This window comes from Streptomyces sp. NPDC059003 (assembly GCF_042740445.1).
GTDB lineage: Bacteria > Actinomycetota > Actinomycetes > Streptomycetales > Streptomycetaceae > Streptomyces.
Genome location: NZ_JBHYJH010000057.1, coordinates 1 through 52,193 on the forward strand (window position 1 = coordinate 1; position 52,193 = coordinate 52,193).

Consider the following 52,193-nt stretch of genomic DNA (forward strand, 5'->3'; position numbering starts at 1 on the left):
CGTTTGAGGACGAGCGCGAAGCGCGGAAAGAAGGGGTCCTAGGGGCGGAGCCCCTGGTTTCGGGAAGGGGCGGGACTGGGGCGCCCCCGCGAGGCCTCCCGCTCCCGCACCCGCACCGGAACCGAACACACCCCCACCGCGTGTTCAAAAGTGCCCGGCCCGTCCGCGATCCGCGCAAGATCGGTCCAAGCCCTGTGCGTACCCGAGCCCCGGCGGCGATACTTGCGGCCGAGCACCACGTCCACGCCAGACCGAGGGGGAGGTCGAGGCCAAGGTGACCACAACGGCACCGCCCAAGGCGCCCACGCCAGAGAAACGTCGCACCGCCTGGTCCGAGGGCGTGGACCGCCTCCGCGCCGCCGCGACGACGGAGCCGGGCAGGCTCCGCGTCATCGGCGCGACCCTCGCCGCCCTGGTCCTGGCCTTCGGCGCGGTCACCGCATGGCAGACGACGTCCCGCGCGGACGCCGCGGACCGGGTCCTGAACCGCAGTCAGCCCCTGAGCACGGACGCCGCGGCGATCTACCGCTCCCTGGCGGACGCCAACACCGCCGCGTCGAGCGGCTTCCTGGCGGGCGGCCAGGAGCCGGCGAAGGTCCGCGAGCGCTACCGGAGCGACATCGACCGGGCCAGCGAGAAGCTGGCGACCGCCGCGTCGAACGCGGGCTCCGACACGGCGTCCGCGACCTCCGTCGCCGAACTGAACAAGCTGCTCCCCCAGTACACGGCCCTGATCGAGCGCGCCCGCGCCAACAACCGCCAGGGCCTGCCGCTCGGCGGCGCCTATCTGCGGTACGCCAACGACACCATGCAGACGCGGATGCTCCCGGCCGCGGAGAAGCTGTACAAGGCGGAGAACAAGCGCCTGACCGCGGACTACGGCGACGCGAAGCCGTACGCGTGGCCCGCGATCGCCCTCGGCGTGATCGCGCTCGCCGCGCTCGCGTGGGCCCAGCGCCGCAACTACCTGCGGACGAACCGGGTGTTCAACGCGGGCCTGCTCGCGGCGACGTCGGCCGCCACCGTCGCCCTCCTGTGGCTGGTCGTCGGCCACAGCGTCGCCCGCTCCGGCCTCGACGCGTCGTACGACGACGGCGTGCGGTCCCTGAACGTCCTGAACGACGCCCGCATCAGCTCCCTGAAGGCCCGGGGCAACGAGAACCTGACCCTGGTCAGCCGCGGCGCGGAGACCGTCAAGGTCGGCGACGCGACGAAGGACAAGTTCGACGTCGACTACCAGAAGCAGATGCGGCGCCTCGACGGCGACGCCGGGCTGCTCTCGCGGGCCGCGCGCCTCGCGGACGACGAGGCGGGCGAGCGGCCCGTGAAGGACGCCGCGGACAGCGTGACGCAGTGGAAGGACCGCCACAAGTCGGCCCGCGCCAGCGACGACTCGGGCGACTACGAGGGCGCGCTCGACAAGGTCATCGGCGCGAAGGACGACGAGCCGACGGGCGAGTCCTTCGACAACGTGGACGCGGCGCTCGACCGGGCGCTCACGCACGAACAGCGGGAGTTCCAGCGCGCCGCCGAGGACGGCAAGGGCGCGCTGACGGGACTGCCCGTGGGCGCGGCCGTGCTCGGGGTGCTCGGCGCGGCGGGCGCGGTCCTCGGCATCGGCCGCAGGCTTTCGGAGTACCGGTGAAGGGGGGCACGAGGACGATGCGTGCGCGACGGGTCGAGGCGCGCGGGGAACGGGTGCCGGGCGGCGCGGGGACGCGGCGGGGCATGGCGGCGCTGCGCGGCTGGGGCGGCGTCGCCACGATGGCGCTCGCCTGCCTCCTCGCGACCGCCCTCGTCCTGGTCCTGCCCCGCCTGACGGGCGGCAACGACCGTACGCGGCAGGAGAGTTCGGCGGCCGACAGGGTCGCGCAGGCCGCGCCCGCACGCGCCGACGAGGACTGCAAGGAGCCCGAGCGCAGCCTGCGGCCCGACGACAAGGACGGCCCGACGCTCAAGGCCATCAAGCAGCGCAAGGTCAAGCGGCTCGTCGTCGGCGTCGACCAGAACAGCTACCGCTGGGGCTACCGCGACCCGAACAAGGCGGCGGGCCGGCTCGAAGGCTTCGACATCGACCTGGCGCACGAGATCGCCGAAAAGCTGCTCGGCGACCGGAACGCGGTGCAGTTCCGCGCGATCCCGACGAACCAGCGCATCCCCGCCCTCCAGGCCGGCGACGTCGACATGGTCGTCCGCACGATGACGGTCAACTGCGAGCGGATCAAGGAGGTCGACTTCTCCACGGCGTACTTCGAGACCGGCCAGCAGGTCCTCGCGCCGAAGACGTCCGACATCAAGGGCTTCGACGACTCCCTGAAGGGCAAGAAGGTCTGCTCGGCCGCGGGTTCGACGGCGGAGGCGGCGCTCAAGGAGAACAGCTTCGGTGCCGACATCAGCACCACGGTGCCGAACCAGCTCGACTGCCTGGTGCGGCTCCAGCTCGGCGAGGTGGACGCGGTCGTCACCGACGGCGCGCTCGCCGCGAGCCAGGCGGCCCAGGACCCGACGGTCGAGCTGAAGGGCAAGCCGCTGGAACCGGAGTACTACGCCGTGGCGATGAAGAAGGGCTCCACCGACCTGGTGCGGCGCGTGAACGACGTCCTTGACGACTACCGGACCCGGAAGGACGGCTGGCGGAAGTCGTACGACACGTGGCTGTCCGCCACGCTCGGCGACAAGTCGGCCCGCCCGCCGTCCCCGAAGTACCGCGACTGACCACCCCTTCCCGGCGGCGGCCGACAGCGGTCGGCACCGGAAGCGGAGAACGGGAGCGGAAAAGCGGCTGACAACCGACCTGGTACCACTGAACAGTTGAAGCGTTACGGCACAGCAGAGCGGAGAGGTGATCGATGAGCGTCGCGGGACCCCCCGGCTCTGTGATGGACCGGGACGAGGTGGACCGTGCGCTGGTGCGGCTCGACGCCGAGCACGAGGCGATCGAGACCTCGCTCCTCGCCCTCCAGGACCACGCGGGCCGCCGCCTCCTGGAGGGCGCCCTGCTCACCGGCGTCACCCAGGAGCGCTGGCAGTCGACGGAGCGTCAGATCACGCTGCTCTGGACGTACTTCGACGCGTACGCGGGGACGCTGCGCACGGCGCGGGAGGTGCGCGAGCGCAGGCGCTGGCCGAACCGCGACGACCTGATGGAGCTGACCCTGCTCCTGCGCGGCGAGAGCGTCACGGTCGCGGGCGGCCCCGCGTCCGGCGCCGCCCCGTCGATCACGGGACCGGCGAAGCTCACCGAGCGCTTCACGCTGGAGAAGCTGGTCACGCGCATGAACGACCTGTACGCGCACTCCCTGGACACGGTCGTCGCCGCCGACGCCGTGTGGTCCGCGCTGCCCGCCCGCATCGACCTGCTCGCCGCCGAACTCCAGCGCACCCGCCAGCTCGCGCACTCCGTGGGCGTGCGCCCCGGCGAGCATCCTTCGGGCGACGACCTGGAGAGCATCACGCAGGAGCTCACCCTGCTGCGCGAGCAGGTGGTGTCCGACCCGCTGGCCTTCTGGCAGCCGTCGCCCGGCAGTTCGGCCCCGGGCGGCGGCCGCCCGGGCACCGAGCGGTACGACCTCGCGGCCCGCGCCCTGGAGGACGTACGCCGCGAGATCGACGCCGTCCTCACCGTCCGCCAGGACGCCGAGGCCCGGCTCGGCAAGCTCCGCGACCTGCTCTCGCGCGCGGACCGCACGCTCGCCGAGGCCCGCTCCGCGCGCGGCGAGGTGCTCGCGAAGATCGCCGCGTCCGAGGTGCCCGCCGTCTCCGGGCCGCCGTCGGCACTCCAGGAGCAGCTGGCGATGGCGGCGGACTACCGCAGGAACGCGCAGTGGCACCGCCTCTCCCCGCTCCTGGAGTCCCTGGAGCGGAAGGCCGAGGACGAACTCCTGCGCGCCCGCGAGTCGCTGACCGCGGTCACCGCGCCGCTCGCGGTCCGCGCGGAGCTGCGCGGCCGCCTCGACGCGTACAAGGCGAAGGTCGCCCGGCACGGCCTCGCGGAGGACCCGCTCCTCGTCGAGCGGTACGACAGCGCGCGCCGCATGCTGTGGAGCGCCCCCTGCGATCTGCGCGTCGCCGAACAGGCGGTCCTGCGCTACCAGCAGGCGGCCGCCGAGGCGCTGGCGCCCAGGGTCCCGCAGCAGGGCGGGCCCACCGACCGGAGGGGGGATGCGCGCCCATGAGTGAACAGAGTGGACAGCGACCGTGCCAGCGCCCCGGCTGCACCGGCTCCTACGAGGACGTCGGCGGCGGCGAGCTGTACTGCGACACCTGCGGACTCGCCCCGGTCGTCTCGCCGCAGGGGATGGTGGGCTCGGCGCCGACCGGCATCACCGGCGGCGCGCGCGGCTCACGGGGCTCTGCGGATTCGGCGGCCGGCTCACGGTCGTCGCGCGCCAGTTCCCGCTCCTCGCGCTCGCAGTCCTCGCGCCGCTCGGTGTCGGGGCGGCTCTCGCGGTCCCTGTCGGGGCGTACGTCGTCGCGGTCGGTGTCGGTGCGCAGCTCGGGCACCTCGACCGGCGCGTCGGCGCGCGGCCGCCTGGGCGTCGGCCTGGTGTCCGTGCCGGGCATCCCGCGGCCCGACCCGCACGCCGCGGTGCAGGAGAGCCCGGAGGTGCCCGAGCGCAAGCGGTTCTGCTCCCGCTCCGACTGCGGCGCGCCGGTCGGCCGCGCGCGCGGCGAGCGGCCCGGGCGCACGGAGGGGTTCTGCACCAAGTGCGGCCACCCCTATTCGTTCGTGCCGAAGCTGCGCAAGGGCGACATCGTGCACGGCCAGTACGAGGTCATGGGCTGCCTCGCGCACGGCGGCCTCGGCTGGGTGTACCTCGCCGTGGACCGCGCGGTGTCCGACCGCTGGGTGGTGCTCAAGGGCCTGCTCGACACGGGCGACCAGGACGCGATGGCCGCCGCGATCTCCGAGCGCCGCTTCCTCGCCGAGATCGAGCACGCCAACATCGTCCGCATCTACAACTTCGTCGAGCACCTCGACCAGCGCACGGGCTCCATGGACGGCTACATCGTCATGGAGTACGTCGGCGGCAAGTCCCTCAAGGAGATCGCCAACGGCCGCCGCACCACGACCGGCAAGCGCGACCCGCTGCCCGTCGAGCAGGCCTGCGCGTACGGCATCGAGGCCCTGGAGGCGCTCGGCCATCTGCACAGCCGGAACCTGCTGTACTGCGACTTCAAGGTCGACAACGCCATCCAGACCGAGGACCAGCTCAAGCTCATCGACATGGGCGCCGTCCGCCGCATGGACGACGACGAGTCGGCGATCTACGGCACGGTCGGCTACCAGGCGCCGGAGGTCGCCGAGGCGGGCCCGTCGGTCGCGTCCGACCTGTACACGGTGGCCCGTACCCTCGCCGTCCTCACCTTCGACTTCCAGGGCTACACGAACGTCTTCGTGGACTCCCTGCCCGACCCCGACCACATCGAGGTCTTCCAGCGGTACGAGTCGTTCTACCGCCTGCTCGTCCGCGCCACCGACCCCGACCCCGCACGCCGCTTCTCCTCGGCCCAGGAGATGTCCGAACAGCTCACGGGCGTACTGCGCGAGGTCGTCGCCCTGCAGAGCGGCCGCCCACGACCGGCGCTGTCGACGCTGTTCGCCCCTGAGGTGAAGGTGACGGACACCGAACTCTTCGAGGAACTGGAGGGCGAGGTCTCGGTCCTGGGAGCCAGAGCTTCCGCCCCCGCTGCCGCCGCGGCTGCGGGCGGCGGAGCACCCCCAGCCGCTCCCGCTGTGAGCGGCGGGGCCGCCGCTGCCGCACCGGCTGTGGGCAATCGTCCCGCAGGGCGGGTCCCCCCCTCAGTGCAGCCCCACGCGCCGGGCGCCCCAACTCCCGACGGCGCCCCCGTCCCCGTACGCCCCCTGAACGCCCCCGGCGCGGCCCTCGCCCTGCCGGTGCCCCGCGTCGACCCGACCGACCCGAACGCGGGCTTCCTCGCCGGACTCGTCGACTCCGCGGGCACCGAACTGATCGCCGCGCTGCAAGCGGCCCCCGCCCCGTCCCCCGAACTGCGCCTGCGCGAACTCCGCGCCCGCCTCACCCTGGGCGAGCACACCTCCGCGACGCGGGCCCTTCAGTCCCTGGAGAAGGACCATCCGGACGACTGGCGGGTCGTCTGGTACCGGGGCGTCGCCGCCCTCGCCACCGGCGACCACGAGAACGCGGCGCTGTCCTTCGACGCGATCTACGACGCGTTCCCCGGGGAGCCCGCGCCCAAGCTGGCCCTCGGCATCTGCGCGGAGGTCCTCGGCCAGCTGGACAACGCCGCCGAGTACTACCGCCTCGTCTGGGCCACCGACCCGAGCTACGTCAGCGCCGCCTTCGGGCTCGCCCGGGTGCAGCTCGCGTCGGGCGACCGCACGGCCGCGGTGCGCACCCTGGAGTCCGTGCCGGAGTCGTCGATCCACTACACGGCGGCCCGCGTCGCCGCGGTGCGGGCGCGGCTGCGGCGGCGTATGACGTTCGACACGACGACGCGCCCGGGCCCGCTGTTCCTGGAGGACCTGACGGCCGCCGCCGGGCAGGTCGAGGCGCTCGCGGACGTCGGGCTCGACGCCGTCCGCCGCGAGCTCCTGTCGACGGAGGTCCTCGGCACGGCGCTCGACTGGGTACTCTCCGGTAGGCACTCTGGTCAGGCCTCGGCGCCGGTGGCGGCCTCGGGCACGGCCCCGACGCGGACCGTACTGCTCGGCAGCGATCTGGACGAGCGCGGCCTCCGGTTCGGTCTGGAGCGTTCGTACCGGCAGCTTGCCCGGCTCGCCCAGGGTGGCGAGGAAAGGATCGAACTGGTGGAGCGGGCAAACCGTTTCCGCCCCCGGACGTGGGTGTGAAGATGTCGCAGATGCACCAACTCTCCGCGTGCCCCAGCTGCGAGTGGCCCGTGGAGTCGGGCGACTTGTACTGCGGGGCGTGCGGCTACGACCTCTCGGCGGCCCCGGCGCCCCTTCAGGACGGCCCCGACCGCCCCACGCTCGCGATCAACGGCCTGCCCCGCACCGCCGAGCCCGCCCCCGCCGAGCACTCCGCCGTCGAGCCCCCCGCCGCCGGGCCCGCCACGGCCGGGCCCGCCACGGCCTCGGCGCACTGGCCGATCGCCCCCGACGTCGACAGCTCCGACACCCCGGCCCCCACCCACCACTCGGCGGACCTGCCCGGCACGGACTCCTCGGGCACCGAGCTCCCGGCCCCGGGCCACCCGGCCACCGGCACCCCCCTCGGCGCACCGGACGACTCCCCCGAGCCCGACGGCGTACGCGAAGACGTCCCCGCGCCCGACGACTACCCGCTCCCCGCCCCCGACCCCCGCAACGCCACTCCCGACGCCTCCCCTTCTCCCTCTTCTCCCCCTTCTCCTTCTTCTCCCCCTTCTCCCGCGCCCTCCCCCTCGCCGTCCCCGGACGCCAAGGTCTGCGTCGCCTGCCGCGCGGGCGCCGTCGCGCCGGACGGGTACTGCGAGAACTGCGGGCACGCCCAGCCGCGCGAGCGCGACCACATGGAGCAGGAGCTGGCCGCCGTCGCCGCCGTCAGCGACCGCGGCCTGCGCCACCACCGCAACGAGGACGCGTTCGCGATCTCCGCGCCCGCGCTGCCCGACGGCTCGCCCGCCGTCGTCGCGATCGTCTGCGACGGCGTCTCGTCCGCGACCCGGCCCGACGAGGCCTCGATGGCCGCGTCCCGCGCCGCCGACGCGTCGCTCCAGGAGTCCCTGCCCCGCGGCACGCACCCGCAGCAGGCCATGCACGACGCGATCATCGCCGCCGCCGAGGCCGTCAACGCCCTCGCCGACGAGCCCACCGCGGCCCGCGAGCACCACCCGCACCAGAACGCGCCCGCCTGCACCCTGGTCGGTGCCGTCGTCGCGGGCGGCCTCCTCGTCATCGGCTGGGTCGGCGACAGCCGCGTCTACTGGGTCCCCGTCGACCGCACGGGCCCCGCCGTCCGCCTCACCGAGGACGACTCCTGGGCCGCCCAGATGGTCGCCGCGGGCCTGATGAACGAGGCGGAGGCCTACGCCGACGAGCGGGCGCACGCCATCACCGGCTGGCTGGGCGCGGACGCGTACGAACTGGAGCCGCACACCGCTTCCTTCAAGCCCGACCGTGCGGGTGTAGTGGTGGTGTGCACGGACGGTCTGTGGAACTACGCGGAAGCGGCCGAGGAGATGGCCGCCGTCGTGCCCGCCGACGCCGCCGAGCGCCCGCTGCACAGCGCCCAGGTCCTCGTCGGCCACGCCATCGACGGCGGGGGCCACGACAACGTAACAGTGGCGGTCGTGCCGTTCCCCATGGCGCCGCGAGGGGCAGGATCGGCCTAGCGGGCGGCCGCGGCGAGCGGTGCGCGGGACGGGGCGCGGCGGCCCTCAACCGGCCACGGCGCCCCCGCAGTTGTGCGCCCGCGTACGGCGTACGGGAACCGGACACACCTGGGGAACGGTCCACGCGTACGGAACGGTCCACGCCGTGGACGACGCCACGCCATAGGGAACGTCTGAGGGGGAGCAGCAACCATGGCCAACTTCTCGAAGTCGAATGTGCCGCAGTTCACGGTCGACGTGTACCAGAACGAATATCTGCCGGAGGGCGGCCGTGAGGTCAACGCGATCGCCACGGTGACCTCGACCGGCGGCGGAACGATCGGCTCCGCCGTCGGCGCGCCGCATCTGTACGCGGCGGGCCAGGGACCCGACGCCGCCGTCGCCATCATGGTCGACTGCTCGGGCTCCATGGACTACCCGCCGACGAAGATGCGCGGCGCCCGCGACGCCACCGCCGCCGCGGTCGACGCCGTGCGCGACGGCGTGCGCTTCGCCGTCATCGGCGGCACCCACGTCGCCAAGGAGATCTACCCCGGCGGCGGCCGCCTCGCCGTCGCGAACCCGCAGACCCGCGCCCAGGCCAAGGAGGCGCTGCGCCGGCTCAGCGCGGGCGGCGGCACCGCCATCGGCACCTGGCTGCGCCTCGCCGACCGGCTGCTCGCCTCCGCCGAGGTGTCGATACGGCACGGCATCCTCCTCACCGACGGCCGCAACGAGCACGAGTCGCCCGACGACCTGCGCGCCTCGCTCGACGCCTGCGCGGGCCGCTTCACCTGTGACGCCCGCGGCGTCGGCACCGACTGGGAAGTGAAAGAGGTCACAGGCATCGCCACGGCGCTGCTCGGCACCGCCGACATCGTCGCCGACCCGGCCGGGCTCTCCGCCGACTTCACGCAGATGATGGAGTCGGCGATGGGCAAGGAGGTCGCCGACGTCGGCCTGCGCCTGTGGACCCCCATGGGCGTCGAGATCGTCTTCGTCAAGCAAGTCGCCCCCACGGTCGTGGAGTTGACCGACCGCCGCACCGAGGCCGGGCCGCGCGCGGGCGACTACCCCACCGGATCCTGGGGCGACGAGTCCCGCGACTACCACATCTGCGTCCGCGTACCCGGCGCCGAGCTCGGCCAGGAGATGCTCGCCGCCCGGGTCTCCCTGGTGGTGCCGCAGGAGGACGGCACCGTACAGACCCTGTCCCAGGGTCTGGTACGGGCCGTGTGGACGGACGACATGGCCGCGTCCACCAGCATCAACCCCCAGGTCGCGCACTACACGGGCCAGGCCGAGCTGGCCCAGGTGATCCAGCAGGGCCTCGACGCCCGCAAGCTGGGCGACTTCGACGGCGCAACGGCCAAGCTCGGCCGGGCCGTTCAGCTCGCCAGCGCGTCCGGCAACGAGGACACCGCCAAGCTGCTTTCGAAGGTGGTGGACGTCGTCGACGCCGCGACAGGTACTGTTCGATTGAAGGCGCGTGTCGCCGAGGCCGACGAGATGACGCTGGAGACGCGCTCGACGAAAACGGTGCGCGTGAAGAAGTAGCGCGAGTGGCCGTCGTCATACGCCGACGGTGAGCGTCGTGATACGACGGCTCAGTACGGCCCAGTACGTCCGCACGTACGCGGGTTCGCACGTACCGCACAACCGGAAAATCAGAGCACGTGGCCCTCGGGCCGACGCGACGGCCTCCGGGCCGAAGAAGGAGAGGGGGAAGCGCCGACATGCCGACCTGCCCGAACGGACACCAGTCGGGTTCCGACGACTGGTGCGAGGTCTGCGGTCACCGCATGGCCGGTGCCGTACCGCCGCCGCCTCCCCCGCCGCCCCCGGCCGCCGGGTACGGCTATCCGCCGCCCGCGCCGGGCGGCCCGGGTCCCGGCCCAGGTCCCGGCCCCGGCCCCGGCCCCGGGCAGGCGCCCCCGCGTCCGCACCTCTCCGCGGTCCCCGATCTGGCGCCCGAACCCGAGCTCTGCCCCCAGTGCCGCACCCCTCGCGAGGCCAACGCGCCGTTCTGCGAGGAGTGCCGGTGGAACTTCCTGACGAACACGGCGACGTCGTACACGCCTGCGGCGCCCAATCCTCCGCTGCCGACGTCGCCGGGCATGCCCGGCGGGCCCGGTGGCCCTGGTCGGCCCGGTCCTGGCGGCGCGCCTGGCGGACCCGGTGGACCCGGTGGACCCGGTGGTTTTGGCGGCGGTCCTGGTGGGCCGGGCGCTGGGCCTGGCGGGCCTGGTGGGCCTGACGGTTTCGGTGGTGGGCCGGGTGGGCCCGGTGGACCTGGCGCTGGGCCCGGTGGACCTGGTGGGCCTGGTGGTCCGGGCATGCCCGGTGGGCCCGGTGCGGGTCCGGGTGGGCCTGGCAGGCCTGGGCCCGGCGGTCCTGGCGGGCCGGGTGGACCCGGTGCGCCCGGGGGCCCTGGTGGTCACGGTGGGCCTGACGCGCCCGGCCCGTTCGGTGGGCCTGGTGGTCCGGGTGGTCCCGGTCCGCATGGTGGGCCCGGTGGTCCCGGTGGGGCTGGTCCGTTCGGTGGTCCGGGTGGGCCCGGGGGTCCCGGCGGCCCGGGTGGCCCGGGTGGTCCCGGTGCGCACGGTGGTCCGCGTGACCTGAACGCCCCGGGTGGTCCTGGTGGTCCGGGTGGCCCGGGTGGTCCCGGTTCCTACGGTGGTCCCGGTGGCCCCGGCCCCGCTGGCGGTCCCGGTGGCCCTGGTGGCCCGGGCATGCACGGCGGTCCGGGCGGCCCCGGTGCGCCCGGCGGTCCGGGTGATCCCGGCGCCGGCCCTGGCGGTCCCGGCGGCCCTGGCGCGCCCAACCCCGCCCAGCAGTTCCAGCAGCCCCCGCCCACCGGACCCGGTGGTCCCGGTGGCCCTGGCGGCCCGCCCTCCGCCCCCGGACAGGACCCGTTCGACTACCAGGGCTCCCGGCCCTCGCAGGTGAACCGTCCGGCCGAGCCGATCCCGCCGTTCGGTGGCGGCTCGTCCACGACGCCGCCTCCCGGCGGTCCGGCAGGTCCGGGCGGTTCCGGCGGCCCGGGTGCCCCGCAGGCGTTCCAGCAGGGCCCGCCCGCACCCCCCGCGTTCCCGCGCGAGACCGGCGCCCCGCAGGGCCCGCCCCCCGGCCCCGGCCCGGCGGCGCCGCCCACCGGCGGCGGTGACGACTGGGTGCTCTCGCCGCCCTCGTCCGAGGCCCCCGGTCAGCCGCAGGGCTTCCCCGGCGCGGGCGCACCGCAGGCACCGGCGACCTGGACGGCCACGGTCGGCCCCGACCGTGACTACTTCATGGCGATGATGCAGCGCAGCGGCCCCGAGGCGGCGGGCCTGAACCTGCCCGCGTACTCCCCGGAGCAGCAGTACCCGCTGATCGGCAACCAGGTCACGATCGGCCGCCGCCGCCACTCCACCGGCGACACCCCGAACATCGACCTGTCGGTGCCGCCGGAGGACCCGGGCGTCTCGCACCAGCACGCGGTGCTCGTCCAGCAGCCCGACGGCGGCTGGGCGGTCGTCGACCAGAACTCCACCAACGGCACCACGGTCAACGGCGGCGAGGAGCCCATCCAGCCGTTCGTCCCCGTACCGCTCCAGGACGGCGACCAGGTGCACGTCGGCGCGTGGACGACGATCACGGTCAGGCGCGACTGAGCCCGGCGCACCGCGCGGCGCACCACCGACAGTCCCCGAAGGGCCGTACGCCCGCCGTCACAGCGGCCAGGCGTACGGCCCTTCGGGGTCGTCCAGCCACGCCCACGCGTACTGCCCACTGACCGTGACCCCGAACCGCTCGCGCACCGGCCGCCGCTCCCGCTGCCACAGCGCGAGCGCCTCGTACGGATCCAGGCTCCCCGCGGTCAGTTCGAGCAGGAACCGGAACAGCTCGCTCTGCAGCGCGCGGCGCGGCAGACCGCCGATGTGCCGCTCGCGCGGCGCCCTGCCGCTGCCGCCCCGCAGCGGCACGAAGTACGCGGGCGTGTGCAGGAAGCGCCCCTCCGCGTGCTCCGCGTCCGTCACCGTCAGCGCGATGAGGCCGGTCGCCAGCGGCGCGAGGACACGGGCGCCGGGGCGGCACTGCGCCAGCCACGGCCGCGGCATCGAACTGAGCGTGCAGGTCGCGATGATCCGGTCGTACGGCGCCCGCAGCGCGCACCCCGCGGCGCCGTCGCCGGTGACGACGGCGGGCCGGTACCCGGCGGTCGCGAGATGGCGCCGCGCGGACTCGGTGATCTCGGGGTCCAGGTCGACGCTCGTGACGTGCTCGTCGCCGAGCCGGTGCGCGAGCAGACCCGCGTTGTAGCCGGTGCCCGCCCCGATCTCGAGCACGTCGTACGCGGCGCCGTCCCCGACGTCCAGCTCCACCAGCATCTTGGCCATGAGCGACGGCTGGCTGCTGGACGACACCAGCTCCCCGTCGCGTACGCGCGTAGCGAGCGGCGCGTCCGCGTACGCCCCGCGCAGCCACCGCGCCCGCCGGACGGGATCCGGGTCCTCGCCCCACAGCCGCTCGTACCCGCCGCCCACGCTCACGTAGTAGTAGGGCACGAAGAGGTGCCGCGGCACCTCCGCGAACGCCTCCCGCCAGCCGGTGTCGCCCGTGAAGGCCCCGCCGGCCTCGATCTCCCGCACCAGACCGGCCCGCGCCTCGGCGGCGAGGGCGGGGTCGGGTTCGTCCCTGAGCGGAGCCTGCGCACCCATACCCCCACTGTGCTGCCCCCGGCCGCCCGATGCGAGCGGTCCCGCCGGATGCGAGCACTCCCGCCGGATGCGAGCGGTCCCACCGGATGCGGACGGTCCTAAGCCTCGGGTCCTCGGCCGCCCGGTCTGAGACCATGGAACGGTGAATGAGATCCGGCGGGGCACGCTTCAGGAGCAGACCTTCTACGAACAGGTCGGCGGCGAGGAGACCTTCAGGCGCCTCGTGCACGTCTTCTACCAGGGCGTCGCGGAGGACCCGCTGCTCCGCCCGATGTACCCGGAGGAGGACCTGGGCCCGGCCGAGGAGCGCCTCGCCCTGTTCCTGATGCAGTACTGGGGCGGCCCCCGCACCTACAGCGACAACCGCGGCCACCCCCGCCTGCGCATGCGCCACGCGCCCTTCACGGTCGACCGGGCCGCCCACGACGCCTGGCTGAAGCACATGCGCACGGCCGTCGACTCGCTCGGCCTCTCCGAGGAGCACGAGCACATCCTGTGGAACTACCTGACGTACGCGGCGGCGTCGATGGTGAACACGGCGGGCTGACCGCGCCTGCCCGGTGGGCCTCAGGTGGGGGTGACGGAGAGCGCCCCCACGCCCGCCCGCCGCACCGCAACCGAGCCGTACGGGGTGCGAAGCCGCAGCCACGCCCCGGACGCCAGCAGGTCGAGCGCGTCCCCGCGCAGGAACCCCAGCGAGTGCGCCGCGTGGGCCGCGCGCACGGGCAGCTCCGTCCCCGGCACCGTCCGGGACCAGATCTCGCGCCCCACCCGGTCGAGCTCCGCCCGGACCCGGCGCTCGGGCGGCAACTCCTCCACCCGGGACCGGAATTCGGCGACGGCACCCTGCACGAGGGAGCGCACGTCGGCCACGGCCGGAAGCCCGGCGACCGGTCGCCAGCCGCCCCGCGGCGGCAGCACCCCGGCCCACGGCGGACCGGTGACGGCGCCCGGCACGACGGCCGTGCCCGCCGTCTCCACGGCGTCCGCCGCGTCCCCCACGGACTCGAGGAGTTCACCGGCGGACACCGTCACGTCGAGCGACGTGTCGAGCCCGTGCTCGTACGGCTTCGCCAGGCGTGCCGTACGGATCGCGAGGACCTCGAACGACGGCGGCCGCCCGAACACGGCGAGCGTCTCCCCGGCCGCCTGCAGCCGGACCGCGGCCGCCTTGTCGTAGTGGACCAGGCGCGCCAGGAAGGCGGCGACGTCCGCCGCCTCCCCCGGGTCCGCGAAGTGCAGCCGCACGGTCATGCGACCAGCGCCTCCGCATCACCGGCACCGCCGACACCGTCGGCACCGTCGTCCTGGTACTGCTCCAGGACGGCCCGCTCCTCCGCGGTGATCCGCCGCGGCCGCTGCGCCTTCAGGTCGAACGGCACGACGATCGTCGTGGCCCGCACGTACACCTGCTCCGGGTCCTTGATCTCGTACGAGATCGTCAGCGACGCGGCACCTATCTTCGTCACCCACGACTCGATGGTGACCGGCTCGTGCCGGTGCACCAACGGCCGCAGGTAGTCGATCTCGTGCCGCGCCACCACGGACCCGCCCCGGAACGACGGCCCGTCGCCCTCGGGGTCCGCGCCCGAGAGCCGGAACATGAAGTCGATCCGCGCCTCTTCCAAGTACCGCAGGAAGACGGCGTTGTTGACGTGCCCGAAGGCGTCCATGTCCGACCACCGCAGTGGGCAGCTGTACAGATGGCGGGCCATGTCAGCCCCGGGTGAGCTTCTTGTACGTGGCGCGGTGCGGACGGGCCGCGTCCGGGCCGAGGCGCTCGATCTTGTTCTTCTCGTACGCCTCGAAGTTGCCCTCGAACCAGAACCACTTGGACTCGCCCTCGTAGGCGAGGATGTGCGTGGCGACCCGGTCCAGGAACCACCGGTCGTGGGAGACGACGACCGCGCAGCCCGGGAACTCCAGGAGCGCGTTCTCCAGCGACGACAGGGTCTCGACGTCGAGGTCGTTGGTCGGCTCGTCGAGGAGCAGCAGGTTGCCGCCCTGCTTGAGGGTCAGCGCCAGGTTGAGCCGGTTGCGCTCACCGCCGGAGAGCACGCCCGCGGGCTTCTGCTGGTCCGGGCCCTTGAAGCCGAACGCCGACACGTACGCGCGCGAGGGCATCTCGACCTGGCCGACGTTGATGTAGTCCAGCTCGTCCGAGACGACCGCCCACAGCGTCTTCTTCGGGTCGATGTTGGCGCGGCCCTGGTCGACGTAGGAGATCTTGACCGTGTCGCCGACCTTGATGCTGCCGGAGTCCGGGGTCTCCAGGCCCTGGATCATCTTGAACAGCGTGGTCTTGCCGGCGCCGTTCGGGCCGATGATGCCCACGATGCCGTTGCGCGGCAGCGTGAAGCTCAGGTCGTCGACGAGCACCTTCTCGCCGAAGGCCTTCGACAGGTTCTCGACCTCGACGACGATGTTGCCGAGCCGCGGCCCCGGCGGGATCTGGATCTCCTCGAAGTCCAGCTTCCGCATCTTGTCGGCCTCGGCCGCCATCTCCTCGTAACGGGCCAGACGCGCCTTGGACTTGGCCTGCCGCCCCTTGGCGTTGGACCGCACCCACTCCAGCTCGTCCTTCAGGCGCTTGGCACGCTTGGCGTCCTTCTGGCCCTCGACCTTGAGGCGCGAGGCCTTCTTGTCGAGGTACGTCGAGTAGTTGCCCTCGTAGGGGTGCGCGCGGCCGCGGTCCAGCTCGAGGATCCACTCGGCGACGTTGTCCAGGAAGTACCGGTCGTGGGTGACGGCGACGACGGTGCCCGGGTACTTGGCGAGGTGCTGCTCCAGCCACTGCACGGACTCGGCGTCCAGGTGGTTGGTGGGCTCGTCGAGCAGCAGCAGGTCGGGCGCTTCGAGCAGCAGCTTGCACAGCGCGACACGGCGGCGCTCACCACCGGAGAGGTTGGTGACCGGCCAGTCGCCGGGCGGGCAGCCGAGGGCGTCCATGGCCTGCTCGAGCTGGGTGTCCAGGTCCCACGCGTTGGCGTGGTCGAGGTCCTCCTGGAGCTTGCCCATCTCCTCCATGAGCGCGTCCGAGTAGTCGGTCGCCATCAGCTCCGCGACCTCGTTGAACCGCTGGAGCTTGTCCATGACCTCGCGGGCCCCGTCCTGCACGTTCTCCAGGACGGTCTTGGACTCGTCGAGCGGCGGCTCCTGCAGGAGCATGCCGACCGTGAAGCCGGGCGACAGGAACGCGTCACCGTTGGACGGCTGCTCCAGACCCGCCATGATCTTCAGCACCGTGGACTTACCGGCGCCGTTCGGACCCACGACACCGATCTTCGCGCCAGGCAGGAAGCTCAAGGTGACGTCGTCGAGGATCACCTTGTCGCCGTGCGCCTTGCGCGCCTTGCGCATGGTGTAGATGTACTCAGCCAAGAGAAACCGTCCGGCAATCAGTGTGTGGGCAGATACACCCCATCTTGCCGTACGGCCACCCCCCGGAGAAAACCGGATAGCCGTGCGGCACTCCCCGCCACCGCGGTGTCCCCCGGGCCACCACCGCGGCGCCGCACCGCGCGCCACCCGTGTCCCGCCAGCCACCACCGCCGCGCCCTGCAGACCACCACCCTCGCGTCCTGCCGACCACCACCCCCATGTCCCGTCGGCCACCGCCCGGCCTCGTGGCGGCCCCGTGGCGGTCCCGGTGCCGTGGGGCGCCGGGACCGTGGAGCTCGCTCCGTGACCGTGCGGCTACCGTCCGCTCACTCCTCGGGCGAGGAAGCCGTGGCCCCCGAGGCCGACTCCGCGGGCCCGGCCGGGTCCTTCTTCTTGCGCAGGAGGAACACCGCGCCGCCGCCGACCACGACGAGGGCGATCGCGAGCCCCGCTATCAGCGGCGTCGCGTTCGACCCGCCGGTCTCCGCGAGGTCACCGCCCCCGGATGTGCCGCCCGCCGACGCGGGGCTCGGCTGCGGTGCGGGCTCCGCCTTGCTGCCGACGTCGACCGCGCTGCCCTGGGTCCTGCAGTCCAGGACACCCTTGAAGCGCTTCTCGAAGCCGCCGGGCCCCGTGATCGTGAAGTCGTAGGGCTGGTCCTCCTGCAGCGGTATCGTCACCGTCCGCTTCTGGCCCGCCTTGATGGTGTGCTTGAAGCCCATCAGGCTGAAGGTGAACGGCGCGTCCCCCTTGTTGCTCGCCGTGATGTCCACGCCGCCCTTGGCGCAGTTCTTCTCCGCGGACAGCGCCGGTATCGCGCCCTTCACCGCCCAGTGGGCCGTCGCCGTCGCCGACACCGTCGACTCGCTGGAGCCCGCGAGGATCTGCGTCTGGCTCCTGGTCTCGGAGGTGAAGGCCCGCCCGACGGGCACGGTCGTCGAGGCCTGCACCTGAAGCGAGGCCGTGCTGTCCGGGGTGTTCTTCGGGACGTCGAAGTAGAGCCTGCTGCCGTCGGCCGCGGACTTGACCGGCTTGCCGTTCTTTCCGACGACCTTCACTCCGCTCGCCGAGTCCGCGGGCGGTATGACGGTGACGCTGTCCGCGTCGGTCCGCACGGTGACCGGGCCGAGCCGCTCCCCGGCGCGCCCGGAGACCGCGGGCGGCTCCAGCGTGAGGGACGCCTTCGGCTCAGGGCTGTTGCGCGCGCTGCGCTGGAGGTAGTCCGCGAGCTTCTCGGCCCGCGGGTCGAGCGCCTCCACCTTGGCCTTGTCCGAGTAGCGCCAGATCGCCACCTGCGTGCCGGCCGCGGCCGCCTCCTCGGTCAGCGACCGCGCGCCCGCCTTCCGCGCCAGCTCGGCGAGGTTGTTCACCTGCGGGTAGGAGTGCTGCAGGATCCAGCGGATCCTGCCCGCGTTGGCGTTGCGCTGCAGGGACGTGCCGCTCCACGGAGTCTCGTGGTACGTCGCGTCCTTCTGCGTGGGGTTGTGGATGTCGACGCAGTACGTCTGCAGCGTGCCGCCGTTGTCCACGGACATCTGGAAGAGGCCCGCGGGGATCTTCTGGCTGCCGCCGTTCTCGTGGACGACTGCCTGGCCGTACGTCTCCAGGCCGTCCAGGGTCGCGCTCGCTCCGCCCCGGTACTGCGGGGTGTCCACCGCCTGGGCGGTGGCCGTCGCACCCGTCGCGACTAGCCCGGCCGTGGCCAGCACGGCGGCAATGCGGGCCGCGCCCCGGCTCCGTATGGACAACGCAGAAAACACAGAATTCCCCTCCGGGCGGGACCCATTCGCATGGGGGGACTGGTCCCGCCAGCAGATTCGACCGAGCTTCAACCGGGCAGCCACCTGCCGACCGCCCCACCAGGGCATCAGCCGCCCAAGGAGCCACGCCCGGCATCCTAGGGACGCGGCGCATCACAGCTCCCGGTACTGCCATCCGATAACCGATCCGAATCGGAATCGTTATCGCCAACGCCCCTTCTGAGCTGGGCTTATCGACAAATCAATGGTTCCGCTTCGCCTTTTGGCGACGCATCACGCACCGCCCGACCGGCGGGCCCTCACCCCACCGGGGCCGGCTCCGGACGCGCCACGGACCCGAAGTCGGGCTCGCTCTCCGTCTCCTGCACGGACGCCTCCCGCACACCCGCCCCTGCCTCCGCTCCGTCCTTCGGCGCCGTCTCCTCCAGGTCCCTGCCCGGGCGCCGGAACGCCGACGTACCGCGTGCCAGGTCGTGGCCGATCGCGTAGGCGTCGATGTCCGCCGACGTCCACTGCTGTCCGCCGCGCTCCTCCTGACGCACCTTCAACCGGCCCTGGACGATGACCGGTTCGCCCACCGACAGTGAGCTCTGCGTATTGACCGCGAGGCTCCGCCAGGCCCACACGGTGAAGAAATTGGTGTGCCCGTCCGTCCACGCGTTGCGCGAGCGGTCGAAGTGCCGTGCCGTCACCGCGATCCGAAAGCGCGTCACCGGTCCTGACGGCAGCTCGCGGAACACCGGCGTCGTCGCCACGTTCCCCACCACCGTCACCATCGTGTCGTTCATCGTCGAACCCCTCCCTCGTCCACCTGCGCGCGGGTCCGTCCCGCACGGTGCGCAGCCGCACGCCCGCCCCCGCTTCCGATTCCTGCGGCGGTCACCGCGGCGGCTGCGATCTCAGATTGCAGCCGCACGGGCCGGGCCCGCTGAGCGCTGTGCCCTACCGGCCGGTTGTGGATAACTCCGTCCCCCGAAGGAGTGCCTCCGCTTCCCCAGGCTCCGCTCGCGACTCCCCCGGCCCTCACCCCCGCCGAGCCACCCGCACGTACTGCTCCCGCACCTCCCGATACCGCAGCAGCTCCGCCGCCACCGGATCGAGCACCCGGGCCCGCCCGCACCCCGCCGCCGCCTCCCGCAGCCTCCGCTCGGCCTCGCAGCCGTACCGTCGCGCCGGGCCGCGCGCCGCCATCCGGCTCAGCCACTCCACACACGGGCCCCCGACGATGCCCGCGAGCATCAGCAGGACGGGCACGCCCAGGTTCGGCGACGCGACCCCCACGATCTGCGCCACCAGCCAGAGCCCGCCGACGACTTGGAGCAGCGTCATCGCCGCCTGCGCGAGGACCGCGACCGGCCACCACCCGGGCCGCGGCGGCCGCCCCTCCGGCAGCCCCGCCCGCAGGGCCAGCTCGTCCAGCGCCTCCGGCAGCCCCTCGGCGCCCCGCACGGCCGCCTCCCGCACGGCCTGACCCCACGCGGCCGGCAGCCCCGACGCCGCCTCGTCGGCCACCGTGCGGACGGCGTGCTCGACACGCGCGCGTGCCGTCGCCTCCTCGTCCGCGTGGCCGCGCGCGACGAACCCGACCGGGCCGTGCGACGCGCGCTGCGCCTCGTACCAGCGCCACAGCCGCAGCCAGGGGGTGCCGCACGCCTTGCCCGCGTGGCGGCGCCAGGCGCGCTCGGCCGCCTGTCCTGCGGCGGCCGCGCCCACCGCTTCCGCGAGGCGGTCGGAGAAGTCCTCGCGCGCCTCCTCGCTGAGCCCCACCCCACCGCGCCCCGGCGTCGTCGCCGCGTCGGCCGCGTACACCGGCCGCAGGCGCGCGGCCGCCGCGTCCAGGTCGGCCTCGACGCGGCGCGCGGCGGCGACCCGGGCACGCGTGAGCTGACCCAGTGCCTCGCGGAGCTCACCGACCCCGTCACCGGTGAGCGCGGACAACGCGAGCACCGTGGCGCCCGGTTCGCCGTGCTCGCCGAGGGCGATGCCGTCCTCGTCGAGCAGCCGCCGCAGATCGTCGAGCACCTGGTCGGCGGCGTCCCCAGAGAGCCGGTCCACCTGGTTGAGCACCACGAACATGACCTCGGCGTGGCCCGCCATGGGCCGCAGATAGCGCTCGTGCAGGACGGCGTCCGCGTACTTCTCGGGGTCGACGACCCAGATGACGGCGTCGACGAGTCCGAGGATGCGGTCCACGTGCTCACGGTGGTCGTCTGCCGCCGAGTCGTGGTCGGGCAGGTCGACGAGGACGAGCCCCTGGAGCGCCTGGGCGTCCGCTCCTTGGAGGGGGCGCCTGCGCAGCCGCCCCGGGATGCCGAGCCGGTCGAGGAGCCCCGCGGCGCCGTCCGTCCAGCTGCACCCGATGGGCGCCGCCGTCGTCGGCCTGCGCACGCCGGTCTCGGAGATCATCACGCCCGCGAGGGCGTTGAACAGCGTCGACTTGCCGCTTCCGGTGGCGCCCGCGATCGCGACGACGGTGTGCCGGTCGGAGAGCCGCCGCCTGGCCGCGGCCTCGTCGAGCACCCGCCCCGCCTCGGCGAGCGTCCGGGTGTCGAGCCGCGTGCGGGAGAGCCCGATGAGCTCACGCAGCGCGTCGAGGCGGGCGCGCAGCGGCCCTTCGTAGACGACGGTCTGCTCGCCCGGAGCGCCCTTTTCGTACGGGGTGGCCCTCTCGTACGGAGTGGCCTTCTCGTACGGAGTGGCCTTCTCGTACGAGGAGGTCGTGCCGCCTTCGGAGGTCCGGTCGTACGCGGACGACCCGTCGGAACCTTGCGCGGAGGAATCGGAGGCCGCCGTACCGGCCTCCTGGGAGTCGCCGTCCCCCGGGGGCGTGCTCACCGCGCGGCGCGCGATGAGCCCGTCGTCCCAGACGCCTTCGGCCTCCCGCGCGTGGGGACCCGGTTCGTCGGCCTGGCCGGAGCGATCGGCGTGATCCGTGACGGCGGTCACCGCGGTCACCTCTCCTTCTGCAGTACGGACAGCGCGGCGATGAGTTCGGCCTGGGGTTCGGGGTGGACGCCGAGGGCGTCGAGGGGGGCGAGGCGCCGCTCGCGCTCGGCGCCGAGGATCTTGTCCAGGTAGTCGGTGAGCAGTCGGCCGCCGCGGTCGCGCAGGCGCAGCGCTCCGTGGGCGCCGATGCGCTCGGCGAGGGTCTCGCCCGCGGAGCGCGCCCGGCGGCCGCCGAGCAGCGCGGTGGCGAGCAGGGCGGCGCTGGCGTCGGGGTCGGGCGGCGCGCTCTTGTCCGTGCGCTCCAGGGCGCGCACCTCGTCCTCCACGTACTCCTCCAGGACGCGGCGCCAGCGGCGTACGGCCATCCCGATGCGGTGCTCGACGCCCTCGGCACCCTCGGCGTTCTCGTAGCGGGTGCCGCCGCGTCCCGGGCCGGTGCCGCCGCCCTGCCGGGCGAGGCCGGGCAGCTGCGCCGCGGGCTCGCGCCGCCACGCCTGGTCGATGCGTTCGTCGGCGGCGGTGACGGCGCACAGCACGAGCGCCTCCAGGCCGGCCGCGACGGCGTCCAGGAGCTCTCCGGGGCCGCAGTCGAGCGGATAGGCGCGCCAGCGCTTCAGCGCGTCCCCGGCGAGCACGGCGCCCGCCTGCAGCCGTGCACGCACGCGCGCGTGCTCGCTCTCGTACGCCTCGTCGACGGCGGCGGTGAGGCGCAGGGCGGCCGCGTGCTGGGCGGCGACGGCGCTGGCGAGCTCCGGCATCCGGGAGTTCAGGGAACCGAGCACTCCGTAGGCGGTGCGTGCGATGGCGTGCTCCCTGGAGGAGGGGTCCTGCGCGCGGTGGGCGAGCCAGGAGCGCAGCGGGGCCACCGCGGTGGCGGGCAGCAGACCACCGCCGCCAGCCGACTCGGGCAGCTCGGGGACGGTGAAGCGCGGCACGTCGCCGAGGCCCGCCTTGGTGAGCAGCGCCGCGTACTGCCGGGACACTTCGGTGACGACCTGGTGCGGCACGCGGTCGAGGACGGTGACGAGGGTGGCGTCGTGGTCCTTTGCGGTACGCAGCAGGTGCCAGGGCACGGCGTCCGCGTACCGGGAGGCCGTGGTGACCATGACCCAGACGTCCGCGGCGCAGATGAGTTCGGCGGCGAGCACGCGGTTGTCGGCGACGAGGGAGTCGATGTCGGGGGCGTCCAGGAGGGCGAGGCCCCGGGGCAGGGTGTCGGCTGTCTCCACCCGCAGCACCCGGTCACCGGCGTCACTGCCGTCGCCGCCTTCCCCCTCCTGGCGGGGCACCCACACGCGTGTCAGGTCGGGGAGCACGCGCATCCCCGCGAACCAGTGGTGATCCTCCGGATGGCACACGAGGACCGGCGTGCGCGTGGTGGGCCGCAGCACACCGGCCTCGCTGACCTGCCGTCCCACCAGAGAGTTCACGAGCGTCGACTTCCCGGCCCCCGTGGACCCGCCGACGACGGCGAGCAAGGGGGCTTCGGGGGCTCTGAGCCGGGGCACCAGATAGTCATCGAGCTGTGCGAGAAGCTCGTCCCGGTTGGCACGCGCGCGTGGCGCCCCCGGAAGGGGGAGCGGAAAGCGTGCGGCGGCGACGCGCTCGCGCAGGGCGGAGAGCGCGTCAAGCAATTGAGGCCGTACGTCCAAGGTCACCACATGCGAAGAATGCCCAATTTTGACGGCGTTCTGAAGCATATGAGCACCCCTGCGCGCCGACCGGACACACGTGACGGAAGGGACGACCGGGGCCCAGGCATAACGAGTGCACAACACCCGGGGCGCGAGGCGCCAAAAGCGATGCGCGATTCGCACCTGCCTGCGATTATCAGGACCGCTTCACCGAACCTCCACATCACGGTGCGGAGGTGAAGCACCAGGGACAAGGACCCGGGAGCCCTATCCTTGTCCCCGGCAAGGTCACGGACCGGCTCCACACCGGGCTCCAGGCCACCGGCCACCACCCGGCCCCCGTAGCTCAGTGGATAGAGCAGGCGCCTTCTAAGCGCTTGGCCGCAGGTTCGAGTCCTGCCGGGGGCGCCACGCAGAAGGTTGGTGGTGGAGAGATCCTCTCCACGTCCACCCCTTCTTCCTCAATGCGCTCGATGTTCCGGGGCGCCTCTCCCTGCCGCGCGGGGAGGTCGTATGTCACCCCTGTGATGGCTTCCATGCAGCTCGGCACGGCGTTCGTTGAGATTCCGGATGAAGTCCTGGTCGGGTGAGTCGACGAGTTCCAGGTTGTGAATGAGGCGTCGGCTCCTGGCCTGCGTATCGGCGAGAGCCCTGCGCAGCGCCGCACCGCGTCGCTCCCGCCGGCGAAGGGCTTCGACATTCAGATGCTCCGTGCACTCGCTGAGGAGTTCCTGTCGGTAGGGGCCGAAGATCCGTTCGGACAGGAAGTCATGGAGCCCGTCGAGCAGCCCGGCCTCGGGCACCCAGATGCTCGTTCGTGCTCCGCCGACACCTGCTGGGCCTGCACGAAGGTCTCCGGATCCACCAGCGCCTCGCACTCCAGCGTCCGTGACGTGCTCACTTGCCGATGTCGTAGCCCTGTTCGGTGTGCCCCGAGCACGCGGCGCCATGGTCAAGGCATCCCCGCGAGAAACGTTCTCGCATTCGCATCTTGACCTGGGGATTCACACAATGGAGCCGTCGTGGTTGATTCCCCGCTCGTTCCGCAGCGTGGCTTGGCCGGCAGGGGCACGCGCCGCTCGGGCTCGTGGGTTGATCACGGGGCTTGGCCGGGCAGGGCTGTTTCGGCGCGGAGCGCTCGCAGGGTTTCGAGTTCGCGGTCGATGTCGCGTCGCTTGGCCTCCAGGCGCTCAGCCTCCTGGGCGAACAACTGCTCCATGACGCCGTTGCGCTCTTCGAGCGGGGCCTCCATGCAGGGGAGCACTGCGTCGATGGTGGCGCTGCCCAGGCCGGCGGCGAACAGGTGCTGGATCATGACGACCCGCTCGACCATGGAACTGTCGAAGTCGCGCCACCCGCCGGGGGTGCGCTCGGAGCGGATCAGCCCGTGCTGCTCGTAGTACCGCAAAGACCGGGTGCTGACGCCGCTGGCGGCCGCCAGCTCACCGATACGCATGGGACCTCCTGAAGCGTTCGCTGACTTCCGTTCCTTGAAGTTGACGCCGGTGTGAAGTTACACGATCTGTGTGTCGCACCCGCCGGGGGTGCCTCGGGGAACCGGAGCTCGCCGTGACTGCTCAGATCCATCTGTGGTCGGACTACGTCTGCCCGTTCTGCCTGATCGCGGACGAGATCATCGAGCGCGCGATCACTGGCCGGCCTGATGTCGAGGTCGTCCACCACGCTCACGAGTTGCGTCCCCGCCCGAGGCCCACGCTGCGACCGGAGGACCCGTACCTGCCCGACATATGGGAGCGTGCCGTGTACCCGATGGCGCGCCACCATCAGGTGCCGATGCGGTTGCCGACCGTCTCGCCGCAGCCCTATACCCAGTTGGCGTTCCTGGGTGCCCAGTACGCCGCGGAGCAGGGGCGGGCCCACGCCTACCACCGTCGCGTGCTGACGGCCTTCTTCCGTGAGGACCTCGACATCGGGGACCGCGCGGTCCTGGCCCGCCTGGCCGAGGAGGCCGGACTCGACCCGGCCGCCTACACCGCAGCTCTTGACGAGCCGGAGTACGCCGAGCGGCACCGGCAGGCGCTGACCGAGTCGGCGCGGATGAACATCACCGTCGTCCCCACGGTCATCATCGGCACCCGGCGCATCAACGGCGTCGCCACCGAAGGCGTGATCCGACGGGCGCTGCAGGAAGCGGCCGCCGCATGACCGCCGACACGGCACGGCTCACCGCGCTGATGGCCGACGCCGTGGAGACCTGCGTCCGTCGGGTCGAATCCGGCGGGGTTCCCTTCGTCGGACTCCTTGTCGCCACCGACGGGTGGATCTCCGATCCGGGTGTGAACCTCGTCCACGAGACCGGTGACCCCTCCGCCCACGCGGAGATCGTCGCCTTGCGCCAGGCCGTCCGGGACCGCGGCCACTGCGCTCTGCGGGGAGCCACCCTGCTGGCGACGGGAGAGCCGTGTGCCCTGTGCTACCGCGTCGCCGCCGCTCATGGCGTCGCCGCTGTCCACTTCGCCGTCGATCGCGACACCGCCGCCGCGTGGGGCTTCGACTACCGGGCCGGTTACGAGGCCGACGCAACCGATCGACTGCCCCTGGCGGCAGCGGCCCGGCACCTGGCCGTGGATCGGGGTCTTGCCCCCTTCATCCGCTACCTCGAACTGCACCGCCACGACTTCACCATCCGCCCGTCATCCACCACCAGGTAAGGACACCCGTCATGCACTGGCTCTACCTCGCCCTCGCCGTCGTCTTCGAGATCACCGTCGCCATCACCGCCGGCAGGGCGCAGGGCTTCACCCGGCCCGGCTGGACCGCCGCCACGCTGGTCAGCGGTGGCATCGCCACCTACCTCCTCAGCCAGGCGTTGCTGACCTTCGAGGTCGGCGTCGGCTACGCGATCTGGACCGCCGTCTCCGGCGTCGGAATCGTCGTACTCGGGGCCCTCGTCTTCGGGCAGCGCCTGGACTGGCGCAAGTTCCTGGGCATCGCCGCCGTCATCGCCGGAGTCGTCGGCCTCCAGCTCAGCGGAGCGGCCTGACACCCCCGCAATCCAATCCCAGCCCCCTTGCCGAGATCGTCCCTGAGGAAGGAACTCACATGTCCACCACCGCTGCCCCCACCTCCACCTCCACCGCCACCTCCACCGCCACCGCCGAGAACGTCACAGCCCGCAGCGACCGGGCCCGCGCATGGCCGGTCCTCCTTCTCGCCGGGGCCTTCGAGATCGCCTACGCCTTGGCCGTGGGAGGCAGCCAGGGTTTCACCGTGCTCTCCTGGTCCCTGATCGCGGTCGTCTTCTTCCTGCTGACGCTCTTCTCCCTGAGCCTGGCCCTGCGCACCATAGACGTAGGCATCGGATACGCCGTCTGGGCCGGCATCGGCGCCGTCGGAGCGGCACTGCTCGGCCCGGTCTTCTTCGATGAGACCCTCACCCCGGTCAAGGTTCTCTGGCTCACCGTGATCATCGGCGGCGTCGTCTGGCTCAAGCTCTCGGACAGCCCCCGGCAGGCTCGGCCTTGAGGTTGCCGACCAGCAGGGGGCGGTGAACGCGGCCGGCGTCACCTGCCAGGCCCTGTACGGGCGGCCCGTCATGGCCGCGCTGCACGCGCCCCACAGCCTCGGTGCCCTCCGCGCTGCCGGCGTTGATCAGGGTGGCTGGTGCAGCGTCGCCAGAGTTGCTGCCTGCCCGGCGACGGAGACGGCGAGGAGAGCGGCGGGGTCACCCAGCTCCTGGCGCGGGATCTGGCCGACGAGCTCCACCTGGTCATTGCCCCGCTCCTTGTGGGCGAGGCCAGTGCGCCGATGTTCCTGGCCCCGGCGCCCTATCCCGGTGGCACCACAGCCCGGATGAGGCTTCTTGAGGCACGCCCCATCGACGACGTCGTGCTGTTGCGCTACGCGCCGAAGGAGCGAACCTGGTCCGCTTCGTCCTGAAAGGGCACCCTGAAGCACGGGAGGTGGAACTCCCGCCGTCCGAGGGTCAGTTGACTACCCGTAGGTATGCTCGACAGTCACGCGACCGGTCGGTGTCGGACGAGGCGGGGGCTGAGAGTGGACGACGCGGTGGAGCTGGAGGACATGATCGCCCAGTTGCGGAGCGCGCTGAGCCGGGCCATGGCGGACGGGCAGGGCGAGGGGCTCCGGTTCCAGGCGGAGAAGATCGAGCTCGAACTCACCGTCGGCGTGGAGCGCAGCCGGGAGCCCGGGGCCAAGGTGCGGTTCTGGGTCTTCGACGTCCACCACTCCGCCCGTTCCGCACACGCCGCCACCCAGCGGATCACCCTCACCCTCCAGCCGGTCCAGGGCGACGCACCCGACCGCCCCGCGCTGATCTCGGGCGCCGAACTGCCCGATGAGACCTGAGTCCTCGGCTCGCGGGGCCGGGATCGACCCGCACCGCATCGCCGAGATCATCACCGAGTCCGGCCGCGGCAAACGGCGCGGTTCCGGGTACCGGATCCGCACCGACCTGGTCCTCACGGCCGCCCATGTCGTCACCGACGCAACCGAGACGGTCGTGCGGTGCGACGCCGACCGGCCCGGGGAGTGGTCGGCTCAGGCGTCGGTGGCCTGGGCCGACGAGGACAGTGACCTGGCCGTACTGACCTTCGTGCCACCGGAGACGGCCCCGGCGGTCAGCGCGACGGCCCGGTTCGGGCGCATCGCCGACGACCGGCACGGCGTGATCGGCGTACACGCCGCCGGATTCCCGCTGTGGAAGCGTCGCCGCCGACACGACGGGGCGTACTTCCGCGAGCTGCACCAGGCGGACGGAACCGTGGCGGCGCTCTCCAACCTGCGTACGGGCACGCTGGAGATGACGGTGGCACCGGCCGGGAACGACCCCGACCCCGCGACGTCGCCGTGGGCCGGCATGTCCGGCGCCGCGGTGTGGGCCGGCAGCCGCATCATCGGCGTGATCGCCGAGCACCACCGCTCGGAGGGCGCCGGCCGGCTCACCGCGGTCCGCCTCGACCACGCGCTGCGCAAGCTGGGCACCACGGACCGCGCGGCGCTCGCCCGCCTGCTCGCGCTCCCCGACATCGCGACGCTCCCCCTTGCCGCACCTGGGGAGTCGCCCCACGAGCCGACCCCCGGAGTGCGGGTGGTCGGGGTCCCGGTCGCGCACGGGATCGACCTGTTCAAGAACCGCACCCGGGAAAGCGACACGATCGCCCGCCACCTGTGCGACCCCACCATCCGCATGGTGACCGTCGTGGGGCGGCGAGGCATCGGCAAGAGCGCGCTCGCCGCGAAGGTCATGGACCTCCTCGACCGCGGCGCATGGCCCAGCAATGTCCCGGGGCCGCTCCCGTCCGGTCTGGTCAACCTCTCCACCCGCACGTCCGGGATCTCCTTGGAGCGGCTCTACTTCGACTGCGCCCGCCTGCTCGGTCCCGAGCGGGAGGACCGGCTGCGCGAGGTCTGGGCCACCGGCGGCACGACGCGGGACAGGCTGGCCGAGCTGTTCGCGGCCATGGACGGGCGGCTGATCGTCATCCTCATGGACAACCTGGAGGATCTGCTCGGCGACGACGGCAGCCTCAAGGACGAGGAGCTGGCGGTCTTCTTCGACTGGCTGTTCCGGGCCCGCGGCACCCCGCGTCTCCTCGTGACCAGCCAGGTACCGGTGCGTCTTGCGCCCGAACTGCGCCGTTTCGCCGCCGAAGTGGCCCTCTCCGAGGGGCTGCGGCCCGCCGAGGCGGCCGCCCTGCTGCGCGAGCTCGACCGGGACGGCAGCCTCGGCATCGCCGACCTGTCCGACGACGAACTGCTGCGCGCCGCGGTCCGCGTCCACGGCGTCCCGCGCGCCCTGGAGCTCCTCGTCGGCGCGGTCGCCGAGGACACGGTGCTGCTGCCGAGCCTGACCGACGTACTGAAGGACTTCACCCGCCGCCACGACGTGGTCACCGACCTCGCCCAGGACCGCTACAAGCGTCTCGACGCACCGGCGCGCGCGGTCCTCGGTGTCCTCGCCGCGCTGCGCACCCCCGTGGAACAGCACGTGGTCCAGGAACTTCTGGACGGACTCGATCCGCACCTGCCGGTGAGTCCCGTCCTCACGGCTCTCGTCCGCGTCCGTCTGGTGTCCTTCGACCGGGCGAGCCGGACGGTCGCCCTGCATCCGCTGGACGCGGACATCGCCCGCGACCAGATGCCCTGGCACGGACCCTTCGGGAGGCAGGCAGTGGAACGGCACATCGCATCCTGGTACGCGCGCCGGGCGAAGCCACGCGGTACGTGGCGCACGCTGGCGGACGTCGAGCCGCGCCGACGGCAGTTCGACCACCTCCTCAGCGCCGACGACCACGACGGCGCCGCGCGGGTGCTGAACGAGATCAGCGAGTGGCTCGTCTGGCACGGCTCGGTGCTCGCCGCGGTCACGATGCACCTCGCCGTCGACGGACACCTCACCGACGAACGGGTGCGCCTCGCCCACACCGTCGCCTACGGCCACGCCCGGCTCAGCGCGGGGCCGATGGAGGAAGCGGTCGCCCTGTTCACGGAAGCGGCCGCCCTCGCCGAGCGCCTCGGCGAGCGGCCCGCGCTCCAGAGCGCGCTGTTCGGGCTCGGCGACGCCCATCGGCAGCTCGGCGACCAGGGCGCCACCGTCGAACCGCTGGCCCGGGCCGCCGAGCTGGCCCACGAACTCGGCGACACCGAGAACGAAGTGCACGCACTGCTCTCCCTCAGCCTCGCCCACAGCTATCTCGGCGACGGCGCGGCGGCCTTGGACGGCGCCGACCGCCTCGCCGCACTGGCCGCCGCGAGCGGCGACCCGCTCACGGTCGCGCGGGCCGGCAACGCGCGCACCATCGCCCTGCTCACGCTGGGCCGCTGGCGGGAGACCGCCGCCGCGGGAGCCGAGACGGCCCGCGCCTACCGCGCCGCCGACAGCCAGGAGGCGATCGCCTACGCGCTGAACGCCCAAGGTCTCGCCCTCATCGCCCTGGCCGACCCGGGCCGGGCCGCCACGGTCCTGGAAGAGGCGCGCCACGAGGCGTCACAGATGGAGAACCCCCGCGCCGAGGGCGTCTGCCTGCTCAACCTCGCCTGGGCGTACTGGTGCGACGGACGCCACGAGCAAGCGGCCACCACGGCTGAACGCGCCGCGACCGCCCTCCAGATCGCCGGAGCCACGCAAACGGCGGCGGCCCTGTCCCTGGCCGAGGCCGCCCATGCCCTGCCCGGCGCTCCGAAGGCCGCCGCCGACGCCCTGACGCGCGCGGCCGCCGCTCTCGACGGCAACGCCGAGGTCATCGCCCCGGCTTGGCTCATCGAGCGTGTTCCACACCTGCGTCAGGGCTGACGCGCCCTGTGTGCCGCCGAGCGGCGGAGGCAGGTGCGGCCCCACTCGGACACGGGGCGACCGCCGCTCCGGTGCCGCCTAGGACGGCGGCTCCCCCTGCCTCCGCCCCGCCTGCAGATCGGCCAGCAGCTCGGCCTGACCGGCCAGCACCCCGGACAGGATCGTCCGCGCCACCTTCAGCAGCTCGGCCACGTGCGGGCTGGTCAGCGAGTAGTACACGGTCGAGCCCTCCTTGCGGGTCACCACCAGATTGGCCCGGCGCAGCACCGCGAGCTGCTGGGAGAGGTGCGCGGGTTCAATGCCCACCTCGGGCAGCATCTCGGCGACCGCGTGCTCGCGCTCACTCAGCAGCTCCAGGACGCGGATGCGCGCCGGGTGGCCAAGGGTCTTGAAGAACTCGGCCTTCAGTTGGTACAGCGGCGCACTCATGCTGCTGTCGCCTCCCCCGTTGACCGGCGCGTCGGCACCGGCCGGACCTTGGCGCATCGCTTCCGCCAACTCATCACAGACATGCGGCCCATCCTCGCCCGCGCGACCAGCAGAATCGAATCCGCGCGCGAGCGCCGGCCTCGTGAGTGCGGTGGCTGCCTCGTAGCGGGCCGTGGAGATGCCTTGGGCGCCCTAGAAAGGCAGGGTGATCCAGATCGATTTGCCCTTCCCGTCGGCGTCACCGCGTACGACGGCGGTGCCGCCCAGGCCGAGGGTGAGCTCCATGACGGTGGCCAGGCCGCCGGCTCCGCCTTCCGTGACGGTGGCCGCGCCGTACAGCGACGGCTGGTAGGGGTGGCGGTCGTGTACGCCGAAGGCCAGGCAGTCCTCGCCCGCCGCGTAGATGACCGTCGTCTGCGGGGACGCGGCGGCCGCGTGGCGGACGGCGTTGGTGACCAGCTCGCTGAGGATCAGCAAGGCCGGTCCGACGGTGGGGTGACGCGGGTTCACCCCTAACTCGGTCAGTACGTCCTCGGTGGTCTCGCGGGCCAGCCGGACGGCGGTCGGCACGGTCGGCACGGTCAGGACGTGGCGGTAGGGCAGCGCTTCGAACTGCGTCATGGCCGGGTCAGCCCTCCGCGCGGGCCAGGCGGAAACCGGTGACGGTCTGCGGGTGGATGCGCAGCAGGGTGTCGTGCGGGCCGTGGGTCAAGGCGGTGAGGGTGCGGTGGTAGTGGGCGGCCTCGTCAGGGTCGGTGATGAGCTCGGTGGGGCCGGTGGCGGTGACGGTCCAGCCGGTGCCGGTCGCCGTACGGACCTCGTCGACGTGGTACGTCGCCGTGGCGGGGACCGCGGCGGCGGGTGCGGGGGTGCGCAGGACGAGGCGGCCGAACTCCCACACGTGCCGGGCCGGCCGGATGACAGGGGTCTCCCGCGGGACGTAGACGAGGCGGCCCTGGGCGCTGCCTTCCAGGAGCCACAGGGCCTCGACGCCGGAGGCCTCGACCATGCGCAGCGGCGCGGGGGTGGTGTTCATCGAACTGTTTCCTCACTGGCGGCTCGGTGCGTCTGGGCCGGTACGACGGACAGGAGCCCGGCCAACTCCAAGTAGTCGCGCGCGCCCTGGACGGCCTCGGGTGTGGTGGCGTACTCACGGCCCTCGTGGCGCAGCAGGTCCAGCGCACCGACGGAGTCGAGGACCCGGCGTTGGCCGGGCCGTATGCCGGAGGCCATGACGGCGATGCCGCGCCGGTTCAGCTTTTCCACGGCGTCCTTGAGGACGAGCGCACCGGTGGCGTCCATGGTCGTGACGCGGGACATGCGCAGGATGACCACGCGGACGTCGGCGACCTCGCCGAGGCCGAGGAGGAACCGGTGGGCGGCGGCGAAGAACAGCGGGCCGTCGATGCGGTACGCGACGACGTGCTCGGCGAGCAGCGCGCACTCCTCCGCCGATGGGGTCTCGCCCGATCGGGCGCGGTCCGGAGTTCGGGGAAGATCGCCCTTGACCAGCGGAACCTGGTCGAGGCGGGCCTGCTTGGCCACGGCCCGCAGTGCGAGGGCGCCCGCGACGACCAGGCCGATGACGACGGCGTAGACGAGGTCGAGGGCGAGGGTCGCGGCGGCGGTGAGGACGAGGATCAGCGCGTCCGAGCGCGTGGCCCTCGCCATCGCCTTCAGGGAGGCCACCTCGACCATGCGGATCGCGGTGGCGAGGAGCACGCCCGCGAGCGCGGCGAGCGGGATCTTCGACACGAGGGGCGCGGCGGCGAAGACGATCACCGCGAGGACGGCGGCGTGGGTGAGCGCGGCGAGCCGGGAGCGGGCTCCCGTACGTACGTTGACCGCGGTCCGCGCGATCGCGCCGGTCGCGGGCACGCCGCCGAACAGCGGGGCGGCGATGTTCGCGATCCCCTGCCCGAACAGCTCCCGGTCCGGGTCGTGCTTCTGCCCCACCGTCATGCCGTCGGCCACCGAGGCGGAGAGCAGGGACTCCAGCGCGGCGAGCGCGGCCACCGCCACCGCGGGCGCGAGCAGCGAGCCGAGGGCGCCCGCGTCGACGAAGGACAGCGAGGGGGCGGGCAGTCCGGAGGGCAGGTCACCGATCGGCGCGGCCCCGTCCAGGCCCGCGAGCTGGGCCACGGCGGTGGCGGCGACGACCGCGCCGATGGAGAACGGGATGGTGGGCCGCCAGCGGGCGCCGATCAGCATGACGGCCGCCACGGAGACGGCGAAGCCGACCGCCGTCCAGTTCGGCGATGTCGCGAACTCCTCCACCGCCCGCCAGGTCACCACGAGGACCCGGTCCCCCTCGGGCGTGGCCACCCCCAGCGCGCCCGGAACCTGCTGCAGCCCGATCACGCACGCGATGCCCAGCGTGAAGCCCTCCACCACCGGCGCGGGCACGTAGCTCATGTACTTGCCCGCCCGCAGCACCGCCAGAGCGATCAGCATCAGTCCCGCGATCAGCCCGACCGTCAGGACGCCCCCGGCGCCGTACTGGCCGAAGATCGGGACGAGTACGACGGTCATGGCGCCGGTCGGCCCGGACACCTGCAGGTTCGACCCGCCGAAAACGGCTGCGAGCGCACCGGCGATCACCGCCGTCGCGAGCCCCGCCTCCGCGCCGAGCCCGGAGGAGACGCCGAAGCCCAGCGCCAGCGGCAGTGCCACGATCGCCACCGTCAGACCGGCGAGGAGATCGCGGCGCGGGTCGCGGCGGGCGTCCATCAGATCGGCGCGGGCAGGCAGCAGGGAACGCACCGAGCGCACCGCTCGGCTCAGCACATGACTCATCGCGCGGCGCCCTCGGCTTCCCGCAGCTCGACCAGGAGCTCGCTCTGCCCGGCGAGCATCTCCGTGAGGATGCGACGCGCGGCCCGCATCAGGTCCGCCACGTCCCCGCCCGCCAGTTCGTAGACCACCGTCGAGCCCTCCCGCCGGGAGGTGACGATCCCCGAGCGACGCAACACCGCCAGCTGCTGGGAAAGAGCCGCAGGCTCCACCTCGATCGCCGTCAGCAGACCCCGTACCGGCATCGGCCCGTCCTGCAACAGCTCAAGGACCCGGATGCGCACCGGATGCCCCAGCATCCGGAAGAACTCGGCCTTGGCCTGATACAGCGGAACGGACACGCCCGTACTCCTCGGCTCCCCTTGAGCGCGCCGCTCCCCGGACAGCACTCCAAGGCGCGGGCACGGCAGACAGGACTGCGCTGTGCCCGCGGCGGCTACCGGCAGGCGAGCGGGCACAGCCACCACAGCATGTAACCAATTGCAAAAATTTGCAATTCAGATAGATGGCAGCCGCCTCGCGGCAGGTCAGACGAATTCGACCCACCCACTTCCCTACCCCTCCCGGGTATGTTAATTTCCCTTCGCCATACCCCTAGGGGGTATACCTGAGGGAGGGAACCTCATGCCAACCGTCAATCCACGGCGCTGGTGGGCGCTCCTCGTGCTCGCCACCGCCCAGTTCATGGTCATCATGGACACGTCGATCATCGGCGTGGCGCTGCCCGAGATGCAGCGCGACCTGGGCTTCTCCCAGGGCGATCTGCAGTGGGTGTTCAACGCGTACGTCATCGCCTTCGGCGGCCTGCTCCTGCTCGGCGGCCGGCTGTCGGACCTGCTCGGCGCCCGGCGGATCTTCGTGAGCGGCTGGGTCGTGCTGATCGCCGGCTCGGTGGTGGCCGCGGCCGCGACGACCGCGTGGGTGGAGGTCGTGGGCCGCGCCGTACAGGGCGTGGGCGGCGCGCTCATCGCACCCGCCTCCATGACCCTGCTGATGATGCTCTTCAGCCACGACCCGAAGGAGCTCGGCAAGGCGCTCGCGCTCTACGGCGCGGCCGCACCGGCCGGCGGCACGGCGGGCGTCTTCCTGGGGGGCGTCTTCACCGAATGGGCCAGCTGGCCCTGGGTGTTCATCATCTACATCCCGATCGGCATCGCCACCCTGCTGGCCACCGGGCTGCTGCCGGCCGTCGCGAGCCGGCGCGGCTCGATCGACGTCCTCGGCGCGGCGGCCGTCACGGCCGGTCTCGCCCTCGCGGTGTTCGCCACCGTCCGCGCCCCCGAGGTGGGCTGGGGCGCCACGCAGACGGTCCTGGAACTGCTCGGCGCCACCGTGCTCCTCGGCCTCTTCCTGGCCGTCCAGCGTTCGGCCAAGGCGCCGCTGATGCCCCTCGGCGTGTGGCGCACGCCGGGCCTCGCGCCGTCGAACCTGGCGATGACGCTGCTCGGCGCCGCCTGGATCCCGATGTGGTACTTCCTCAACCTCTATCTGCAACAGGTGCTCGGCTACGGGGCGTTCGCCAGCGGCGCCGCGCTGCTGCCGATGACCGGTCTGCTGATGCTGTTCATGACGACCGTCACCGCGCGGCTGCTCGGCCGCTTCGGCCCGAAGCCGCTGATCGTGGGCGGCCTGCTCGTCCTCGCCGCGGGGCTGCTGTGGCTGGCCGCCGTCGAACCCACCGGAACGTTCGTGGTCGATGTCCTGCCGGCCTCGCTGGTGGCCGCGGTCGGCATGTCGCTGGCGTACATCCCGGCGATGATGGCCGCCATGTCGGGCGTGCCCCAGGAGCAGGCGGGTCTGGCCTCCGGCATCGTCAACACCACCTATCAGGTGGGCTCGGCCCTCGGTCTTGCCGCGCTCACCGCGCTCGCCACGTCACAAGGGGCGGGCGAGATCGGCAACCTGCCCGCCCTCACCGACGGATTCAGCGCCGCGTTCCTGGGTGCCGCCGCCACCGCGGCCGCCGGCGCGCTGCTGACCGCGCTGCTGATGCACGGCGCCAAGCCCTCGCACAGCCAGGGCGCCGAAGAGCCCGCCGCCCGGCCGCAGGACGAATCCGTCACTACGTAGGAGCTGCATGAAGCGATGTAGACCCACCTCGCACAGAGGCGACGCGGCGGCCACCGCACGGTCTGGACAGGGGCAGCGCCCCGCAGGACCGCGCGGTGGCCGCTTGTCCGTGCGGCACCTCATACGGCCCGTGCCGCACCTCGTACGCGCTCACCGCCGCCTGTCAGGAGCGGTGCAGGCGCCCGAGGGCCACGTACTGGACCGCCGCGAAGCCCGCCACCACCAAGGCTTGCAGGAGGGCCCAGGCCATGCCGGTGCCCGTGGGCGAGAAGGTGTCGGTGGCTACGGAGATGACGCTGAGGACCGTCCACAGGAGGTTCGCGGTGATCACCGCGGACAGGGCGGGGCGGCTGATGTGCTCGCGGGTGGCGATGACGAGGACGGCCGTCGCGTACAGGAGCAGGAAGGCCCCTACGGGGTACTGGACCGCCGCCTCGATGCCGAAGAAGGAGTCGAGCACCTGGGCCAGGGCCAGGTAGGCCAGGCCGTTCAGGCCGGTGACGGCGGCGTCCAGTTTGAGGGCCAGGCGGGCCAGGGTGTCGGGTGTGGCCGAGGGGGTGGTCGGGGGTGTGCTCGAGGTGGGGAAGTGCGTCGATGTCACGAGGGCCGTCCTCTCGCCGTGAGCCGTGCGGTCCAGGGGATGCGGTGGTTCCCGGGGCGGTCGGTGACTCCCGGGGATCGTGCTGGAAACGTACGGAGCGGCGAGGACGGCAACAATTACTCGCGAGGTAAGGGCGCCCCCATCGGACAGGCCCTAGGCAGGGGGCGCGAACACCTTCCCCGGGTTGAGGATTCCGTACGGGTCCAGCGCCTCCTTCACCGACCGGTGCAGTGCCAGCACCTCGGGGCCCAGCTCGCTCTCCATGCCGCGGCGCTTCAGGAGGCCCACGCCGTGCTCTCCGGTGACCGTGCCGCCCAGGGCGATCGCGTCGTCCAGGATGTCCTCGAACGCCCGCTGCGCGCGCACGCGCTGGGCCTCGTCCCCGGGGGGCGTGATGATCAGGGGGTGCAGGTTGCCGTCCCCGGCGTGGGCGATGTTGGCGATCAGGACGTCGTGGCGGTCGGCCGCCCGCTCGACGCGGGCCAGCATGTCGGGGACGAGGGCGCGGGGCACGCACACGTCCTCGGTCAGGACGGGGCCCAGGCGTTCGAGCGCGGGGTAGGCGAGACGCCGGGCCTGGAACAGGGCGTCCGCCTCGTACGCGTCCGTCGAGAGGTCCGCCCAGGTCGCGCCCGCCGCGCGGAAGCAGTCGCGGACGCGGGCCGCCTCCGCGTCGCCCTCGGCGCCCGCGGTGTCGACGCGGGCGAGCAGCACCACCGCGGCCTGCGTGGACAGGCCCATGTTCTTCCAGGCGTCCACGGCGGCCAGGCAGTGCCGGTCGACCAGTTCGAGCGCGGACGGCACCACTCCGGAGGCGACCACCGCGCTGACCGCCTCGCCCGCCGTGACCAGCGAGTCGAAGTGGCCCGCGACCGTGCGCTCCGGAGGGCGGGCCGGGCGGAGCCGCAGCGTGATCCCCGTGATCACGCCGAGCGTGCCTTCGGAGCCCACCATCAGGCCGCACAGGTCGTAGCCGGCCACCCCCTTGGCGGTGCGGCGGCCGAGCCGGACGATCTCGCCGCGGCCGGTGACGACTTCGAGGCCGAGGACGTAGTCGCGCGTGACGCCGTACTTCACGCAGCACATGCCGCCCGCGTTCGTGGCGACGTTGCCGCCGATCGTCGACCACGGGGAGCTCGCCGGGTCCGGCGGGTACCACAGGCCGTGCTCGGCGCACGCGGCCCGCAGGTCGTCGTTCACCACGCCCGGCCGCACGACGGCGAGCCGCTCGGCCGGGTCGATCTCGACGATCTCGGCCAGATCCTCGAAGGACACGACCAGGCAGCCGTCCAGCGCGTTCGCGCCGCCCGAAAGCCCGGTGCCCGCGCCGCGCGGGACGAGCGGGACACGGTGGCGCACGCACCAGCGCACCAGCGTCTGCACCTCCGCCGTGGAGCGCGGGCGTGCCACGGCAAGGGGAGTGCCGTACGGGGCCCACTCGGCCTCGTCGTGCCGGTAGGTCGCCATGGACTCCGGGGTGGTGATGACGCGGCCTTCGGGGAGGGCGGTGGCGAGGTCCGGCAGGGGGGCCGTCATGGGCTGCCGGGCGGGTACGGATTGCCGAGTTTCAGATGTCAGATTCTGACCGTCCACCGTTGAACTCCCTCGTCGCTCGGGCCCCTTGGCATCGGTGCGTTCAGTGTGCCGTCGACGCCTCCTCCTCGATACGGCGCTTGGCGTCCGCCCACGAGATCGGCAGTTCCTCCGCCGGGACCTCCCAGAAGGTGAAGACCGAGCCCCGCATCGTGGGGCGCAGGCTCGTCATGATGCCCTTGTGGGGCTCCGCACGCGCGTACGCGTACAGCGCGTCCCGGTCCTGCCAGGCGGACAGCGTGTAGAAGACGCCCTTGAAGAGCTGGGCCTCCAGGGACGCGCCGAGCGCGCCCGGCGCGGTGCGCACCTGCTTCCACGCGGCGTACGACTTCCAGAAGAAGCGCGGTACGTGCTTCAGGGACGTCACCTCCAGGCGGGACGCCATGACGAACGCGGTGGCGGACGGGGGCACTTCGCGCGGGGTCATCCAGGGAATGGTCGGCACGATATCCTCGATCCACAATTAGAGAGTGGCGCTATCTATATTAGATAGTGCCACTCTCTAAGCGCCAGGGGAAGCACCACAGGGACGGAGGCGGGAGTACGTGCGCATTTCCGAGTTGAGCCGGCGCAGTGGGGTGCCCAACGCGACGATCAAGTTCTATCTGCGCGAGGGGCTGCTGCACCCCGGCCGTGCCACGTCGGCGACGCAGGCCGAGTACGACGAGTCGCATGTGCGGCGCCTGCGGCTCGTCCGCGCGCTCATCGGCGCGCGGGGGCTGAGCGTCAGCGCCGCCAAGGAGGTCGTGGGCAGCCTCTCCGAAGTCGAGGGCGACACCTACGAGTTGCTCGGGCTCGTCTTCGGAGTGTGGCCCGGCGCCCACAGCGGACACGGTGGCGACGACGGCGGTGACGACGGCGCCACGGAGGACCAGGACGCGGCAGGCCTGGACGCCGAAGTGGACGCCCTGCTCACCGAGTTGGGATGGGACGTCACCCCGCACAGCCCCGCCCGCAAGACCGTCGCGCACACCCTGCGCACGCTGCGCGCCCTCGGCATCGACTACGACTGGCGCACCCTGCTCCCCTACGGCCGCCTCGCCGAGCGCACCGCCGCCCTGGACCTCGACCAGATCGAGGGCCCCGCCGACCCCCTGGAGAAGGCCGAGCGGGCGGTCCAGCTCACCTACCTCCTGGAACCGGCGCTGCTCGCGCTGCGGCGGCTCGCGCAGGAGTCGGAGGCGGCGGCACGGTACCGCGCGTGACGCGCGCCGAGCCGGCCGCGCACACGGGTACGCGGGTACGCGGGTGCGCAGCCCCGCCCACCCCTGCGCGCGGAAGCCGTCAGCGCCGGTAGAGCGCCTCGATCTCCTCGGCGTACGCCGCCGTCACCGCACCCCTCTTGATCTTCATGGACGGGGTGAGCAGGCCGTTGTCCTCCGTGAACTCCCCCTCCACCACGGTAAATCCGCGGATGGACTCGGCGCGGGACACCGCCTCGTTGGCGTAGTCCACGGCCTTCTGCACGTCCGCGAGCAGCTGGGGGTCGTGGCACAGCTGCGCGAGCGGGGTGTCCTTGGGGCGCTTGCGTACGGACAGCCAGTGTGCGACGGCCTCCGGGTCGAGGGTGATCAGGGCCGCTACGTAGGGGCGGTTGTCGCCGACGACGACGCACTGGCCGACGGGCGCGCGGCTGCGCAGGCGGTCCTCCAGGACGGCCGGCGAGACGTTCTTGCCGCCGGAGGTGACGAGGATGTCCTTCTTGCGGCCGGTGATGGTGAGACAGCCGTCGTCGTCGAGGGAGCCGAGGTCCCCGGTGGCGAACCAGCCGTCGGTGAGGGCCGCGTCGGTGGCGTCCCGGTTGTTCCAGTACGAGGTGAAGACGATGCCGCCCTTGATGAGCACTTCGCCGTCGTCCGCGATGCGCACGGCGGTGCCGGGCACGGGCTGGCCGACGGTGCCGGGGCGGGGCTTCAGGGGCGAGGTGACCGTGGCGGCGGCGGTCGTCTCGGTGAGGCCGTACCCCTCGTAGATGACGATTCCGGCGGCGTAGAAGAACAGGTTGAGCTGTTTGTCGAGGGGCGAGCCGCCGCTGATCGCGTACCGCAGGCGGCCGCCGACCTCCTTGCGGATGCGCCGGTAGACGAGCAGCTCGTACAGCGCCCAGGCGGCGTAGAGCCCGATGGACGGGCCCCGGCCCACACCCAGGAACTTGTCCAGGTACGCCGTCGCGAAGCGCACGCCGACGCGCTCGGCGCGGTCGAAGGAGGCGCCGCGCCCGATCCGTTCGGCGGTCGCCCGCCCGGTGTCGTGGATCTTCTCGAAGAGATACGGGACGCCGACGACGAACGTCGGCCGGAACGAGCGGAGTTCGGGCCTCAGGTCGTCGGGCTTGATGCTCGGGCAGTGGCCGAGCTCGATGCGGGCGAGCATGCAGGCGATCTGGATGGTGCGGCCCAGGATGTGGGCGAGCGGCAGGAAGAGCAGCGTCGAGGCGGTCTGCCCGGTCACTTCCTTGAAGATCGGGTGCAGCAGGTCGACGGTGTTGGCGGCCTCCGCGTGCAGGTTGCCGTGCGTGAGGACGCAGCCCTTGGGGCGGCCCGTGGTGCCGGAGGTGTAGCAGAGGGTCGCGACGGAGTCGGGGGTCAGGGCCGAGCGCCGCTTGGTGACCTCCTCGTCGCTCACCTCCCGGCCCCGCTCGGCGAGTTCGAGCACGGCGCCGTCGTCGATGACGTGCACCGACGGCGGTGCCACGTCGAGGCCCGCGACCGCGCGCCGCGCCCTGTCCGCGTTCTCCGGGGTCTCGGCGAACAGCAGCCGGGCGCCGGAGTCCGCCACGATCCACTCGATCTGCGCCGCCGACGACGTCGCGTACACCGGCACGCTCTGGCCGCCCGCCGCCCAGACCGCGAAGTCAAGGACCGCCCACTCGTAGCGGGTGCGGGACATCAGGGCGACCCGGCCGCCGGGTTCGAGCCCGGCCGCGATCAGGCCCTTCGCGGTGGCGGTGACCTCGCGGGCGAAGGCGGCGGCCGTGACGGGGCGCCACCGCCCGGCCTCCTTGCGGCGCAGGACGACGGCGTCGGGCGCCTCCACGGCGTTGGTGAACGGGATGTCGGCCGTGCTGCCCGCGGTGGCCCGCGCGGCGAGGGCCGCGGTGCGGGCCTCGCGCACGGCGCCGCGCTCGTCCCTGATCAGCTCGACCTCGACGCGCTCCGCCAGGTCGCCGCGGCGTCGCGCCTGCTTCATGTCCTTGCGTACGCCCATGACGGCTCCCGGTCAGGAGGGGACAGGTGCGGACTCGTCTGCGTACTTACCGTGGGGTCAACTTACCGATGCGTAACGGAAATTCAATGGGTCTGACAGAAGTCCGGGCGGTGACTTCCGCCCGTGCGGACGTCACTCCGGGGCAGAGGCCACTCCGCGCGTACGTCACTCCGGAGCCGGCGCCCAGACCTCGCCCTCCAGGACGCGCCCCATCCCCACCCACACCATGTTCATCAGGCGCAGGCTGACCCCCTCCGGGGACTGGCCGGGGTGGCGGGCCATCCAGTCGGTGAGCGCGTCGGCGGCGCCGACGAGCGCGTGGGCGACGAAGTCGGCGTCGTCGGCCGAGAGCTGGGCGGTGGCGTCGCTCTCCTCGATGCCCGCCCAGACGAGCTCCGCGACCTGCGCCATCACCCCGCGCCGGGCCTCCGTGACGGCGGCCGCGATGGCCTCGCTCAGCTCGGAGGCCTGGCGGTGCAGGACCACCCAGCTGTCGCGGTGCTCGGCGACGAACGAGAAGAAGGCCAGCAGGCCCGCGTACAGCCTGGCTTCGGGCGCGCGGACGGCGCGGCGCCCGGCGGACCGGGCCGCGCTCTCGAAGGCGGCGGAGAGCCGGTCCGCCTCGCGCCGCAGACAGGCGAGGAAGAGGCCTTCCTTGGAGTCGAGGTAGAGATAGACCATCGGCTTGGAGATCCCGGCGAGTTCGGCGATCTCGTCGACGGACGCGGCGTGGTAACCGCGCTTGGCGAAGACCTGGACGGCGACGTCGATCATCTGCTGCTCGCGCTCCTTGCGCGGCACGCGCCGTCTGCGCGCCTCCCCCGTGCCCCGTACGCTCTCCGCCACCGCCGTCGACCTCCCTGGTCCAGACTTGGCTTACTTACAAGTAAATTTACTTCACAGTAAGGAACTTGCCACCGGTGCGGAACGGGTCCGTGTGGCGCATGTCGCCCTCTGGTGACCGTGTCGCCGCCCTCGCTACCGTCCACCCATGGTCATCAACTCCTACACGGAACTCTCAGGTCACTACGACCGGATCATGACCTCGGGCTACTACGACTACGACGACTACGCCCGCGCCCTCCTCACCCTCGTCGGCGACCGCCGCCGGCTCCTGGAGCTGGGCACCGGCACCGGCCTGGTCGTGCAGAAGCTCCTCGACCAGGCGGCGACCGACCTCGACATCACCGGAATCGACCACACCGGGAGCATGCTGGCCCAGGCGCGTGCACGGCTCGGCGGCCGGGCGCGCTTCCTGCTCCAGGACATTCTCGACACCGACCTGCCCCCGGCCTCCTTCGACATGGCCTTCTCCGTCGGCGGGATCTGGCTCTTCACCCCCGGCGACGGCCCGGACGACACCGTGATGTGCAGCCACCTCCTGGAGGACGCGGACAACGTCAAGGGGCTCGAGAACGTCCACGCCGCCGTCCGGCCCGGCGGCCGTCTCGTCCTGTCCGCCCAGGCGCCGCACCGCGACTACGAACGCCCGCTGCCCGGCGGCCTGGTCTACGCCCAGCGGATCCAGCGCGTACCGGGCGGCCGGATCGTCAAGGACTACTACGTCAAACGGCCCGACGGCACCGTCGAGGCCCATCAGCACTGCGAGTACCGCGTCCACACGGCGGACGAGGCGGAGCGGCTGCTCACGCGGTGCGGGTTCCGCTTCGAGCGCGTCAGCGAGGACCGGCTGTTCCACGTGTACGGGCGGCTCCCGGCGTAGGGCCCGCCGGGAGCCGGGGTCGCCGGGTTCAAGGCGGTGCTGACCTGCGCCGAAGTACGGTGCATGACATTTGTCCGCCCCCTTGTCCAGGACTCCCGTGCCCTCGTCGGCCGCGCGGGCGGCCGTCCCGCCGCCGTGCGGCACCCCTTGCTGATCGCCGTGTGCCTGCTGCCCGCGCTGGCGATCGCCGTCGCCGGTTTCCAGCGGCGCTGGATGTCCGACGACGCCCACATCTACGTCCGCACCGTCCGGCAGATCCTCGCGGGCAACGGCCCCGTCTTCAACGCGGGCGAGCGCGCCGAGTCATCCACCGGCACGCTGTGGCAGTGGCTCCTCGCCCTCGCCGGGCTGCTCGGCGTCGACGTCGTCTCCGCCGCCGTGTACGGGGGGCTGCTGCTCACGGCGGGCGGGTTCGCGCTCGGGGCCTGGGGGGCGGTGCGGTTGCGCGCCGGGGGCGGTGGAGGGGTGGGGTCCGGGTCCCTGGGGGCGGCGCGTGATGGGGTGGGCTCCGGTTCCGTGGGGGCGCCCCGGGCTGGCTGGGTGCCGTTGCCCATCGGCGCGCTGGTGCCGCTCGCCCTGCCGCCCGTCTGGGACTTCGCCACCTCCGGGCTCGAAACCGGGCTCGCCACCTGCTGGATCGCGGGCTCCTGGCTGCTGCTCGTGACGCGCCCACGGGCGCTCGGCACCGCCTTCGTGCTCGGTCTCGGACCCCTCGTACGGCCCGACCTCGCCCTGGTGTCCGCCGTGTTCCTCGCCGCGCAGTGGCTGACCGCGCGGCCCACCCGGCGCGGCGCGCTCGCCGGTGCCGCCGTCGCGGGCGCGCTTCCCGTCTCGTACGAGATCTTCCGCATGGGCTACTACGGGCACCTGGTGCCGCTGCCCGGCGTCACCAAGGAGGCCTCGTACAGCCTGTGGGCGCGCGGGTTCGGCTATCTCGGCGACTTCGCCGGGCCCTATCTGCTGTGGCTGCCGGGGCTGTTCATCGTGGCGGCGGTGCTGCCGTCGGCCGGGGGTGGGGGGCGCGGTGGGCGCGGCGGGCGCGGTGAGTGGGGCGGGTTCGGTGGGTGGGGTGTGCCGCTCGTTCCCGTGTGCGCGTCTGTCGTGGCCGGGGTGCTGTGCTGGGGGTACGTCATCAAGGTCGGCGGGGACTTCATGCACGGGCGGATGTTCCTGCCCGGGCTGCTCCTGATGCTGCTTCCCGTCTTCGTCGTGCCCGCCACGCGCGCGTGGACGCTCGCTTTCGCCGGGGTCGGTGTCTGGGCGCTCGTGTGCGCGGCCGTGCTGCGGATTCCGTACGAGGGGCTCATCGGGCCCGGTGGCATCGCCGACGAACGCGGGGTGTACGTGCGGCAGAACGCGGCCGCGCATCCGCTGCGGCACACCTTCGGTGGGTACGCGTACAACGCCGCGTACGCGCGGGACGTACGGGACGCCGTGCGGCGCGGGGAGCCCACGCTGCTCCTCGCCCGGACCCCCGTCGGGGCCGGCTCCCCCTCCGTGACCGGTGCCTATGTCACCCTCGGGTTCAACGGGACCGTCGTTCCGCTCGACGGTGCCGCGCTCGATCCCATCGGTCTTGCGTATCCCCTCGCCGCGCACTCCGAGCGGATCGCCCACGCGCGCGTGGGGCACGACAAGCGGCTGCCGGACGAGTGGATCGTGGCCGATCGGGGGGCGCCCGGGGTGGTGCCGGGCGGGCTTGACGCGGGGCGGGTCGCCGCTGCGCGGCGGGCGTTGGGGTGTGGGGGGCTTGCCGAGTTGCGGGATGCGACGCGGGGGGCGCTTACGCCTTTGCGGTTCTGGCGGAATGTGAGTGGGGCGCTGGGGCGTACGGGGTTTCGGTTCCCGAATGATCCGGTGCGGGCGGAGGAGGTGCTCTGCGGGTGAGCGGGGGTGTCACCCCCGCCGCTGCCTCCGTGGCTCCTCTCCCACCCGCCCGCCCGTTTCCACCCTGACCACGGGCGAACGCCCCCAGTGGAACTGCCCCGCCATCGGCGTCAATCGGCCCACGCCGCTACCGCGGCGGCTTCTTTCCCACCCGCCCGCCCGTTTCTGCCCTCCCGTGGGGCGAACGCCCCCAGTGGGACTGCCCCGCCATCGGCATCTGCGGGTTGGCGCCGCTACCGCGGCGGATTGTTTCCCACCCGCCCGCCCGTTTCTGGTCTCACAGCCGGTGGGCGCCTCTGGTGGGGGTGGTTCGCCGTCGGCGGCTGCGGGGCAGGGGTGCGCCCGGGGCGGCAGGCCATGGGAGGGCGGGCGGGGAGGAAGCCGCCGCGATAGCGGCGGGACCTGCACACACGCCAAGCCCCAGCCGCAGCCGCCAACGGCGAACCACCCCCACAGGGAGCGTCCACCCGCTGGGAGGGCAGAAACGGGCGGGCGGGTGGGAAAGAAACCGTCGCGATAGCGGCGAGGACCCGCAGACGCCAACGGCGGGCCAGCCCCACCAGGAGCATCCACCCCACAGGAAGGCAGAAACGGGCGGGCGGGTGGGGAAGAAAGCGCCGCGATAGCGGCGGGGACCCGCAGACGCCGACGGTGGGGCAGGCCCGCCAGGGGCGTCCGCCCCGCGGGAGGGTGGAAACGGGCGGGCGGGTGGGAGAGGAACCGCCGCGGTAGCGGTGGGGGGCCGCAGGCGCCGACGGTGGGGCAGGCACGCCAGGGGCGTTCGCCCTGCGGGCGGGTGGGAGAGGAATCGGCGCTGTAGCGGTGGGGGACAGGGCTCAGGGGGCAGTGGTGCGCCAGTTGCTTGGGGGGTGGGGGGCACACCGGAGTGGCAAGGTTGTCCTCCTAGGACACCACGTCCTTGTGGGCGAAGCCCCGAAACGCCAACGCACAGAGCACCAGCGCATACGTGACCGACAGGGCGGAGCCCTGAAGCATGCCGGCCCACTCCGGAGTGGGCTGGAAGACGTCGGCCCAGGCGAACTGCCAGTGCGCCGGCAGGAAGTCGCGCCAGTCACCGAGCGCGGTGACCGCGTCCAGCACGTTCCCGGCGATCGTGAGGCCCACTGCCCCGCCGACCGCCCCGAGCGGCGCGTCCGTTTTCGTGGAGAGCCAGAACGCGAGTCCCGCGGTGACGAGTTGGGAAACGAAGACGTAGACGACGACCACGGCCAGGCGCCGCGTGGCGGTGCCCGCGTCGAGCGTGCCGCCGGTGGGGATCTCCAGCGACCCCCACCCGTACGCCGCCGTGCCGACGGCGAGCGCGACCAGCGGGAGCAGCACGATCGCGGCGGCGCTCAGGCCCAGCGCGACGACGAGCTTGGACCACAGGAGCCGCGCCCGCGGCACCGGCGCCGCGAGCAGATAGCGCAGGCTCGACCAGCCCGCCTCGGAGGCCACGGTGTCGCCGCAGAACAGCGCCACCGGGATCACCAGCAGGAACCCCGCCGACACGAACAGGCAGGTCGCCGCGAAGTTCGCCCCCGACGCCGTGGCCGTGTCCATCAGCGTCACCTGGTCGTTGCGGCCGCCGGGGGATCCGGCGACCGTGAAGGCGAGCCAGAGGACCAGGGGCAGCAGGGCGAGGATTCCGCCCATCACCAGCGTGCGCCGCCGTTTGAGCTGGCGGATCGCCTCCACGCGCAGCGGCAGGGTGCGGGCCGGGCGGTAGCCGGGGGCGGTGTCCCGCACGGCACCCCCGGCACCCCCGACACCCACGGCGCCCCCGGCACCCCCGGCACCCCCGGCACCCGTAACGACCGCAGCAACCACCGTGGTGCTTCCGGCCGCGCCATCGCCCGCCTCCACCTCCGTCGCCCTCTTCCCATTCCCAGGCGTCATCCCACCGTTCCCCGACATCCCCGCACTCCCCGTCCTCGTACGCTCATCCCCCACTCCACCGGCACCGCTCCCGTCCGCCGTCACGACGCCGCTCCCCCGATCAGAGTCAAGAACGCGTCCTCCAGGCGCCGGTGCGGGCCGAGGGAGGCCACGGGGACTTCCAGGCGGACCAGTTCGGGCAGGAGGGCCGTCGCCGTGGCGGCGGAGCCGGTGTCCAGGCGGACCAGGAGGCCGCCCTCGGCGCGCTCCGCCGAGGCCACGCCCGGGAGGGACGCGATCTTCTCGACGAGCGGGTCCGGGACGTCGGACGACAGGCCGACCAGGAGCGTGTCGCCGGAGCCCACGATCTCGTCGACCGGGCCCGCCTGGACGAGGTGGCCGCGGTCCATGACGACCAGGTGCGTGCAGGACTGCTCGACCTCGGCGAGGAGGTGGCTGGAGACGATGACCGTGCGCCCGCCCGCCGCGTACCGGATCAGCACCTCGCGCATCTCGCGGATCTGGGGCGGGTCGAGGCCGTTCGTCGGCTCGTCCAGGATGAGCAGGTCCGGCAGGCCCAGCATCGCCTGGGCGATGGCGAGGCGCTGGCGCATGCCCTGGGAGTAGGTGCGCACGGCGCGGGCGAGGGCGTCGCCGAGGCCCGCGATCTGAAGGGCCTCGTCCAGGTGGGCGTCCTCGGCGGGGCGGCCGGTGGCGCGCCAGTACAGCTCCAGGTTCTCCCGGCCCGACAGGTGGGGCAGGAATCCGGCGCCCTCGACGAACGCGCCGACGCGGGACAGGACCGGCGCGCCCGGCCGGATCGCCTGGCCGAAGACGCGGATCTCGCCCGCGTCCGGGCGGATGAGGCCCATCAGCATCCGCAGGGTCGTCGTCTTGCCCGCGCCGTTCGGCCCGAGGAGGCCGAGGACCTGGCCCTTCTCCACGCGGAAGGAGAGGTCACGGACCGCGTACCGGTCGGTGGACTTCGCGTACCGCTTGCTGAGGTCCGTGATCTGCAGCGGGACCTCGGCGAGGGCGGGGTCCGGGGCGGGCGCGGTGGTGCGTCTGCGGCCGAGGAGCAGCAGGGCGACGGCCACGGCCGCGCCGGTGAGCGGCAGCCACCACACCCAGGCGGGCAGCGGCGCGGCGGCGGTCTTCACTCCGGGGGCCGTGGGCACGCTCAGGCCGCTCTTCAACGTCACCGTGTACGCGGCCGGGTCGGCCGGTGAGGCGTAGCCGAGGTCGGTCGACGCGAGCACGAGCCGCAGCCGGTGGCCCTTCTTCAGCTCGTGGTCGACGGCGGGCAGCGTCAGGTCGACGTCCTTGCCGTCGACGGCGCCGGGCACCCGCACCGGGGCGACGAGTTGGGCGGGCAGGACGCGCTGGTCGCCGTCGGGCCCGACGTCGTACACCTTCCCGAAGAGCACCGTGTCCTCGCTGTCGGACTTCACGTGGGCGCGCACGGTCGGGGCGCCGGTGATCCGCAGGTCTTCGGTGAGCGGCTTCGACTCGAACGCGGCGTACTGGCCGGGGAAGTCGAGCGAGACGCCGATGCCGAGCGAGGACAGCTGGTCCAGGCCGCCGGTCCCGCGGCCCGCGGCGCCGAGTCCTGGCAGCCCGGAGACGGCGGGCGGGGCCGCGCCCGGAGGGTTGTCGAACGTCTGGGGGCGCCCGGCGAGCGGGATCTCCCGCACGCCGGCGGCGAGCCCCGGGTACCGGTCGCCGGTCGCGCCGCGCAGCGTCGCCGCGCCGTCCGTGGAGTCGATGCCTCCGGTGCGGGTGACGCGGAAGGCGGGGCCGGTGTCGGCGCCCTTGTCGTCCTTGAGGTAGCGGTCGAACCACGCGCCGACGCGGCCGCGCACGCGGTCCGTCTCCACGTTCCCGCCATCGTGGCCGCCCGCGATCCAGTCGACGGCCACGGGCGCGTGGTTGCCCCGGACGGCCTTGGCCATGGCGTCGGCGTGACCGAGCGGGAACAGGGAGTCCTGCTGGCCCTGCACGATCAGGGCGGGCACCTTGATGCGGTCGCCGACGGCGGAAGGGCTGCGCCCGGCGAGCAGGCCGCGGGCCTTCGCGTCGGGCTTGCCGGACACCGCGACGCGCTCGTACATCTCGCACAGGCGCTGCTCGAACCGGTCGCATCCGCCGCCCGAGTTCATGAAGATCCCGGCCCACAGCTTCTTGAACACGCCCTGGGGGAACAGCGCGTCCGACAGGTTCCAGTACGTCATCACCGGGGCGATCGCGTCGACCCGCCGGTCGTACCCGGCGGCCAGGAGCGAGACCGCTCCGCCGTACGAAGCGCCCGTGATGCCCACGCGCGGGTCACCGGCCTTGTCGAGCCGCACTTCGGGCCGCTTCGCGAGCCAGTCGATGAGCCGGGAGACGTCGGCGACCTCGCCCTTGGGGTCGTTGAGTCCGATCCGGCCGGTGGACCGGCCGAAGCCGCGGGCGGACCACGTCAGGACCGCGTACCCCTTGCGGGCGAGGCGCTCGGCCTGGTCGCGCACGTCGTCCTTGCTGCCTCCGAAGCCGTGCCCGAGGAGGACGGCGGGCCGCTTCTCGGCGGGGTCTCCGGCGGTGAAGTACGACGTGTCGATCCGCACCTCGGGGCCGCCGCGGCCGCCGCCCGCCGTGACGAGCGTCCGGTCCGAGCGGCGCACGTCCGCGCCGTCGTCCGAGGCCAGGGCCGACAGGGCCGTCCACGCGACCACGCCCACGAGCAGCACGACGGCGGCCGCGGCGGACAGGAGCCGCCGCGGCCCGCGCAGCGCCGCCTTCCAGGCCCCGGCTCCGGGCAGTCGTAGATCCATGCGTCAACGGTACGGGCGAGCGCTGACAACCACGGCAGCCGGTGGTCGGAACCGCCGGGTCTCCCCACGGAGTACGGCGGGCGGCCCGCGTACGTCCACCGCCGTACCGGCCCGCGCCGGGCCCGTCACATGTCGCCAAATGTCAGGGGCGCCTAGGCTGTTGACCCATGACATCTCCGCTCCCGGCACCCGACAAGGCCCCCGGCAACGGTCCCGACAAGGGTCCCGGCAAGGCCCCCGACCCGGTGGCGTCCCTGGCCACCGGCCAGCGCTCGCTCGGCGACCCTTCCGCCCGCTTCCCGCTGTGGCCGCCGCTCACCGAGGGCTGCCCCGTCACGAGCACGGACTCCGTCGCGTACCCGGTGGAGGTCGCCTACGCCTACGACGAGCTCCCCGCCGACTACTTGGCCACGGCGGCGGACCGGCCGCGCGGCCACGAGCGCTGGGCGGCCCTGCTGCCCCCGCTGCACGCGCCGGGCCTCGCCGAGGGCGGCACGCCGCTGGTCCCGCTCGACGAGGGCGTGTGGCTCAAGGACGAGTCCCGCAACCCGACGTGGAGCCACAAGGACCGGCTGAACCGGATCACGGTGAGCGCGGCCGTCGGCGTCGGCGCGGAGGGCGTCGTCGTGGCCTCGTCCGGCAACCACGGCGCGTCGGCGGCGGCGTACGCGGCGCGCGCGGGCCTGCGCTGCGCCGTCCTGACGTCGACGGACGTGCCGCCCGCGGTCGACGCGTTCCTGAGCGCGTACGGAGCGGTCGTGCTGCGCGTGCCGGCCGAGGACCGGTGGCCGCTGATGCGGAAGGTCGTCGACCGGCTCGGCTACCACCCGGTGAGCAATCTGACGCCCGCCGCGCACACGGGTCACGGTTTCGGCCCGGAGGGCTACAAGACCATCGCGTACGAGATCTTCGCCGACCTCGGCACCGTCCCGGGCGCGGTGTTCGTACCCACCGGCTACGGAGAGATGCTGTTCGGCGTGTGGAAGGGCTTCACCGAGCTGGTGCGGCTCGGGTACGCGGAGCGGGTGCCGCGGCTCTACAGCTGCGAGCCCGCGGCCGGTGGCCCGCTGTCCGCCGCCCTGCGGTCCGGGGCGCCCGCCGCGCACGTCCGTGTCGGGACCACGGCCGCGTACGCGATCGACTGCCCCGTAGGGGGCTATCGCGGCGTCGTGGCGGTGCGGGACAGCGGCGGGGCGGGCCTGCTCGTCACGGACGAGGAGATGGCCGCGGCCCGGCGGGAGCTGGCGCGGAGCGGGGTGTGGGCCGAGCTGTCGGCGGCCGCGGGGCTCGCCGGGCTGCGGCAACTGGGGCCGCAGGACGGGCCGGTGGTGTGCGTCTCCACGTCGAGCGGCTTCAAGGACCAGGGCCTGCTGACGTCGCCGCCGTCCCCGGCGGTCGACGCGGAGGACTGGGCGGGGGTGGAGCGGATGCTTGCGGGCGCGGGCGGCTAGGAGCTCCCCGTCCGTCCGGGTCCGTCGTGCGGGCCCGGACGGACGGGGGAGGCCGGAGTCTCAGCCCTGCGCGGCCGGGCCGAACCAGGTGGTGAGGGCGGTCCGGAGCGCGGCGGTGTCGGGCGTGCCGTCGGCGGCGGCCACCCAGGCGACGTGGCCGTCGGGGCGGATCAGGAGCGCGGCGGGCGCGGGGACCTCACCGACGGTCGGGACGGGCCAGTGGTCGTCCTCGCTGCGCGCCTCGACGAGGTCGACGCGGTCGGTCCAGCCCTCGGCGGCCGCGGCCACCTCGGCGCTGCCGCGCAGGTCGAGCAGGACGGGGCGGCCCTCGTGCAGCAGCGCGTAGACGTACGACTCGCCGTCGGACGTCTTGAGGTCGGCGTCGGGGACCCGGCGGCCCGCCAGCGGGTGGCTGCCGCCCTCGACCGGGTACCGCAGGTCGAGGGCGGTGAGCATGCCGCGCAGGAGCCGGTTGACGTCGTCGAAGACGATGAGCGAGCCGAACACGTCGCGCAGCGCGTCCGTGGCGACGCCGGGGCGGTTCAGGGCCGCCTGCGCCCGGGTGTTGTGCAGCACGCGCTCGCCGACGGGGTGGCGCTCGTCGTGGTAGGTGTCGAGGAGGCTCTCCGGCGCCTGGCCGCGTATCACCGAGGCGAGCTTCCAGCCGAGGTTGACCGCGTCCTGCACGCCCATGTTCAGGCCCTGGCCGCCGGCCGGGAAGTGGATGTGCGCCGCGTCGCCCGCGAGCAGCACCCGGCCGTCGCGGTACTGGGCGGCCTGCCGTGCGGCGTCGCCGAACCGGGAGATCCACTTGGGGTTGCGCATGCCGTAGTCGGTGCCCGCGAGCCTGATCAGGGAGTCCCTGAGCTGCTCGAACGTCGCGGGCTCGTCGCGGTCCGCGACGTGGTCGTACTCGGACGTGATCACCCGGTACCAGCCGGGCTCGAAGGCGATCACCGAGTAGTCGCCGTCCGGGACGCGCCGCACCCAGATGTAGTCCTCGTCCAGATCGGGGAGTTCGACGTCGCCGATCAGGGCGGTCATCGTCGCCGGGGTGCCGGGGAAGTCGATGCCCGCGAGCTTGCGCACCGTGCTGCGGCCGCCGTCGCAGCCCACGAGGTAGCGGGCGCGCAGCGTCGCGGGCTCCGCCTCGCCCGTGTCCAGCTCGACCGTCACGCCGTCCTCGTCCTGGCGCAGCCCGCTCACGCCGGCGGAACGGCGCACCCGCACGCCGAGTTCGGCGGCGCGCTCCTCGAGGAGGCGCTCGACGACGTGCTGCAGGATCATCAGCGGGTAGGGGTGGCGGGACTCGGACTCGTCGAAGTCCAGGTAGAGGCCGGAGAAGTGGCCCACCGGCTGCGGTTCGCCGAGCTCCAGGAAGCGGTCGAGGATGCCGCGCTGGTCGAGTACCTCCAGGGTGCGCGAGTGCATGCCGCCGGCGCGGGACTCGCCCGTCGGCTCGGCGAGGCGCTCGACCACCACCACGTCGACGCCCGCGAGGCCCAGCTCGCAGGCGAGCATCAGGCCCGTCGGCCCGGCGCCCGCGATCACCACGTCCGTGTCGATGCCGGTGTGTCCCACGTCGTTTCCCCTCATCCCACCGCGCCTTTCGACGGCGTCGTGTCGATCTACGGTGGCGGCGCGGTTGGCGTAAACGCAAGGCTCTGGGTACGCGTGGGGTCCCCTGTCCCGCTGGCGGGACATCGTGACTCCCCCTGGGGGCTCCGCCCCCAGACCCCCTTCTCTCCGGCGC

At 73.1% G+C, this 52,193-nt stretch carries 43 protein-coding genes and 1 tRNA gene; 22 read left to right on the top strand and 22 right to left on the bottom strand.

The window, feature by feature from the left end; translation table 11 throughout:
* Window positions 1-274: 274 nt before the first annotated feature.
* From ACFWZ5_RS20900 to ACFWZ5_RS20935, 8 genes are all read left to right on the top strand, one after another.
* Window positions 275-1,645 carry a hypothetical protein gene (locus tag ACFWZ5_RS20900; RefSeq protein ID WP_384793456.1) on the top strand — a complete coding sequence of 457 codons (1,371 nt, stop codon included), beginning with the start codon at window positions 275-277 and terminating at the stop codon, window positions 1,643-1,645.
* 17 nt (window positions 1,646-1,662) lie between these two features.
* Window positions 1,663-2,715, top strand: coding sequence for a glutamate ABC transporter substrate-binding protein (locus tag ACFWZ5_RS20905; RefSeq protein WP_384793459.1), 1,053 nt, complete (start codon window positions 1,663-1,665; stop codon window positions 2,713-2,715).
* Between the two features lie 134 nt (window positions 2,716-2,849).
* Window positions 2,850-4,175, top strand: a complete 1,326-nt coding sequence (locus tag ACFWZ5_RS20910) for a hypothetical protein (RefSeq protein WP_384793462.1) — start codon at window positions 2,850-2,852, stop codon at window positions 4,173-4,175.
* Complete coding sequence (locus ACFWZ5_RS20915) at window positions 4,172-6,835, top strand: tetratricopeptide repeat protein (RefSeq protein ID WP_384793465.1); 2,664 nt, start codon at window positions 4,172-4,174, stop codon at window positions 6,833-6,835. The genes ACFWZ5_RS20910 and ACFWZ5_RS20915 overlap by 4 nt, the downstream gene beginning before the upstream one ends.
* Window positions 6,836-6,837: 2 nt before the next feature.
* On the top strand, window positions 6,838-8,319 hold the full coding sequence (locus tag ACFWZ5_RS20920; RefSeq protein WP_384793468.1) for a protein phosphatase 2C domain-containing protein: 1,482 nt from the start codon (window positions 6,838-6,840) through the stop codon (window positions 8,317-8,319).
* Window positions 8,320-8,511: 192 nt separating this feature from the next.
* Window positions 8,512-9,855, top strand: coding sequence for a VWA domain-containing protein (locus ACFWZ5_RS20925; RefSeq protein ID WP_384793471.1), 1,344 nt, complete (start codon window positions 8,512-8,514; stop codon window positions 9,853-9,855).
* Between the two features lie 576 nt (window positions 9,856-10,431).
* Complete coding sequence (locus ACFWZ5_RS20930; RefSeq protein ID WP_384793474.1) at window positions 10,432-10,920, top strand: hypothetical protein; 489 nt, start codon at window positions 10,432-10,434, stop codon at window positions 10,918-10,920.
* 110 nt (window positions 10,921-11,030) lie between these two features.
* Complete coding sequence (locus ACFWZ5_RS20935; RefSeq protein ID WP_384793477.1) at window positions 11,031-11,951, top strand: FHA domain-containing protein; 921 nt, start codon at window positions 11,031-11,033, stop codon at window positions 11,949-11,951.
* 57 nt (window positions 11,952-12,008) lie between these two features.
* Here ACFWZ5_RS20935 and ACFWZ5_RS20940 read toward each other — a convergent pair whose 3' ends face one another.
* A complete protein-coding gene (locus tag ACFWZ5_RS20940; protein ID WP_384793480.1) occupies window positions 12,009-12,998 on the bottom strand; it encodes a methyltransferase domain-containing protein in 990 nt (329 codons plus the stop codon).
* A gap of 142 nt (window positions 12,999-13,140) precedes the next feature.
* Here ACFWZ5_RS20940 and ACFWZ5_RS20945 point away from each other — a divergent pair, with 142 nt between their 5' ends.
* Window positions 13,141-13,545 (top strand): globin, encoded by a 405-nt coding sequence (locus ACFWZ5_RS20945; protein ID WP_384793482.1) that lies wholly within the window; start codon window positions 13,141-13,143, stop codon window positions 13,543-13,545.
* Between the two features lie 20 nt (window positions 13,546-13,565).
* Here ACFWZ5_RS20945 and ACFWZ5_RS20950 read toward each other — a convergent pair whose 3' ends face one another.
* The 7 genes from ACFWZ5_RS20950 to ACFWZ5_RS20980 form a co-directional block, all read right to left on the bottom strand.
* Complete coding sequence (locus ACFWZ5_RS20950; RefSeq protein WP_384793485.1) at window positions 13,566-14,252, bottom strand: hypothetical protein; 687 nt, start codon at window positions 14,250-14,252, stop codon at window positions 13,566-13,568.
* The gene (locus tag ACFWZ5_RS20955) at window positions 14,249-14,713 is read right to left on the bottom strand and encodes an acyl-CoA thioesterase (RefSeq protein WP_384793488.1); all 465 of its coding nucleotides are present in this window, start codon (window positions 14,711-14,713) and stop codon (window positions 14,249-14,251) included. The genes ACFWZ5_RS20950 and ACFWZ5_RS20955 overlap by 4 nt, the downstream gene beginning before the upstream one ends.
* Before the next feature lies 1 nt (window position 14,714).
* Complete coding sequence (gene ettA, locus ACFWZ5_RS20960; protein WP_384793491.1) at window positions 14,715-16,379, bottom strand: energy-dependent translational throttle protein EttA; 1,665 nt, start codon at window positions 16,377-16,379, stop codon at window positions 14,715-14,717.
* A 326-nt stretch (window positions 16,380-16,705) separates the two neighbouring features.
* Window positions 16,706-18,121 carry a Cys-Gln thioester bond-forming surface protein gene (locus ACFWZ5_RS20965; protein ID WP_384793569.1) on the bottom strand — a complete coding sequence of 472 codons (1,416 nt, stop codon included), beginning with the start codon at window positions 18,119-18,121 and terminating at the stop codon, window positions 16,706-16,708.
* A gap of 317 nt (window positions 18,122-18,438) precedes the next feature.
* Window positions 18,439-18,927: a single-stranded DNA-binding protein gene (locus ACFWZ5_RS20970; RefSeq protein ID WP_384793494.1), complete on the bottom strand. Its 489-nt coding sequence runs from the start codon at window positions 18,925-18,927 to the stop codon at window positions 18,439-18,441.
* 235 nt (window positions 18,928-19,162) lie between these two features.
* Window positions 19,163-21,094: a GTPase gene (locus ACFWZ5_RS20975; RefSeq protein WP_384793497.1), complete on the bottom strand. Its 1,932-nt coding sequence runs from the start codon at window positions 21,092-21,094 to the stop codon at window positions 19,163-19,165.
* Window positions 21,091-22,746, bottom strand: a complete 1,656-nt coding sequence (locus ACFWZ5_RS20980; protein WP_384793501.1) for a dynamin family protein — start codon at window positions 22,744-22,746, stop codon at window positions 21,091-21,093. Before ACFWZ5_RS20980 ends, ACFWZ5_RS20975 begins: the two co-directional genes overlap by 4 nt.
* 308 nt (window positions 22,747-23,054) lie before the next feature.
* On the opposite strand from ACFWZ5_RS20980, the gene ACFWZ5_RS20985 reads away from it, so the two are divergent.
* Window positions 23,055-23,130, top strand: a tRNA-Arg gene (locus tag ACFWZ5_RS20985).
* A gap of 685 nt (window positions 23,131-23,815) precedes the next feature.
* Here ACFWZ5_RS20985 and ACFWZ5_RS20990 read toward each other — a convergent pair.
* Window positions 23,816-24,175 (bottom strand): MerR family transcriptional regulator, encoded by a 360-nt coding sequence (locus ACFWZ5_RS20990; protein WP_384793504.1) that lies wholly within the window; start codon window positions 24,173-24,175, stop codon window positions 23,816-23,818.
* A 113-nt stretch (window positions 24,176-24,288) separates the two neighbouring features.
* Between ACFWZ5_RS20990 and ACFWZ5_RS20995 the strand changes: the two genes are divergently transcribed.
* From ACFWZ5_RS20995 to ACFWZ5_RS21025, 7 genes are all read left to right on the top strand, one after another.
* Complete coding sequence (locus ACFWZ5_RS20995; protein WP_384793506.1) at window positions 24,289-24,885, top strand: DsbA family protein; 597 nt, start codon at window positions 24,289-24,291, stop codon at window positions 24,883-24,885.
* Entirely contained in the window at window positions 24,882-25,391 is a 510-nt protein-coding gene (locus tag ACFWZ5_RS21000) for a deaminase (RefSeq protein ID WP_384793509.1), read from the top strand. The genes ACFWZ5_RS20995 and ACFWZ5_RS21000 overlap by 4 nt, the downstream gene beginning before the upstream one ends.
* Before the next feature lie 11 nt (window positions 25,392-25,402).
* Entirely contained in the window at window positions 25,403-25,723 is a 321-nt protein-coding gene (locus ACFWZ5_RS21005; RefSeq protein WP_384793512.1) for a DMT family transporter, read from the top strand.
* A 59-nt stretch (window positions 25,724-25,782) separates the two neighbouring features.
* Window positions 25,783-26,205: a DMT family transporter gene (locus ACFWZ5_RS21010; RefSeq protein ID WP_384793515.1), complete on the top strand. Its 423-nt coding sequence runs from the start codon at window positions 25,783-25,785 to the stop codon at window positions 26,203-26,205.
* Window positions 26,206-26,343: 138 nt separating this feature from the next.
* The gene (locus ACFWZ5_RS21015; RefSeq protein WP_384793517.1) at window positions 26,344-26,619 is read left to right on the top strand and encodes a dihydrofolate reductase family protein; all 276 of its coding nucleotides are present in this window, start codon (window positions 26,344-26,346) and stop codon (window positions 26,617-26,619) included.
* A 117-nt stretch (window positions 26,620-26,736) separates the two neighbouring features.
* The gene (locus tag ACFWZ5_RS21020) at window positions 26,737-27,048 is read left to right on the top strand and encodes a trypco2 family protein (RefSeq protein ID WP_384793520.1); all 312 of its coding nucleotides are present in this window, start codon (window positions 26,737-26,739) and stop codon (window positions 27,046-27,048) included.
* Window positions 27,038-29,995, top strand: a complete 2,958-nt coding sequence (locus ACFWZ5_RS21025) for a trypsin-like peptidase domain-containing protein (RefSeq protein ID WP_384793523.1) — start codon at window positions 27,038-27,040, stop codon at window positions 29,993-29,995. Before ACFWZ5_RS21020 ends, ACFWZ5_RS21025 begins: the two co-directional genes overlap by 11 nt.
* Window positions 29,996-30,073: 78 nt before the next feature.
* Here ACFWZ5_RS21025 and ACFWZ5_RS21030 read toward each other — a convergent pair whose 3' ends face one another.
* The 5 genes from ACFWZ5_RS21030 to ACFWZ5_RS21050 all read right to left on the bottom strand — a co-directional run bounded on the left by ACFWZ5_RS21030 (window position 30,074) and on the right by ACFWZ5_RS21050 (window position 33,558).
* Complete coding sequence (locus tag ACFWZ5_RS21030) at window positions 30,074-30,424, bottom strand: ArsR/SmtB family transcription factor (protein WP_384793527.1); 351 nt, start codon at window positions 30,422-30,424, stop codon at window positions 30,074-30,076.
* A gap of 192 nt (window positions 30,425-30,616) precedes the next feature.
* Entirely contained in the window at window positions 30,617-31,045 is a 429-nt protein-coding gene (locus tag ACFWZ5_RS21035; RefSeq protein ID WP_384890930.1) for an ATP-binding protein, read from the bottom strand.
* 7 nt (window positions 31,046-31,052) lie between these two features.
* Window positions 31,053-31,460 (bottom strand): pyridoxamine 5'-phosphate oxidase family protein, encoded by a 408-nt coding sequence (locus ACFWZ5_RS21040; protein ID WP_384793533.1) that lies wholly within the window; start codon window positions 31,458-31,460, stop codon window positions 31,053-31,055.
* On the bottom strand, window positions 31,457-33,220 hold the full coding sequence (locus ACFWZ5_RS21045) for a SulP family inorganic anion transporter (protein WP_384793536.1): 1,764 nt from the start codon (window positions 33,218-33,220) through the stop codon (window positions 31,457-31,459). The genes ACFWZ5_RS21040 and ACFWZ5_RS21045 overlap by 4 nt, the downstream gene beginning before the upstream one ends.
* Window positions 33,217-33,558, bottom strand: coding sequence for an ArsR/SmtB family transcription factor (locus ACFWZ5_RS21050; protein ID WP_384793539.1), 342 nt, complete (start codon window positions 33,556-33,558; stop codon window positions 33,217-33,219). The genes ACFWZ5_RS21045 and ACFWZ5_RS21050 overlap by 4 nt, the downstream gene beginning before the upstream one ends.
* A gap of 283 nt (window positions 33,559-33,841) precedes the next feature.
* Between ACFWZ5_RS21050 and ACFWZ5_RS21055 the strand changes: the two genes are divergently transcribed.
* Window positions 33,842-35,287 carry an MFS transporter gene (locus tag ACFWZ5_RS21055; protein ID WP_384793542.1) on the top strand — a complete coding sequence of 482 codons (1,446 nt, stop codon included), beginning with the start codon at window positions 33,842-33,844 and terminating at the stop codon, window positions 35,285-35,287.
* A 163-nt stretch (window positions 35,288-35,450) separates the two neighbouring features.
* Here ACFWZ5_RS21055 and ACFWZ5_RS21060 read toward each other — a convergent pair whose 3' ends face one another.
* From ACFWZ5_RS21060 to ACFWZ5_RS21070, 3 genes are all read right to left on the bottom strand, one after another.
* On the bottom strand, window positions 35,451-35,888 hold the full coding sequence (locus ACFWZ5_RS21060; protein WP_384793545.1) for a hypothetical protein: 438 nt from the start codon (window positions 35,886-35,888) through the stop codon (window positions 35,451-35,453).
* Between the two features lie 153 nt (window positions 35,889-36,041).
* Window positions 36,042-37,424, bottom strand: a complete 1,383-nt coding sequence (locus ACFWZ5_RS21065) for an FAD-binding oxidoreductase (RefSeq protein ID WP_384793548.1) — start codon at window positions 37,422-37,424, stop codon at window positions 36,042-36,044.
* Between the two features lie 100 nt (window positions 37,425-37,524).
* Window positions 37,525-37,926, bottom strand: coding sequence for a DUF3291 domain-containing protein (locus tag ACFWZ5_RS21070; RefSeq protein ID WP_384793551.1), 402 nt, complete (start codon window positions 37,924-37,926; stop codon window positions 37,525-37,527).
* Window positions 37,927-38,026: 100 nt separating this feature from the next.
* Here ACFWZ5_RS21070 and ACFWZ5_RS21075 point away from each other — a divergent pair, with 100 nt between their 5' ends.
* Window positions 38,027-38,686 (top strand): MerR family transcriptional regulator, encoded by a 660-nt coding sequence (locus tag ACFWZ5_RS21075; RefSeq protein WP_384793554.1) that lies wholly within the window; start codon window positions 38,027-38,029, stop codon window positions 38,684-38,686.
* A gap of 79 nt (window positions 38,687-38,765) precedes the next feature.
* On the opposite strand, the gene ACFWZ5_RS21080 is transcribed toward ACFWZ5_RS21075, so the two are convergent.
* On the bottom strand, window positions 38,766-40,688 hold the full coding sequence (locus ACFWZ5_RS21080; RefSeq protein ID WP_384793557.1) for an AMP-dependent synthetase/ligase: 1,923 nt from the start codon (window positions 40,686-40,688) through the stop codon (window positions 38,766-38,768).
* Between the two features lie 165 nt (window positions 40,689-40,853).
* Window positions 40,854-41,534, bottom strand: coding sequence for a TetR/AcrR family transcriptional regulator (locus ACFWZ5_RS21085; RefSeq protein ID WP_384793560.1), 681 nt, complete (start codon window positions 41,532-41,534; stop codon window positions 40,854-40,856).
* 145 nt (window positions 41,535-41,679) lie between these two features.
* Here ACFWZ5_RS21085 and ACFWZ5_RS21090 point away from each other — a divergent pair, with 145 nt between their 5' ends.
* Together ACFWZ5_RS21090 and ACFWZ5_RS21095 are read left to right on the top strand one after the other, a co-directional pair.
* Window positions 41,680-42,411, top strand: coding sequence for a class I SAM-dependent methyltransferase (locus tag ACFWZ5_RS21090; RefSeq protein ID WP_384793563.1), 732 nt, complete (start codon window positions 41,680-41,682; stop codon window positions 42,409-42,411).
* 63 nt (window positions 42,412-42,474) lie between these two features.
* Window positions 42,475-44,298: a hypothetical protein gene (locus ACFWZ5_RS21095; RefSeq protein ID WP_384793566.1), complete on the top strand. Its 1,824-nt coding sequence runs from the start codon at window positions 42,475-42,477 to the stop codon at window positions 44,296-44,298.
* A gap of 903 nt (window positions 44,299-45,201) precedes the next feature.
* Here ACFWZ5_RS21095 and ACFWZ5_RS21100 read toward each other — a convergent pair.
* Entirely contained in the window at window positions 45,202-46,047 is an 846-nt protein-coding gene (locus ACFWZ5_RS21100; RefSeq protein WP_384805886.1) for an ABC transporter permease, read from the bottom strand.
* 230 nt (window positions 46,048-46,277) lie between these two features.
* On the bottom strand, window positions 46,278-48,989 hold the full coding sequence (locus ACFWZ5_RS21105) for an alpha/beta fold hydrolase (protein ID WP_384805884.1): 2,712 nt from the start codon (window positions 48,987-48,989) through the stop codon (window positions 46,278-46,280).
* Between the two features lie 167 nt (window positions 48,990-49,156).
* Here ACFWZ5_RS21105 and ACFWZ5_RS21110 point away from each other — a divergent pair, with 167 nt between their 5' ends.
* Window positions 49,157-50,440: a pyridoxal-phosphate dependent enzyme gene (locus ACFWZ5_RS21110; RefSeq protein WP_384805882.1), complete on the top strand. Its 1,284-nt coding sequence runs from the start codon at window positions 49,157-49,159 to the stop codon at window positions 50,438-50,440.
* A gap of 60 nt (window positions 50,441-50,500) precedes the next feature.
* Here ACFWZ5_RS21110 and ACFWZ5_RS21115 read toward each other — a convergent pair whose 3' ends face one another.
* On the bottom strand, window positions 50,501-52,036 hold the full coding sequence (locus ACFWZ5_RS21115; protein ID WP_384806910.1) for an FAD-dependent monooxygenase: 1,536 nt from the start codon (window positions 52,034-52,036) through the stop codon (window positions 50,501-50,503).
* Window positions 52,037-52,193: the final 157 nt, after the last annotated feature.

What these genes read in the sequence shown, in the direction of transcription:
- ACFWZ5_RS21040 (WP_384793533.1), bottom strand. Translation starts at nt 31,460, where the DNA reads ATGAACACCACCCCCGCGCCGCTGCGCATGGTCGAGGCCTCCGGCGTC.
- ACFWZ5_RS21095 (WP_384793566.1), top strand. Translation starts at nt 42,475, where the DNA reads ATGACATTTGTCCGCCCCCTTGTCCAGGACTCCCGTGCCCTCGTCGGC.
- ACFWZ5_RS21010 (WP_384793515.1), top strand. Translation starts at nt 25,783, where the DNA reads ATGTCCACCACCGCTGCCCCCACCTCCACCTCCACCGCCACCTCCACC.
- ACFWZ5_RS21035 (WP_384890930.1), bottom strand. Translation starts at nt 31,045, where the DNA reads ATGACGCAGTTCGAAGCGCTGCCCTACCGCCACGTCCTGACCGTGCCG.
- ACFWZ5_RS21030 (WP_384793527.1), bottom strand. Translation starts at nt 30,424, where the DNA reads ATGAGTGCGCCGCTGTACCAACTGAAGGCCGAGTTCTTCAAGACCCTT.
- ACFWZ5_RS20915 (WP_384793465.1), top strand. Translation starts at nt 4,172, where the DNA reads ATGAGTGAACAGAGTGGACAGCGACCGTGCCAGCGCCCCGGCTGCACC.
- ACFWZ5_RS20925 (WP_384793471.1), top strand. Translation starts at nt 8,512, where the DNA reads ATGGCCAACTTCTCGAAGTCGAATGTGCCGCAGTTCACGGTCGACGTG.
- ACFWZ5_RS20920 (WP_384793468.1), top strand. Translation starts at nt 6,838, where the DNA reads ATGTCGCAGATGCACCAACTCTCCGCGTGCCCCAGCTGCGAGTGGCCC.
- ACFWZ5_RS20955 (WP_384793488.1), bottom strand. Translation starts at nt 14,713, where the DNA reads ATGGCCCGCCATCTGTACAGCTGCCCACTGCGGTGGTCGGACATGGAC.
- ACFWZ5_RS21115 (WP_384806910.1), bottom strand. Translation starts at nt 52,036, where the DNA reads ATGAGGGGAAACGACGTGGGACACACCGGCATCGACACGGACGTGGTG.
- ACFWZ5_RS20990 (WP_384793504.1), bottom strand. Translation starts at nt 24,175, where the DNA reads ATGCGTATCGGTGAGCTGGCGGCCGCCAGCGGCGTCAGCACCCGGTCT.
- ACFWZ5_RS21045 (WP_384793536.1), bottom strand. Translation starts at nt 33,220, where the DNA reads ATGAGTCATGTGCTGAGCCGAGCGGTGCGCTCGGTGCGTTCCCTGCTG.
- ACFWZ5_RS21065 (WP_384793548.1), bottom strand. Translation starts at nt 37,424, where the DNA reads ATGACGGCCCCCCTGCCGGACCTCGCCACCGCCCTCCCCGAAGGCCGC.
- ACFWZ5_RS20940 (WP_384793480.1), bottom strand. Translation starts at nt 12,998, where the DNA reads ATGGGTGCGCAGGCTCCGCTCAGGGACGAACCCGACCCCGCCCTCGCC.
- ACFWZ5_RS20935 (WP_384793477.1), top strand. Translation starts at nt 11,031, where the DNA reads ATGCACGGCGGTCCGGGCGGCCCCGGTGCGCCCGGCGGTCCGGGTGAT.
- ACFWZ5_RS21055 (WP_384793542.1), top strand. Translation starts at nt 33,842, where the DNA reads ATGCCAACCGTCAATCCACGGCGCTGGTGGGCGCTCCTCGTGCTCGCC.
- ACFWZ5_RS20905 (WP_384793459.1), top strand. Translation starts at nt 1,663, where the DNA reads ATGCGTGCGCGACGGGTCGAGGCGCGCGGGGAACGGGTGCCGGGCGGC.
- ACFWZ5_RS21080 (WP_384793557.1), bottom strand. Translation starts at nt 40,688, where the DNA reads ATGGGCGTACGCAAGGACATGAAGCAGGCGCGACGCCGCGGCGACCTG.
- ACFWZ5_RS21105 (WP_384805884.1), bottom strand. Translation starts at nt 48,989, where the DNA reads ATGGATCTACGACTGCCCGGAGCCGGGGCCTGGAAGGCGGCGCTGCGC.
- ACFWZ5_RS20950 (WP_384793485.1), bottom strand. Translation starts at nt 14,252, where the DNA reads ATGACCGTGCGGCTGCACTTCGCGGACCCGGGGGAGGCGGCGGACGTC.
- ACFWZ5_RS21005 (WP_384793512.1), top strand. Translation starts at nt 25,403, where the DNA reads ATGCACTGGCTCTACCTCGCCCTCGCCGTCGTCTTCGAGATCACCGTC.
- ACFWZ5_RS21000 (WP_384793509.1), top strand. Translation starts at nt 24,882, where the DNA reads ATGACCGCCGACACGGCACGGCTCACCGCGCTGATGGCCGACGCCGTG.
- ACFWZ5_RS20910 (WP_384793462.1), top strand. Translation starts at nt 2,850, where the DNA reads ATGAGCGTCGCGGGACCCCCCGGCTCTGTGATGGACCGGGACGAGGTG.
- ACFWZ5_RS21025 (WP_384793523.1), top strand. Translation starts at nt 27,038, where the DNA reads ATGAGACCTGAGTCCTCGGCTCGCGGGGCCGGGATCGACCCGCACCGC.
- ACFWZ5_RS21110 (WP_384805882.1), top strand. Translation starts at nt 49,157, where the DNA reads ATGACATCTCCGCTCCCGGCACCCGACAAGGCCCCCGGCAACGGTCCC.
- ACFWZ5_RS20970 (WP_384793494.1), bottom strand. Translation starts at nt 18,927, where the DNA reads ATGAACGACACGATGGTGACGGTGGTGGGGAACGTGGCGACGACGCCG.
- ACFWZ5_RS21090 (WP_384793563.1), top strand. Translation starts at nt 41,680, where the DNA reads ATGGTCATCAACTCCTACACGGAACTCTCAGGTCACTACGACCGGATC.